The organism is Mycobacterium hackensackense, assembly GCF_025822555.1.
Classification (GTDB): domain Bacteria; phylum Actinomycetota; class Actinomycetes; order Mycobacteriales; family Mycobacteriaceae; genus Mycobacterium; species Mycobacterium fluoranthenivorans.
In genome coordinates, this window is the sequence record NZ_JACKUC010000031.1 from 458450 (window position 1) to 514985 (window position 56536).

The 56536-nt window shown below is 66.5% G+C and carries 51 protein-coding genes, 2 tRNA genes and 1 pseudogene (2 of these 54 cut by a window edge); 25 read left to right on the forward strand and 29 right to left on the reverse strand.

The genetic code is table 11. The annotated features are described in order from the left end of the window. The 10 genes and pseudogenes from H7J86_RS22285 to H7J86_RS22330 all read right to left on the reverse strand — a co-directional run. A protein-coding gene (locus tag H7J86_RS22285; protein WP_267293524.1) for a saccharopine dehydrogenase family protein crosses the window boundary here: on the reverse strand, positions 1-222 show its 5' end (the start). 1032 nt of this gene lie to the left of the window's left edge; only the first 222 of its 1254 coding nucleotides appear in the window; it begins with the start codon at positions 220-222; the stop codon falls past the left edge of the window. Positions 223-233: 11 nt separating this feature from the next. After that, positions 234-2213 (reverse strand): S9 family peptidase, encoded by a 1980-nt coding sequence (locus tag H7J86_RS22290; protein ID WP_267293526.1) that lies wholly within the window; start codon positions 2211-2213, stop codon positions 234-236. 19 nt (positions 2214-2232) lie between these two features. Then, positions 2233-2835: a hypothetical protein gene (locus tag H7J86_RS22295; RefSeq protein ID WP_267293529.1), complete on the reverse strand. Its 603-nt coding sequence runs from the start codon at positions 2833-2835 to the stop codon at positions 2233-2235. A 156-nt stretch (positions 2836-2991) separates the two neighbouring features. Beyond that, positions 2992-3486, reverse strand: coding sequence for a transglycosylase family protein (locus H7J86_RS22300; protein WP_187096279.1), 495 nt, complete (start codon positions 3484-3486; stop codon positions 2992-2994). 242 nt (positions 3487-3728) lie between these two features. Further along, positions 3729-3956 (reverse strand): annotated as a pseudogene (locus H7J86_RS22305) (transglycosylase family protein); the annotation flags it as partial. Positions 3957-5109: 1153 nt separating this feature from the next. Continuing rightward, positions 5110-5679 carry a molybdenum cofactor guanylyltransferase gene (gene mobA / locus H7J86_RS22310; RefSeq protein WP_267293530.1) on the reverse strand — a complete coding sequence of 190 codons (570 nt, stop codon included), beginning with the start codon at positions 5677-5679 and terminating at the stop codon, positions 5110-5112. 48 nt (positions 5680-5727) lie between these two features. Beyond that, positions 5728-6807: a 2-oxoacid:ferredoxin oxidoreductase subunit beta gene (locus tag H7J86_RS22315; RefSeq protein ID WP_187096282.1), complete on the reverse strand. Its 1080-nt coding sequence runs from the start codon at positions 6805-6807 to the stop codon at positions 5728-5730. Next, complete coding sequence (locus tag H7J86_RS22320) at positions 6804-8735, reverse strand: 2-oxoacid:acceptor oxidoreductase subunit alpha (RefSeq protein ID WP_090353350.1); 1932 nt, start codon at positions 8733-8735, stop codon at positions 6804-6806. Before H7J86_RS22320 ends, H7J86_RS22315 begins: the two co-directional genes overlap by 4 nt. A gap of 323 nt (positions 8736-9058) precedes the next feature. Then, positions 9059-9907, reverse strand: a complete 849-nt coding sequence (locus H7J86_RS22325; RefSeq protein WP_235632644.1) for a PfkB family carbohydrate kinase — start codon at positions 9905-9907, stop codon at positions 9059-9061. A 74-nt stretch (positions 9908-9981) separates the two neighbouring features. Next, positions 9982-10983 (reverse strand): LacI family DNA-binding transcriptional regulator, encoded by a 1002-nt coding sequence (locus H7J86_RS22330; RefSeq protein ID WP_090353347.1) that lies wholly within the window; start codon positions 10981-10983, stop codon positions 9982-9984. A gap of 78 nt (positions 10984-11061) precedes the next feature. Here H7J86_RS22330 and H7J86_RS22335 point away from each other — a divergent pair, with 78 nt between their 5' ends. From H7J86_RS22335 to H7J86_RS22350, 4 genes are all read left to right on the forward strand, one after another. Then, the gene (locus H7J86_RS22335; protein WP_267293532.1) at positions 11062-12225 is read left to right on the forward strand and encodes a phytanoyl-CoA dioxygenase family protein; all 1164 of its coding nucleotides are present in this window, start codon (positions 11062-11064) and stop codon (positions 12223-12225) included. After that, positions 12222-13229, forward strand: a complete 1008-nt coding sequence (locus H7J86_RS22340) for a Gfo/Idh/MocA family protein (protein WP_267293534.1) — start codon at positions 12222-12224, stop codon at positions 13227-13229. Before H7J86_RS22335 ends, H7J86_RS22340 begins: the two co-directional genes overlap by 4 nt. Positions 13230-13297: 68 nt before the next feature. Beyond that, the gene (locus tag H7J86_RS22345) at positions 13298-14152 is read left to right on the forward strand and encodes a sugar phosphate isomerase/epimerase family protein (protein ID WP_187099466.1); all 855 of its coding nucleotides are present in this window, start codon (positions 13298-13300) and stop codon (positions 14150-14152) included. Between the two features lie 13 nt (positions 14153-14165). Beyond that, positions 14166-15155, forward strand: coding sequence for a Gfo/Idh/MocA family protein (locus H7J86_RS22350; RefSeq protein ID WP_267293536.1), 990 nt, complete (start codon positions 14166-14168; stop codon positions 15153-15155). On the opposite strand, the gene H7J86_RS22355 is transcribed toward H7J86_RS22350, so the two are convergent. After that, the gene (locus tag H7J86_RS22355) at positions 15152-16234 is read right to left on the reverse strand and encodes an aldo/keto reductase (protein ID WP_267293538.1); all 1083 of its coding nucleotides are present in this window, start codon (positions 16232-16234) and stop codon (positions 15152-15154) included. The genes H7J86_RS22350 and H7J86_RS22355 overlap by 4 nt on opposite strands. A gap of 141 nt (positions 16235-16375) precedes the next feature. Here H7J86_RS22355 and H7J86_RS22360 point away from each other — a divergent pair, with 141 nt between their 5' ends. Continuing rightward, complete coding sequence (locus tag H7J86_RS22360) at positions 16376-17284, forward strand: AraC family transcriptional regulator (RefSeq protein WP_267293540.1); 909 nt, start codon at positions 16376-16378, stop codon at positions 17282-17284. A 66-nt stretch (positions 17285-17350) separates the two neighbouring features. Here H7J86_RS22360 and H7J86_RS22365 read toward each other — a convergent pair whose 3' ends face one another. From H7J86_RS22365 to H7J86_RS22380, 4 genes are all read right to left on the reverse strand, one after another. Next, on the reverse strand, positions 17351-18169 hold the full coding sequence (locus H7J86_RS22365; RefSeq protein WP_090353340.1) for an ATP-binding cassette domain-containing protein: 819 nt from the start codon (positions 18167-18169) through the stop codon (positions 17351-17353). Between the two features lie 4 nt (positions 18170-18173). After that, the gene (locus H7J86_RS22370; protein WP_267293542.1) at positions 18174-19232 is read right to left on the reverse strand and encodes an ABC transporter permease; all 1059 of its coding nucleotides are present in this window, start codon (positions 19230-19232) and stop codon (positions 18174-18176) included. Then, entirely contained in the window at positions 19232-20218 is a 987-nt protein-coding gene (locus H7J86_RS22375) for a sugar ABC transporter substrate-binding protein (protein WP_090353336.1), read from the reverse strand. The genes H7J86_RS22370 and H7J86_RS22375 overlap by 1 nt, the downstream gene beginning before the upstream one ends. A gap of 221 nt (positions 20219-20439) precedes the next feature. After that, a complete protein-coding gene (locus tag H7J86_RS22380; RefSeq protein WP_090353334.1) occupies positions 20440-21180 on the reverse strand; it encodes a GntR family transcriptional regulator in 741 nt (246 codons plus the stop codon). Positions 21181-21378: 198 nt separating this feature from the next. Here H7J86_RS22380 and iolC point away from each other — a divergent pair, with 198 nt between their 5' ends. Genes iolC through iolD form a run of 4 tightly spaced genes read left to right on the forward strand, consistent with a single transcriptional unit; the run spans position 21379 to position 26103 of the window. Then, positions 21379-22389: a 5-dehydro-2-deoxygluconokinase gene (gene iolC, locus H7J86_RS22385; RefSeq protein WP_187096289.1), complete on the forward strand. Its 1011-nt coding sequence runs from the start codon at positions 21379-21381 to the stop codon at positions 22387-22389. After that, positions 22382-23272 carry a Cgl0159 family (beta/alpha)8-fold protein gene (locus H7J86_RS22390; RefSeq protein WP_090353331.1) on the forward strand — a complete coding sequence of 297 codons (891 nt, stop codon included), beginning with the start codon at positions 22382-22384 and terminating at the stop codon, positions 23270-23272. The genes iolC and H7J86_RS22390 overlap by 8 nt, the downstream gene beginning before the upstream one ends. Continuing rightward, the gene (iolB, locus tag H7J86_RS22395) at positions 23272-24150 is read left to right on the forward strand and encodes a 5-deoxy-glucuronate isomerase (RefSeq protein WP_090353329.1); all 879 of its coding nucleotides are present in this window, start codon (positions 23272-23274) and stop codon (positions 24148-24150) included. The genes H7J86_RS22390 and iolB overlap by 1 nt, the downstream gene beginning before the upstream one ends. A gap of 3 nt (positions 24151-24153) precedes the next feature. Beyond that, complete coding sequence (gene iolD / locus H7J86_RS22400; protein ID WP_267293544.1) at positions 24154-26103, forward strand: 3D-(3,5/4)-trihydroxycyclohexane-1,2-dione acylhydrolase (decyclizing); 1950 nt, start codon at positions 24154-24156, stop codon at positions 26101-26103. Positions 26104-26141: 38 nt separating this feature from the next. On the opposite strand, the gene H7J86_RS22405 is transcribed toward iolD, so the two are convergent. The 6 genes from H7J86_RS22405 to H7J86_RS22430 form a co-directional block, all read right to left on the reverse strand. Continuing rightward, entirely contained in the window at positions 26142-26918 is a 777-nt protein-coding gene (locus H7J86_RS22405) for a sulfite exporter TauE/SafE family protein (RefSeq protein WP_267293546.1), read from the reverse strand. Between the two features lie 41 nt (positions 26919-26959). Continuing rightward, positions 26960-27322 (reverse strand): thioredoxin, encoded by a 363-nt coding sequence (gene trxA, locus H7J86_RS22410; protein WP_187096292.1) that lies wholly within the window; start codon positions 27320-27322, stop codon positions 26960-26962. Positions 27323-27356: 34 nt separating this feature from the next. Further along, on the reverse strand, positions 27357-28559 hold the full coding sequence (locus H7J86_RS22415) for an NAD(P)/FAD-dependent oxidoreductase (protein ID WP_267293548.1): 1203 nt from the start codon (positions 28557-28559) through the stop codon (positions 27357-27359). A gap of 24 nt (positions 28560-28583) precedes the next feature. After that, entirely contained in the window at positions 28584-29963 is a 1380-nt protein-coding gene (locus H7J86_RS22420) for an MBL fold metallo-hydrolase (RefSeq protein ID WP_090353322.1), read from the reverse strand. 210 nt (positions 29964-30173) lie between these two features. Further along, positions 30174-30359 carry a DUF8730 family Cys-rich protein gene (locus tag H7J86_RS33740; protein WP_267293550.1) on the reverse strand — a complete coding sequence of 62 codons (186 nt, stop codon included), beginning with the start codon at positions 30357-30359 and terminating at the stop codon, positions 30174-30176. 29 nt (positions 30360-30388) lie between these two features. After that, a complete protein-coding gene (locus H7J86_RS22430) occupies positions 30389-30667 on the reverse strand; it encodes a metal-sensitive transcriptional regulator (RefSeq protein ID WP_235683352.1) in 279 nt (92 codons plus the stop codon). Between the two features lie 218 nt (positions 30668-30885). Between H7J86_RS22430 and H7J86_RS22435 the strand changes: the two genes are divergently transcribed. From H7J86_RS22435 to H7J86_RS22445, 3 genes are all read left to right on the forward strand, one after another. Continuing rightward, positions 30886-31263 carry an MmpS family transport accessory protein gene (locus H7J86_RS22435; protein ID WP_267293552.1) on the forward strand — a complete coding sequence of 126 codons (378 nt, stop codon included), beginning with the start codon at positions 30886-30888 and terminating at the stop codon, positions 31261-31263. Beyond that, on the forward strand, positions 31260-34169 hold the full coding sequence (locus H7J86_RS22440) for an MMPL/RND family transporter (protein WP_267293554.1): 2910 nt from the start codon (positions 31260-31262) through the stop codon (positions 34167-34169). The genes H7J86_RS22435 and H7J86_RS22440 overlap by 4 nt, the downstream gene beginning before the upstream one ends. Positions 34170-34230: 61 nt before the next feature. Next, on the forward strand, positions 34231-34563 hold the full coding sequence (locus tag H7J86_RS22445) for a rhodanese-like domain-containing protein (RefSeq protein WP_187096297.1): 333 nt from the start codon (positions 34231-34233) through the stop codon (positions 34561-34563). Between the two features lie 33 nt (positions 34564-34596). Here H7J86_RS22445 and H7J86_RS22450 read toward each other — a convergent pair whose 3' ends face one another. After that, positions 34597-35217 carry a DsbA family oxidoreductase gene (locus H7J86_RS22450; protein WP_267293556.1) on the reverse strand — a complete coding sequence of 207 codons (621 nt, stop codon included), beginning with the start codon at positions 35215-35217 and terminating at the stop codon, positions 34597-34599. A 154-nt stretch (positions 35218-35371) separates the two neighbouring features. Here H7J86_RS22450 and H7J86_RS22455 point away from each other — a divergent pair, with 154 nt between their 5' ends. Both H7J86_RS22455 and H7J86_RS22460 read left to right on the forward strand, forming a co-directional pair. After that, a complete protein-coding gene (locus tag H7J86_RS22455) occupies positions 35372-35743 on the forward strand; it encodes a YidH family protein (protein ID WP_187096299.1) in 372 nt (123 codons plus the stop codon). Continuing rightward, positions 35740-36078 (forward strand): DUF202 domain-containing protein, encoded by a 339-nt coding sequence (locus H7J86_RS22460; protein ID WP_187096300.1) that lies wholly within the window; start codon positions 35740-35742, stop codon positions 36076-36078. Before H7J86_RS22455 ends, H7J86_RS22460 begins: the two co-directional genes overlap by 4 nt. A gap of 57 nt (positions 36079-36135) precedes the next feature. Here the strand turns inward: H7J86_RS22460 and H7J86_RS22465 are convergent, their stop codons facing one another. Continuing rightward, positions 36136-38310, reverse strand: coding sequence for a glutamine synthetase III family protein (locus tag H7J86_RS22465; protein ID WP_090353308.1), 2175 nt, complete (start codon positions 38308-38310; stop codon positions 36136-36138). A gap of 217 nt (positions 38311-38527) precedes the next feature. Between H7J86_RS22465 and H7J86_RS22470 the strand changes: the two genes are divergently transcribed. After that, the gene (locus tag H7J86_RS22470) at positions 38528-40003 is read left to right on the forward strand and encodes an HNH endonuclease signature motif containing protein (RefSeq protein WP_267293558.1); all 1476 of its coding nucleotides are present in this window, start codon (positions 38528-38530) and stop codon (positions 40001-40003) included. 31 nt (positions 40004-40034) lie between these two features. Here H7J86_RS22470 and H7J86_RS22475 read toward each other — a convergent pair whose 3' ends face one another. Beyond that, complete coding sequence (locus H7J86_RS22475) at positions 40035-40964, reverse strand: LysR family transcriptional regulator (RefSeq protein ID WP_187096302.1); 930 nt, start codon at positions 40962-40964, stop codon at positions 40035-40037. A 101-nt stretch (positions 40965-41065) separates the two neighbouring features. Here H7J86_RS22475 and H7J86_RS22480 point away from each other — a divergent pair, with 101 nt between their 5' ends. The 5 genes from H7J86_RS22480 (at position 41066) to H7J86_RS22500 (ending at position 47352) form a co-directional block, all read left to right on the forward strand. Next, complete coding sequence (locus H7J86_RS22480) at positions 41066-43411, forward strand: FdhF/YdeP family oxidoreductase (protein WP_267293560.1); 2346 nt, start codon at positions 41066-41068, stop codon at positions 43409-43411. Then, entirely contained in the window at positions 43399-44256 is an 858-nt protein-coding gene (gene fdhD / locus H7J86_RS22485; RefSeq protein ID WP_267293562.1) for a formate dehydrogenase accessory sulfurtransferase FdhD, read from the forward strand. Before H7J86_RS22480 ends, fdhD begins: the two co-directional genes overlap by 13 nt. 112 nt (positions 44257-44368) lie before the next feature. Then, positions 44369-45679, forward strand: coding sequence for a glycosyltransferase (locus H7J86_RS22490; protein WP_267293564.1), 1311 nt, complete (start codon positions 44369-44371; stop codon positions 45677-45679). Beyond that, on the forward strand, positions 45672-46004 hold the full coding sequence (locus tag H7J86_RS22495) for a hypothetical protein (RefSeq protein WP_267293566.1): 333 nt from the start codon (positions 45672-45674) through the stop codon (positions 46002-46004). Before H7J86_RS22490 ends, H7J86_RS22495 begins: the two co-directional genes overlap by 8 nt. Next, positions 45997-47352, forward strand: a complete 1356-nt coding sequence (locus H7J86_RS22500) for a nucleotide disphospho-sugar-binding domain-containing protein (RefSeq protein ID WP_267293568.1) — start codon at positions 45997-45999, stop codon at positions 47350-47352. The genes H7J86_RS22495 and H7J86_RS22500 overlap by 8 nt, the downstream gene beginning before the upstream one ends. 5 nt (positions 47353-47357) lie before the next feature. Here the strand turns inward: H7J86_RS22500 and clpX are convergent, their stop codons facing one another. After that, complete coding sequence (gene clpX / locus H7J86_RS22505) at positions 47358-48638, reverse strand: ATP-dependent Clp protease ATP-binding subunit ClpX (protein ID WP_090353296.1); 1281 nt, start codon at positions 48636-48638, stop codon at positions 47358-47360. 438 nt (positions 48639-49076) lie between these two features. Between clpX and H7J86_RS22510 the strand changes: the two genes are divergently transcribed. Next, positions 49077-50630 (forward strand): HD domain-containing phosphohydrolase, encoded by a 1554-nt coding sequence (locus H7J86_RS22510; protein WP_267293570.1) that lies wholly within the window; start codon positions 49077-49079, stop codon positions 50628-50630. Positions 50631-50692: 62 nt separating this feature from the next. Beyond that, positions 50693-51064 (forward strand): DsrE family protein, encoded by a 372-nt coding sequence (locus H7J86_RS22515; protein WP_167161718.1) that lies wholly within the window; start codon positions 50693-50695, stop codon positions 51062-51064. 86 nt (positions 51065-51150) lie between these two features. Here the strand turns inward: H7J86_RS22515 and H7J86_RS22520 are convergent, their stop codons facing one another. From H7J86_RS22520 to tig, 3 genes are all read right to left on the reverse strand, one after another. Further along, positions 51151-51801: an ATP-dependent Clp protease proteolytic subunit gene (locus H7J86_RS22520; RefSeq protein ID WP_090353948.1), complete on the reverse strand. Its 651-nt coding sequence runs from the start codon at positions 51799-51801 to the stop codon at positions 51151-51153. An 11-nt stretch (positions 51802-51812) separates the two neighbouring features. Further along, entirely contained in the window at positions 51813-52412 is a 600-nt protein-coding gene (locus tag H7J86_RS22525) for an ATP-dependent Clp protease proteolytic subunit (RefSeq protein WP_170847085.1), read from the reverse strand. Between the two features lie 110 nt (positions 52413-52522). Next, a complete protein-coding gene (tig, locus tag H7J86_RS22530; RefSeq protein ID WP_187096309.1) occupies positions 52523-54019 on the reverse strand; it encodes a trigger factor in 1497 nt (498 codons plus the stop codon). 281 nt (positions 54020-54300) lie between these two features. Between tig and H7J86_RS22535 the strand changes: the two genes are divergently transcribed. Together H7J86_RS22535 and H7J86_RS22540 are read left to right on the forward strand one after the other, a co-directional pair. After that, positions 54301-55215: a metal-dependent hydrolase gene (locus tag H7J86_RS22535; RefSeq protein ID WP_267293572.1), complete on the forward strand. Its 915-nt coding sequence runs from the start codon at positions 54301-54303 to the stop codon at positions 55213-55215. Beyond that, positions 55215-56348: a PDR/VanB family oxidoreductase gene (locus tag H7J86_RS22540; protein ID WP_267293574.1), complete on the forward strand. Its 1134-nt coding sequence runs from the start codon at positions 55215-55217 to the stop codon at positions 56346-56348. The genes H7J86_RS22535 and H7J86_RS22540 overlap by 1 nt, the downstream gene beginning before the upstream one ends. Positions 56349-56358: 10 nt before the next feature. Here the strand turns inward: H7J86_RS22540 and H7J86_RS22545 are convergent. Beyond that, positions 56359-56432, reverse strand: a tRNA-Pro gene (locus H7J86_RS22545). A 98-nt stretch (positions 56433-56530) separates the two neighbouring features. Here H7J86_RS22545 and H7J86_RS22550 point away from each other — a divergent pair. Further along, positions 56531-56536 (forward strand) — tRNA-Gly (locus H7J86_RS22550) (it continues 68 nt past the right edge of the window).

The following is a 56536-nucleotide window of genomic DNA, read 5'->3' on the forward strand; positions in this document are numbered from 1 at the left end:
CGCCGCCAGCGTCGCCGGTGACCCCGCATCGGCTTCGATGATGGTCCATGAGGCGGCCGACTCCCCCAAGGCGTCGCGCACCGCACGCACTTTGTCGGCGGACCGCCCGGCCAGCGCGATCCGGGCCGGGCCACCCGCCTTGGCCAGGTACTCGGCGGTGAGTCTGCCGGCGAAGCCGGTGGCGCCGTACAGGACGAGGTCGAATTCCCGCTGCGAGGTCATGGACTGTGAAGCTACCCGAGCGTCTCGGGCACGGTGCCGTCCTCACCCAGAACGTGGCGGGCCAGGAACGCGAGGATGACCTGATACCAGATCTTGGTGTGCTGCGGCTGCGCGATCCAGTGCCCCTCGGCGGGGAAGTACAGGAATTGATGGGCGCTGGTGCCGTCATCCGGGTCGGCCGGCAGTGCCGACTCGGTGAGCAGCTCGTACCAGAGCCGCAGCGCCTCACCGACAGGGACGCGATAGTCCTTGTCGCCGTGGATCACCAGCATCGGGGTATTGATGGAGCCGACCTGCCGGTGTGGTGAATTGTGTTGTGTCATCTGCTCGGTCATCTCGCGCGCCCACCAGTACGCGCCGTCGGTGGTGTGGCCGAACTGGTCCAGCGCCCACAGGCTGGCGTGGGTGACGATGGCATCGAAGCGGTCGGTGTGTCCGGCGATCCAGTTGGCCATATAGCCGCCGAACGATCCGCCCATGGCGGCGGTCCGGCCGGCGTCGATCCTCGGATGGGCACAGGCAGCATCGGTGGCCGCCATCAGATCCGTATAGGGCGCCGCACCCCAGGCACCCCAACCGCGCTGGATGAAGTGCTGTCCGTAGCCGGTGGACAACGCGGGGTCGGGCATCAGCACGGCGTAGCCGGCGGCGGCCATCAGCCAGGGGTTCCAGCGCCAATGCCAGGCGTTCCAACTTCCCAGCGGTCCGCCGTGCACCCACAACAGCAGCGGTGCGGGTTCGTTCCCCTCCGGCAGCACCAGCCAGGACCGTACGGCCGAGCCGTCCTCGGCCGTGGCCGTCAGCTCTTCCAATGTTCCTGGCAGCGAAGGAATCTCGACGCACGGCAGCGTGACGACCCGCCCGTCCGCGTCGATCCGCACCGGATGAGGCGGCGCGGCATAAGAATGGCGCAGCGCGTAGAGGACACCGCCGGGCGCGGTGCGCACCTCCGCGTAACTGTGGTCATCGTGGGTCAGCCGCGTCACGGCACCGGTTTCCGGGTGCACCGAGAAGATCGGGCACCGGCCCCCGTCGTCGGCGGTGATCACCAGGGCGGTGCCGTCGGTCGTCCAGCTCACCGACGACGGCCACCGATCCCACTGCGCGCTCACCTCCACCCACGGTTCACCGAACCTCATGACGCACAACGTGATCCGCGGTGCCAGCTCGGGGGTGGACACCGTCTCACGCAGGAAAGCGAGCCGTCCACCATCCGGCGAGATCGCCGGATGGCCGAGATCGGCATCGGGGTCGTCGACGATCACCTGACGAACGCCGGTGGCGGTGTCGATGCGCATCAGCACGACGCGAATCGCGGCACCGGGACCGGCGGCCTGCCACGATGTCACCACGAACGTGCCGTCGGCGCTGACCGCGACACCGGCTTCGCGCAGCGCGGCTCCGGGCGCCGGAGTGAGGTCACGGGAGTCGGCCGCGTCGAGCAGGTGGGGCTGATCGGGCCCGAGGTCGTGATCCCAGTGCCGCACCGGGTAACGGGTGTGCAGGATTGCCGAGACCTTGTTGTCCTTGCGCAGCGCACGCAACCGGGCATCGTCGTCGACGGTGGCCGCCGACGGCAGCAGCGGCGCCGTGACGAGGACGCGGTCTGCTGCGGTCGCGGTGTGCACGGCGCTGACCCCGCCGGGGAGTGCGCGCAGTTCGACGGCCTCACCTCCGGCTGCGGGCAGCTGCCACAGCGCAGCGGGTGATGTGTCGTCACCGGGCGCGGGGCGGGTCGCGATGAACAGCAGATCTCCGGCGGCGGTGAAGGACGGCGCCGATTCACCTTTGACCCCACGGGTCAGACGCCGCGCGGGGAGCTGCCCTGCCGGATCCAATTCCCATATCGCCGTGACGAATTCGGTGCGATCGTGGTTGATCTCGCTGACGGTCGTGACCAGCCGGGCGCCGTCCGGTGAGACCGCCAGTCCGGCGACCCTGGGCAGTTCGAGATAGCGGTCGAGGTCACCGAATGCGTGGCGAGACGTCATACCCGCCACGCTAGCCGGGTCAGACGACGTCGGTGATGTGTCCCCCGGCGTCGGCGCGGACCTGCTTGTTGCTCCGGTCACCCTGGACGTTGATGAGAATGCGCAGGTTGTCATCGAAGGGCAGGTTGCGGTCGATGACGACGGACTGCACCGTGCCGTCGGCGATACCGCTGGCGGCAACGGCTCCGTCGACCGCGGCGATGATGGCCCTCGTGGGCACATCGGTGAGAACGAACAGGTTCTGTCGCAGGGCTTCCGCGTCGTCGTCGTAGTCGACCGGCCTGGAGGCGCCGACGTGTCCGGCGGTGTAGGTCCACTGGTTCAGTTCGGTCGGTGCGTTCGGGTCGATGGCCTGCACCGTCGCGGTGGTCGGGATCAGGGTCACTTCGACCACCTGCATCGGGGTGGCGCCGACCTTCTCCGCGATCGCGGAGAACGCCTTGTCCAGGCCGTCGGCGGTCAGCATGTCCCCGGTGGCACCGGGGACGTCCTGGATCTGCTGGACCGCGGAGGTCGCGGCCTCGGTGATCTTCTGGACGTCGGCGATGGTCGAGCATCCGCTGAGTGCGGAGATGGTCAGGGCCGCGGCGGCGAGGCCGAGGCCCAGTCGGGTGACAGTCATCGTTTGTTTCCCTGTTCTCGGTCGGTGGTGACATCAGCGTCGACGGGCGGGTCGGCTACCGATCCCAACCTCCGCACCGGCACTGCGGACCGAACATGCAGAGACGCCCGCTTCCGGGGGCGCAAAGCGGGCGTCTCTGGCGACCGGGAGTGCTGACTAGCGCGGCTGGCCGAAGGAGGTCAGCACCGTGCACATCTTGCGGACGTCGAAGATCCCGAGGATGGCGCCGGGACGGATGGCCTGGCAGCCGCCGGCGGCAGGTGCCGAGGTGGCCGGCGCGGGGGTGTTCCACACCGCCGGGGTGGCGCCCTTGGCGCCGCAGGTGGGCCAGGCGTCCAGGCCCTGAGTGCGCAGTACGTTCTCGGCGACGCGGATCTGCTCGGCGCGGCTGGCCTGGTGCGGGGCACCCACGCCGCCGTTGGCGGTCCAGGTGGCCTGCTTGAACTGAAGTCCGCCGGAGGCACCGTTACCGGTATTGGTCGACCAGTTGCCACCGGACTCGCACTGGGCGACCGCGTCCCAGTTCACCCCGCTGTCGGCGCTGGCGGTGGCCGACAGGGCCAGCGGCGCGGCGGCGAGGGCGCCCACTGCGGCGGCTACCCAGAGGATCCGGGTGACTGTCTTCTTGATCGCGACGCAGAGGTTCTTCATTGTGCGGTCCTTCCCCGACCGGTGACACGAGTTCCGCATGCGTTGGATGGTGCGTTCTTACACTGCGGTTACCCGTGTTTCGGGTGGGGGAAATCTTCCGTTACGGAGGAGGCACAAGTTTTAGGGGTTTCTTATGGGACGAATGGATATTCCCGGTATTTGTGAGAAAACAATGGCGCCGAGCGGAAAGCCCGGCGCCATTGTCACGTCCTTTGGTATGGACGGCGCGTATATGCAGCGCGTCAGCCGCGACGCCCGCACACCGGCCAGGCACCGATGCCCTGCGAGCGCAGCACGTTGTTCGCGACCCGGATCTGCTCGTCCTTGCTGGCGGTGTGCGGCGAACCGCTGCCGCCGTTGGCACGCCAGGTGCCCATGGTGAACTGCAGGCCACCGTAGTAGCCGTTTCCGGTGTTGATGGCCCAGTTGCCGCCCGACTCGCAGGCAGCGACGGCATCCCAGTTCACACCAGTGTCCGCATTGGCGGTACCCGCCCCCAGGGCCACGGGCGCCACTGCGAGCGCTCCGGCGATGGCGGCCATACCGAACGTCGTGCGGATGTTCTTCAACTTCTGTCCTCTCGCCAAGCGCGCACCAAACAACACCCGCACATAGGCGGGCATGACATGCCTGAACGGAACAGGCGGATTTATTTGGGCGGTGCCTTCTCTGTCGGGCACAGCAGCGAGAGGCACGAGATCGCCTGACCGGGAAATCAGCCCCGGCCGCTTCCGCGGACCTTGCCGCAGAAGCCCCGCATACACGCAGGTTTTGAATGTGAAATTATTTGCTCCGTTGGGGAGTTGAGGAAAACGTACAAAACTGTTCACACGAAGTCACATCGCATCTAGAACGTGTCGCGAGAAGATCACGAGATGATCACGATGGTTCCTATGCATCAACTGTGCAGGTCAGCCATGCGTTTTGCCCGACTAGCCAAATTGCACGTCAGGAATCATTTCGTGACTCATATCACGGTGTTTTTGTGGGCTGGGTCACGCGGTCGCGCACGTGTCACGCCCACCTCGCTGCCGAATTCACGGTTGTTGACCCAAAACCCGTTGACCTGCAGGTTTATTCGTCGCAGTGTTCGCTGGACACAAGCGATTTCCGCGCCTAATCAACAGATCTCCAAAATCTCTGCGCAACAACGTGTTTGACCAATCGCGGTGCGTCATCGATTCGGTACGGACAATCTCGAACGATCCGGGTTGGGCATGGAAACGTGTTGTCCTGCAACATATCAACCAGATTCTCGGCCGATCGGCGCCGCAGTCAACCCGGGCTGCCCATGTCGAAGCCCGGCCGACTTCCCCTCCGCGGGCAGCACTCACACCGGTCGGCTAATTAGAGCGGCTTACAGCCTTGCGTCCCTGCATATTTCGTCGAGTCACTCCTGCCACACGACTCCCCGCCCCCTTGAAAGACACTGCCGCAGAGCGCGTTTCAGGAACACCTCAAGGAATTCGAGCGGAGGGCGTTTTCACGCCGCACCGAGACAGAACAATTTCCCGTTCGTTACCGGCCGGAGATAAAGACCAATAACGTCACTCCTGAGTAAATTCGACCCCGGGGGCGTTCTAATTCGCAATTTGCTACCCGAATGGGCGCAAATTCCGGCGGTCAGGTCAGGTCGGCGGCGGTGTTGACGTTGGTCAGCGCGCGTTGCTCGTCCAGCACGACACGGTGGGTGTCGACGCCGGCGGTGCCATCGACCAGGGCCCGCATGCTCCGCGCTCCCGCCGCCACCAGTTGGGCTGCCGTATCGGCCAGCCCGGTGCGGTACACCCCGGCCAGATAGTGGTCCCGACCGTCCCACGGCAGCACCACATCGGCGACCGTGGGCTGCGCGACCAGCGCATCGATCAGGTCGGTGGACAGGTAGGGCATATCCACCGCGCAGACGAAGGCCCGCTGCGCACCGGCGTCTGCGGCCGCCCGCAGCCCGCGGGCCGTCGCGAGCAGCGGGCCGACCCCGCGCACCTCGTCCCGAAGAATGTCGGCGGACAGCGCCGGCAGCGCCTGACCTGGCGCGGCGATCACGAACACCGGAGAACACCGCTGCAACACCACGGCGACGACACGTTCGACCAGCGTCTGGCCGCCGAACTCGAGCGTTGCCTTATCGCGGCCCATGCGGCGGGACGCCCCGCCTGCCAACACGACTGCTGCCAGTGGCGAAGGTGACGTCACCCAGACGACGTTAGAGGAGAGCGTGCCCGCGAAGGAGCAGAACAGCCTCTAGTCGACGGTCCAGGTGTCCTTGCCACGAAGCAGTGCCTGCAACGCGGCAGTGTCACCCGGCTTGGCCGCCCTGGCGTCAGCCACCTGCTGGCGGGCCGCGTCATCGTAGGTCGGCCTGCTGACCTGGCGGAAGATGCCGGTCACCATGTGCTCAAGGTTCTGCTCGCTCAGTCGTGACAGCGCGAAGGCGTAGGCCGGATCCTCGATCGTGGCGTCGTGCACCACGATCTGATCGGCGGCCACGTCGGCGGTCTTGGCGACCTCCAGGCCGTAGCCGGACTTGACCACGCAGTACTGCGCGTCGGCGCCGAAAGTGATCTGCTCGCCGTGGCTGAGGTTGATCAGCCGGTCCTCGGAGCCCTCCTTGCGCAGGGCATCGAAGGAGCCGTCATTGAAGATCGGGCAGTCCTGCATGATCTCGACCAGCGCGGCGCCGCGGTGGCTGGCCGCCGCCCGCAGTACCTCGGTCAAACCGGCGCGATCGGAGTCCAGCGCCCGGCCCACGAACGTGGCCTCGGCGCCCAGGGCCAGCGACACCGGGTTGAACGGGTAGTCGACCGAGCCCATCGGGGTGGACTTGGTGACCTTGCCGACCTCCGAGGTCGGCGAGTACTGCCCCTTGGTCAGGCCGTAGATCCGGTTGTTGAACAGCAGGATGGTGATGTTGATGTTGCGGCGCAGCGCGTGGATGAGGTGGTTGCCGCCGATAGACAGCGAGTCGCCGTCACCGGTCACCACCCACACCGACAGATCCGGACGGGCCAGCGCCAAGCCGGTGGCAATCGTCGGCGCGCGGCCGTGGATGGAGTGGAACCCGTAGGTCTCCAGGTAGTACGGGAACCGGCTGGAGCAGCCGATACCGCTGATGAAGGCGATGTTCTCGCGACGCAGTCCCAGCTCCGGCAGGAAGTTGCGGATGGTGTTGAGGATGACGTAGTCACCGCACCCGGGGCACCAGCGGACCTCCTGGTCGCTGGTGAAGTCCTTGCCCTTCTGCGGCTGGTCCGTCGTCGGCACCAGCGCCGTCTTGCTGAGGGCTTCGGTCAGGCCCAGGTCCGCGCCAATGAGGTCAGTCATGCGTTTGCTCCCACACCCGAATCCACGGTGGCAGCTGCCAGCCGCGCAAACTTTGCCTTGTCAGTTTCCTTCTCGCGCAACGACCCGTCCAGCGCCGCGCCGATGATGCCCTCGACCTCGTCGGCCAGGAACGCCATGCCCTCGACCTTGGTCACCGACTGCACGTCGACCAGGTACTTGCCACGCAGCAGCAGAGCGAGCTGGCCCAGGTTCATCTCCGGCACGACCACGTTCGGATAGCGCCGCAGCACCTCTTCGAGATTGGCCGGGAACGGGTTCAGGTACCGCAGCTGAGCGTGCGCCACCTTGATGCCGTTGCGCCGGGCACGCCGGCAGGCCTCGCCGATGGGGCCGTAACTGCTGCCCCAGCCGAGCAGCAGCAGCTCGGCGTCGCCGGTCGGGTCGTCGACCTCGAGGTCGGGCACCGTGATGCCGTCGATCTTGGCCTGCCGCAACCGGACCATGAGGTCGTGGTTCTTCGGCTCGTAGGAGATGTTGCCGGAACCGTTGGCCGATTCGAGGCCGCCGATCCGGTGCTCCAGACCGGGCGTCCCGGGAATCGCGAACTGGCGGGCCAGCGTCTCGGGGTCACGCGCATACGGCTGGAACGGCTTGCCCGCCTCGGCGAAGGTGTGCTCGATGGCCGGGTAGGTGCTGATGTCGGGGATCCGCCACGGCTCCGAGCCGTTGGCGATCGCGCCGTCGGACAAGATGATCACCGGCGTGTGATAGCCGATCGCGATGCGCACGGCCTCGACGGCGACGTCGAAGCAGTCCGACGGTGAGCACGGAGCCAGCACCGCGACCGGCGATTCGCCGTTGCGGCCGTAGAGCGCCTGCAGCAGGTCGGCCTGTTCGGTCTTGGTCGGCAGGCCGGTGGACGGGCCGCCGCGCTGCACGTCGATGACGAGCAGCGGCAACTCGGTCATCACGGCCAGGCCGATGGCCTCCGACTTGAGCGAGACGCCGGGTCCGGACGTGCTGGTGACGCCGAGGGCGCCACCGTAGGACGCCCCGATGGCCGCACCGATGCCGGCGATCTCGTCCTCGGCTTGGAAGGTGAGCACGTTGAAGTGCTTGTACTTCGACAGCTCGTGCAGGATGTCGCTGGCCGGGGTGATCGGGTAAGTGCCCAGCACCACCTGGATATCGCCCAGCTGACCGGCCGCCACGACACCGTAGGCCAGGGCGGTGTTACCGGAGATCTGCCGGTACTCACCGGTCTTGAGCTTGGCCGGGGCCACCTCGTAGGTGACGGCGAACGCCTCGGTGGTCTCGCCGTAGTTCCAGCCCGCCTTCAGCGCCAGCACATTGGCTTCGGCGATCTCGGGCTTGCGGGCGAACTTCTCGCGGATGAAGGCCTCGCTGGCTTCCAGCTCGCGGCCGTACATCCACGACAGCAGCCCGAGGGCGAACATGTTCTTGGCGCGCTGGCCGTCCTTCTTGGTGGCACCGATCGCCTCGACCGCACCCAAGGTGAGGGTCGTCATGGCGACGGACTGCACCACATAGTCGGACAGCTCGTCCGACTCCAGCGGGTTGCTGTCGTACCCGACCTTCGCCAGGTTGCGCTTGGTGAACTCGTCGGAGTTGGCGATGATCAGGCCGCCGCGCGGCAGGTCGGCAACGTTGGCCTTCAGCGCCGCGGGGTTCATCGCGACGAGCACGTCGGGACGATCTCCTGCGGTGAGGATGTCGTAATCGGCGATCTGGATCTGGAACGACGACACACCGGGCAGGGTGCCCTGTGGTGCCCGGATCTCGGCGGGGTAGTTCGGCTGTGTCGCAAGGTCATTGCCGAACAGCGCCGCTTCCGACGTGAAGCGGTCACCGGTCAGCTGCATGCCGTCGCCGGAGTCGCCCGCAAAGCGGATGACGACTTTCTCCAGCTTCTGCCGCGGGGCGGCTCCATTGCCGTTCTGGCCCACGACTCCCTGCCTTTCACGCCCCCTCAACTCTGGCTGTTTCGAGGAGAGGCGTTGCATCGAAGATTTTTGGTGTCACTACCGGTAACCATTATTGCACTTCTCTTAGGGTGGCTTTTGCCACACAATCCGGCGACACGCGGGTTACTTGCGGAAAAACTCGCTGTTCAGCGACGTGAACAGCAGCACCAATCTGCACATTTGTGGCGTTGATCACGTTTTGGAGAATGACATTCTCTAAGGAAGCCCTACTCATCGGTAGCTGACCGATAACGCTGTTCTCGACGAACTTGACACCCGTCAACTTTAGCAGGTGCGGTGCGGGGTCACACCCGGTCCGGCGAACCCACCTCGACGCGCTTCTGCAACTCCCTGGCCACCAGCTCGCTGGCCAGCTCGGCGGCCCGGCGCGGGTCGGCGCCGTCGGCCCGGTTGGCGACGTAGCAGGACGTGAACATGTCCCCGGCACCGGTGGTCTGGACGCCGAGCACCCGCCACGCGGCGGGCACCCGGACCACGGTGCCGTCCTTATAGATATCGCAGCCCTCCGAGCCGTAGGTCACCACGATCTCGGGAACCCCCAGCCGCTCGGCGGCCGCGGCGTCGAAATCACCGTCGGCGACGATGACCGCCTCATCTTCAGCCAGCTTGAGTACATCGAGGTGACCCAGCAGATCGGACGAGAAATTGCGGTCCAGCGTCAGCGGGCCGAGCCGGTCGGCGCGCACCAGCCCCTGTCCGTCGTAGGCGATCCGATGCCCGCGCGCGGCCAGATGGGCCAGCGTGCTCGCCGGGAAATCCGTCCGCATCAGCGGTGCCAGGTGGATCCACGTCGTGCGCGGGTCGTCGGTGTCGATATCCGCGGCCGTCCATACCGGTCCGATGGCATCAACCGACATCCGGCGGTGGTCGGTGTCGTCGTAATCGAGGCGGAAAGCGCTGGTCCGGTCCGACGGCAGGAACCGCACCATCGACCCGAAACGCTCGAGCACCGCGTCGAACAGCTCATGGTCGGCCGGGGCACCCATTCCCACGATGTGCGCCAGCACACTGACATCCTCGAGTGCGACCCCGGCGAACGAGGCGCAGCCACCGGGGCTCGGCGGGGCGCCGTCGATGATGTCGATCGCCAGGTTTCCCAGCACGGTCACGCCCGGGACCAACGTCGGCGTCATCGAACGGCTCTCCTTATGTCTTAACTTTCTCGCGAAATCGTAGTCGGGTCGGCCCGGGAAACAGATTCCAGCCGCTAGGCAGGCAGGTTGTAGGGCGTGATGACCTGTATCGGCGTCGGGCGCACGGGTTCGGCCGGCAACGCGCCGTGCTGCGCCAGGATCACCCGCATCGCCAGCCGCGCATCGGCCCGCAGGTCATTGTGCAGCACCACCGACATGCGGCCGTCCCGCAGCAGCCGCCGGTTGTCCGCATCCAGGTCATGGCCGACAAAGACACGGCAGACCCTTCCCAACCGGTCGAAGGCCGCCACCGTCGCGGTGTTACCGCCACCGGGCGAATACACCGCCTCCACGTGCGGGTGCCTCGCCAGCGCGTCGAGTACCAACCGTTCGTTGGTGGCGTCGATACCGTCGCTGTCACTGACCTCGACGATCTCCCGGCCGGTGCCTCGCAAACCGGACCGGAAGCCCACCTCGCGCTCCCCCTCACCGCGAAACACCGTGCGACTCAACGTGATCAACACCCCCGAGGGCACCGGTCCGAGCCACTGGTCCATCAGGTAGGCCGCCGTCATACCGGCGCCGTGATTGTCGATCCCGACATAGGCGCAGCGCGCACTGTTGGGCACATCGGTCGTGTACGTCACCACCGGCACCCCGGCGCCGACCAGACGGTCGATCGCCTCGGCCACCGCGGGCTCATCCTGCGCCTTGAGCACCACCCCGTGACTGCCCTTGATGCGACCGAGCTCCTCGGCCATCTGGTCGGTCGAACCCGATTCCCAGAGATGGAACCGGGCGCGCAGCATGGCCGGGGCAAAGGCCGGCAACTCGGCCTCGATCGCCGCGCGGAACGCGTCGGAGAACCGCTGCGGTGTCTGCATCACCACGTCGATGAGGTAACGACGACCGTTGAGCCGCAACTGGGCTCGCTGCTTGTCCAGATCGGCGATGGCCTGCATGACCTCGGCGCGGGTGTTCTCGCGCACGCCGGGTCGGTCATTGAGCACACGGTCGACGGTGGCCTCGCTGAGGCCGCACTGCTGGGCAATCTCGCGAACTTTGTAGCGATGCACTCGACATCCTCATGCTGAGGGTTTTTTGATGGCTTTTTGCCGTTGATTATGGCACAGAACACCACAAGACTGGCGGTCATGGCTGCACCACTGACCCGCTCCGAGCCGGAGTGGATCGCCGAATCCGACTGCTCGCTGCGGGATTTTCAGGCCCAGGTGGCACGCGCAACCGATCTGGCCGACTACCCGCACGCCGTCGACGTCCGCAGCAACGTGCTCGTCTACGCGGCGGACGCCGGCGCCGCCGCCGACCGCCGCGCACTGCAGTCCGAGCTGATCCGCGCCCTGACGCACGGCCCCGGCGTCGTCGTCTTCGAGGGCGCCTTCGACCATGGCGTGCTGGATCGGGCGAGCGCCGCATTCGACGACATCATCGCCGCGCAACACGCCGCAGGTGCCGCGGTCGGTGACCACTTCGGCAAGGCCGGCGCCAACGACCGAATCTGGAACGCCGCTCAGAAGCTGGCACTGCACGCTCCCGACGTGTTCGCGCAGTACTACAGCGCCGACACCCTCGCCCTGGTGTCACAAGCCTGGCTGGGACCGCGCTATCAAGTGACATCACAGGTCAACGTGGTCAATCCCGGTGGTGCAGCACAGGTTCCGCATCGCGACTATCACCTCGGCTTCGTCGACGCCGATCAGCTGGCCGACTATCCGGCCCATCTGCACCGACTGTCGCCCGCCCTGACCCTGCAAGGCGCCGTCGCACACTGCGATATGCCGCTGGAAAGCGGGCCGACCATGCTGCTGCCCTACTCCCAGGGGTTCGAGGCCGGCTATATCGCCTTCTACCGCCCGGACTTCATCGACTTCTTCGCCGCCCATCAGGTGCAGCTGCCGCTGCAGAAGGGGGACGCGGTGTTCTTCAACCCAGCGCTCTATCACGGTGCGGGCCGCAATGTCTCGGCCGATATCCGCCGGATGGCCAACCTGCTGCAGATCTCGTCCCCGTTCGGGCGGGCGATGGAAGCACTGGATCGGACCGCGATGGTGAAGGCCGTCTACCCGGCACTGCTGGCGATGAAGCGAGCCGGCCACACCGACCGCGAGTTGACCAATGCCGTGAACGCCACCGCCGAGGGCTACGCCTTCCCCACCAATCTCGACAGTGATCAGCCGATCGGCAGCCTCGCCCCGCCCAGCCAGGTCGACACCGTGCTGGCCGCGTTGGCCGCGGACCTGAACCCCGAAGAACTCGACATCATCCTCGATCAGCAGCAAGAACGGAGAATTCCATGACCACCCTCGGAGTGATCGGATTGGGCCGCATCGGCGCATTTCACACCGAAACCCTTTCCGCCCTAGAAGGTTTGGACGGTCTGGTGATCACCGATGAGCGGCCCGACGTGGCCGCCGCGGTTGCCGCCAAGCACGGCGCCAAGGCCGTCGACACCGTGGCAGAACTGCTGTCCTGCGGTGTGGACGGCGTGGTGGTGGCCGCGGCCACCCCGGCACATGCCGAGCTGACCCTGGCCGCCGTCGAGCGTGGCATCCCCACCTTCTGCGAGAAGCCGATCGCCTCCACCGCGGCGGAGAGCGCGCGGGTCGCCGAGGTCATCGCCGCGTCCGGTGTGCCCGTCCAGGTGGGTTACCAGCGCCGCTTCGATGCCGCCTTCGCCGCCGCCAAGCGGGCCGTCGACGACGGATCGCTCGGCCACATCCACACGGTGCGCAGCACCACGATGGATCCGGCTCCCCCGCCGCTGGACTACATCAAGGGCTCGGGCGGTATCTTCCGCGACTGCGCCGTACACGATTTCGACGTCATCCGGTGGATCACCGGCCAGAACGCGGTCGAGGTCTACGCCACCGGATCGGTCCAGGGTGACCCGTTGTTCGCCGAGTACGGCGATGTGGACACCGCCGCGGTGGTCGTACGGTTCGACGGCGGCGCGCTCGGCGTGGTCTCCAACGCCCGCTACAACGCTCGCGGGTACGACTGCCGCCTGGAGGTGCACGGGTTCGACGACAGCGTGGCCGCCGGCTGGGATCAGGGTGCGCCGCTGCGAAATATGGATCCGGCCAACACCTTCCCGACCGGTCCCGCCCACAACTTCTTCATGGACCGATTCACCGAGGCTTTCCGGACCGAGCTGGCGGGCTTCGTGGAGGTCGCCAAGGGTGGACCGGTCGCCGGCGCCACCGTGGCCGACGCCGTGGAGGTGGCCTGGCTGGCGGAGGCCGCCACCGAGTCCCTGCGCCGGGGTGTCCCGGTGCGCATCGAGGAGGTCCGTAACTCATGAAGATCGGAGGGCAGGAGCGAAGCGACCGGGGAATGAAGATCGGAGGGCAGGAGCGAAGCGACCGGGGAATGAAAATCGCAGGTGCACCCATTTCCTGGGGCGTGTGCGAGGTCCCCGGGTGGGGCTTCCAGCTCGAACCAGACCGTGTTCTGACCGAGATGCGCGGTGTCGGGCTGACCGCCACCGAACTCGGACCGGAGGGATTTCTGCCCGCCGATACCGACGAGCTGAAAACAGTTCTGGCGCAGCATGAGCTGGCCTGCGTCGGCGGTTTCGTCCCCGCCGTACTGCACAACGCCGACCACGATCCGGCCGATGACCTTGCCGGCCCCCTGGAGTCGCTGGTCGCAGCCGGCGCCGGGGTCGTGGTGTTGGCCGCCGCCACCGGATCCGACGGCTACGACTCGCGCCCCGTGCTCGACGAGAACCAGTGGGCGACACTGCTGTCCAACCTGGATCGGCTGGCCGGCATCGTCGCCGCACGGGGCCTGCTCGCGGTGCTGCATCCGCATGTGGGAACGATGGTCGAGACCCGCGACGATGTGGACCGCGTGCTGGCCGGTTCGGCGATCCCGCTGTGCCTGGATACCGGGCATCTGCTCATCGGTGGCACCGATCCGCTGGAACTGGCCAAGGCGGTGCCGAATCGCATCGCGCACACCCACCTCAAGGATGTCGATACGGCGCTGGCCGCCAAGGTGCAGTCCGGCGAGCTGAGCTACACCGATGCCGTCAAGGCCGGGATGTACACGCCGTTGGGGACGGGCGACGTCGATATTGCAGGCATTGTCTCGGTGTTGCAGGACAACGGTTTCGACGGCTGGTTCGTGATGGAGCAGGACACCATCCTCGACGGCGCTCCGGCCGGTGACGGCCCGGTCGCCGACGTGCGAGCCAGTGTCGCGTACCTGAACAGCCTGTGAGCCGGCAGCGCGGATGACCCTGCGCATCGGAGTGCTCGGCGCGTCCCGGATCGCCGAGGTGGCGATCGTCGGCCCCGCGGCCGAACTCGGTCACCGTCTGGTGGCCGTGGCGGCCCGGGACCGCGGCCGCGCCGACAACTTCGCCGACAAGTACGGGGTAGAACGGGTGGTCGAGTCCTATCAGGACGTCATCGACGACCCCGAGGTCGACGTGATCTACAACCCGTTGGCCAACGCCCTGCATGCCCCATGGAACCTGGCGGCGATCGCCGCGGGCAAGTCGGTGCTCAGCGAGAAGCCCTTCGCCCGCGATCGAACTGAGGCGCAGCGCGTCGCCGATGCCGCACAGGCCGCCGACGTCACCGTGCTGGAGGGCTTCCATTACGCCTTCCACCCGGTGACCCGACGTGCCTTCGGGTTGGCCGCCGACGGCACCCTGGGCGCGATCACCACCGTCGAGGTGCGGATGGCGATGCCCGCACCCGGTGCGGACGACCCGCGCTGGTCGCTGGAGCTGGCCGGCGGCGCCGTGATGGACCTGGGGTGCTACGGCCTGCACATCATGCGCACGCTGGGCAGGCTCGCCGTCCCCGGTCTGCAGGGCCACCCCGTGGTGGTGCGGGCCCATGCCGAGGAACGCTCCCCCGGCGTGGACGCCCGATGTGACATCGACCTCGCGTTCCCGGGCGGGGCCGGCGGGCTGTCCGCCAATTCGATGGTGGCCGAGGACTATTCGTTCACCCTCCGGATCGCCGGCACCGACGGTGAGGTGCTGGTGCACGATTTCATCCATCCCGCCGATGACGACCGGCTGACACTGACCACCGCGGCCGGCACCACCGTCGAACGTCTGGGCACCCGGCCCAGCTACAGCTACCAACTGGAGGCGTTCGCCGCGCATGTCAAGCACGGCGCACCACTGCCGTTCGGCCCGGACGATGCGGTGGCCAATATGGCACTGATCGATGCCGCGTACCACGCCGCGGGCCTGCCCACCCGCTAGTACCGGACGGCGCTGGCCAGCAGTGGCGGATAGACCGCCGAGGCCTGCCCATCGACCGTGGTGCCGGCGAACTGCAGAGTCGCCCGCATCTGCCCGTTGAGGTCGGCCGGGTAGTTCAGAGCTGGGGCCGACACCTGGTCCAGTCGGTGCAGGTGATCGGCGGTCAACGCGATATCGAGCCCGGCGAGGTTGGATTCCAGGTGCGCCAGGCGGCGCGCCCCGATGATCGGCACCACGGTCCCGGCGCGTGCCCGCAGCCATGCCAATGACACTGCTGCGGAGCTTGTTTCGAGCTCACCCGCGATATCGTCGACCGTCTCGATGACGGTGAATTCGTCCTCGCTCGGTCCGCCCACGTAGGCGGCGCGCGCGGAGTCCGAGACGTCGCTGCCCCGGCGGTACTTACCCGACAGGAAGCCGTTCTTGAGCGGGCTCCACGGCACCAGCGCCATCCCCTGATCGGCGGCCAACGGGGCCAACTCCCCTTCCACCGTGCGCGCCAGCAGTGAGTACTCGACCTGCAGGGCGATCAGCGGCGTCCAGCCCCGCAGCAATGCCATGGTCTGCGCCGAAGCGGTGACCCACGCGGGTGTGTTCGAGAACCCGATGTAACGCACGGTGCCGGCGCGGACCAGATCGTCGAGGGTGCGCATGGTCTCCTCGATCGGGGTGTGGCGATCCCAGTTGTGCAGCCAGTACACATCGAGATAGTCGGTCTGCATGCGGCGCAGCGTCTCGTGCAGCTGTGCGAGGATCGCCGAGCGGCCCGCACCACCGCCGTTGGGGTCACCCGGATGCAGGTTGGCGAAGAATTTCGAGGCGAGCACCACGCGCTGCCTGCGACCGGGACTGCGTGCGAAGAAGTCTCCGAGGATCTTCTCCGAGTGGCCGTTGGTGTAGAAGTTGGCGGTATCGACAAAGTTGCCGCCCCGGTCCAGATACGCCGCCAGAATCTGTTCGGACTCGGCAACGCTGGTTCCCGCGGCACCGGGATCCTCGCCGAACGTCATCGCGCCGAGGGCGAACGGGCTGACCCGCAGGCCGGAGCGGCCGAGGGTGACATAGCTGTCGAGTGACATGGAATTGCTCCTCAAGGACGGGAATTGGTCCTCTCCATTCCACCCGCCACCGCGTCGTACGGGTAGACAGATGCACGCGAGTTCTTGCACAATCCTGCTCAGTTGGCTCCGATCATGTGATTGACATGGTTGGCTTGAGGCATGCGCACCGCATCCGAGTCCCTCGCCGAGATACGGCGGCTGATCGACACGCACGCCCGCGCCGACCTGCGTACCCCGATCGACGGCTTGTTGTTGTCGAAAGTGGCCGGTGGCGGCAGTCCGGACTACTCGCTCACCGATCCGCTGCTGGTCGTGATGGCGCAGGGCGGCAAGCGATTGCTGATCGGTGACGAGGTGTTCGAATACCGGGCCGGACAGTGCCTGGTCGTCGCGGCGAGCCTGCCGGTGACCGGTCACTACCTCGACACCACCCCCGAACATCCCTCGCTGGCAATGGGACTGGTGCTGCGCCCGGAGGCGTTGTCGGCGTTGCTGTTGCGGGCCCCCGCGCTGCCCCGGACGCGTGCGGCGGCCGGTACGGCCGCGATCGCCACCGGTGACGCGAGTCCCGAACTACTCGACGCCGTCGCCAGATTGCTGCACCTACTGGCCAGTCCCGCCGATGCCGCCGTCCTCGGTCCGCTCGTCGAACAGGAGATCCTGTGGCGGCTGCTCACCGGTCCGCAGGGCGATATCGCCCGCCAGATCGGCCTCGCCGACAGCGCACTGGCACACGTCAACAGAGCGATCACCTGGATGCGGGACAACTACGCCGTCCCGGTCCGGATGGAGGATCTGGCGCAGATGTCGGGGATGAGCGTCTCGGCGTTCCACCGCCAGTTCCGGACCGTCACGGCGATGAGCCCGCTACAGTTCCAGAAGCGGATCCGGCTGCAGCAGGCCAGATCCCTGCTCGTCGCGCGGTCCGGTGACATCGCGGGCGTGGGACACCGGGTGGGCTACGACAGCCCGTCACAGTTCAACCGCGAATACCGCCGGCTGTTCGGAGCCCCGCCCGGTCAGGATGCGGCACGGCTGCGCGAGAGGGGTGAGCCGAGCTTCCCGTGAACGCGCGAAGCAGGCAGGACCCCGCCGACCTCACCGGCCGACGGGGTCCTGGGTTCGTGGGTGCGACTAGCGGCGGCCCAGCTCGTGGCTGAGCGCCTCGAGCTCGTTGCCGCCGGCCATCTCCTGCGTGAGGTGTTCCAGCGTGATCTCGTCATAGGTGCAGTCGAGCTTCTGCCGACCGCGGTTGAGGAGCACGAAGTGATCACCGACCATGTGCGCGTGGTGCGGGTTGTGGGTGATGAAGATGACCCCGAAACCCTGTTCCTTGGCTGCGGTGATGTAGCGCAGCACCATGCCGGACTGTTTGACACCCAGTGCGGCAGTGGGTTCGTCGAGGATCAGCACCCGGGCGCCGAAGAAGATGGCGCGGGCGATGGCCACGCACTGGCGCTGGCCACCCGAGAGCGAACCGATCGGCGCGTCCACGTCGGGCAGGTCGATGCCCATCTTGTGCAGTTCGGCGATCGTCGTCGCCCGCATCGCGGAGATGTCGAGTGACTTGAGGATGCCCTTCTTGCGCAACTCGTTGCCCAGGAAGAAGTTGCGCCACACCGGCATCAACGCGACCACGGCCAGATCCTGGTACACCGTCGCGATCCCGGCCTTCAGCGAATCCTTCGGCGAGTCGAACGTCGTCGGCTTGCCGTCGATCAGCAGTTCACCTTCGGTGGGCTTGTGCAGCCCGGCGATGATCTTGATCAGCGTGGACTTGCCCGCGCCGTTGTCACCGAGCACACCGGTCACCTCGCCGGCGCCCACCCGCAGGTTGATGTCCTTGAGCGCGATGATGTTTCCGTAGCTCTTGCCGACGTGCTTGAGCTCGACCAGTGGCGTCTCGCCGCCCGACGGAACCTCGGCAATCGGGGTTTGCGCTGCTGTGGTCATGTGTCTACCTCTTCGCTGCGTAGTTGCGGACGACGTTGTTGGCGATCACCGCGAACAGCAGCATGGCGCCCAGGAAGAACTTGAACCAGTCCGGGTTCCAGCCCGCGTAGACGATGCCCTGGTTGGTCATGCCGAAGATGAACGCACCGATCAGCGTGCCGATCGCGGTGCCGTAACCACCGGTGAGCAGGCAGCCACCGACCACCGCGGCGATGATGTAGAAGAACTCGTTGCCGATACCCTGGCCGGACTGCACGGTGTTGAACGCGAACAACAGGTGCATGCCGACGAACCAGGCGCAGAAGCTGACGACCATGAACAGGCCGATCTTGACCTTGGTCACCGGCACGCCGACCGCGCGGGCGCTGTCCTGGTTACCGCCGACGGCGAAGATCCAGTTACCCACCCGGGTCTTGAACAGCACGTAAGTGGCGATGGCCGCGAACAGAATCCACCACAGCACGGTGACGCGCACCGACACCCCGAGGACGTTGAACGACGACGCGAAGACCGCCTTGCCGGAATCGAAACCCTGCATATCCGACACACTGGCGGTGGCGACCTGGCCGGAGAGCAGTTTCGTCACGGCGAGGTTGATACCGGTGAGCATGAAGAAGGAGCTCAAGGTGATGAGGAACGACGGGATCTTCGTCTTCATCACCATGTAGCCGTTGAAGAAACCGACCGCCAGCGCGATGGCCAGCGCCAGAACCGCTCCCACCCAGAGGTTCAGGTGCAGGTTGTAGGACAGCATCGAGGCGGCCAGCGACGAGGTGGTGACCGCCACGCCCGAGGACAGGTCGAATTCGCCACCGATCATCAGCACGCCGACGCCGACGGCCATGATGCCGATCGTCGAGCTGGCGTACAGGATGGTGGCCATCGCCTCCGGGGTGCGGAACGGCGGAGCCACCACGAAGAACAGGACGAAGATGCCGACCGCCCCGACGAACGCGCCCACTTCGGGACGGATCAGCAAGCGCTGCAACCGGTTCTGCTCTTTGACCCGTTCATCGCGGACGACGGTATGGGTCTCCAGATCGAGATCTGCCTGAGTGCTCACTAGCGAGTCCCCGCTTTCGCATACTCGGCCACCGCGTCGATGTTCGTCTTGTCGATGAACGACGGTCCGGTCAGCGTCGGCTGGCCACCACCGAGCACGTTGCCGTTGTTGATGTAGAGCCACAGCGAGTCGACGGCGAGATAACCCTGCAGGAAGGGCTGCTGGTCGACCGCCCACTGGACGTCGCCGGCCTTGATCGCGTCCACGAGTGCGGCATTGGTGTCGAAGGTGCCGACCTTCGCCTTGCTCGCGGCATTCTTCACCGACTGCACGGCGGTCATCGCGAACGGCGCACCGAGCGTGACGACGTAGTCGACGCCGGGGTCCTGCTGAAGCTTGGCGGTGATGGTCGATTCGACGGAGGGCATGTCCTTGCCGTTGACGTTCAGCACCTCAGTGGCGGGGAAGGCGTTCTTCACACCGGCACAACGCGATTCGAGCCCTACATGGCCCTGCTCCTGGATGACGCAGATGGCCTTCTTGGCACCGTCGGCCGCCAGGCGCTTACCCGCGCCCTGGCCGGCGATGTACTCGTCCTGGCCGAAGAACTCCTTGACCCCCATCGACTGCCAGGCATCGGCACCGGCGTTGAACGCCACCACCGGGATGCCTTTGGCGGTGGCGGCCTCGATGGCAGCCTTCATGGCGTCGGGCTTGGCCAGCGTCACCGCGATGCCCTTGACGCCGCTGTCGACGGCGGTCTGCACCAGGTTTGCCTGGTTCGGGGCCTCCGGGTCATTGGAGTACCGCAGCTCGATGTTGTCCTTCTTGGCGGCGGTCTCGGCGCCCTTGCGCACCAGATCCCAGAACGAGTCGCCGGGAACTTCGTGAGTGATCATGGCAATGGTCGCACGCGCGGTATCGGCCGTTCCCGCACCCATGCCACCGCCGCTGCTGTCAGATTTCCCACCGGTGCTGGAACACGCGCTGGCACCCAGAACGAGTAGCCCCGTCCCGGCCACCGCCATCAGCCGACTGAACCTCATTGTTTCTCCTTGCTATCGACATCACCGCGGCGCTCGCACGCCCTGGACCACAGTGGCGACCGACACGGCCTCGTAGTTGATGTAATACCGCTCACACCCGAAAGTCAATACTTTGTTCTGACATTAGGACTGCATATCAAAGGTCGGACAAACGGCAGCAAACCCGCGGCGGGGGCGGACTGCCTGCGCGCGGGTTTGCGAAATACGTTGGGAAATAACGGCTAACGGTCGACCAGGGTGGTGTCGAAGTAATACCGGGACGCACGGTAGGCATGGCTGCCGTATTCGACGATCCGACCGGAATCGTCGAAGGCGGTGCGCTCCATGACCAACAGCGGAGCTTTGGGCCTCTCGTCGAGCAGGCGCGCCTCATCCCGGTCGGCGGCCTTCGCGCCGATGCGCTGCCTGGCCAGCCGGATGTGCACACCACGTGAGCGCAGGGCCTGGTAGAGCCCGAACCGTTCCAGCTCCTCCCGATCCGGGGCAATCGGCGAGGGCAGGTGATTGGTCATCAGCGCCAGCGGTTGCCCACCCGAGGTCCGCAGCCGGCGCATCATCACCACCTCCGCACCCGGCTCAAGGTTGAGGTGAGCGGCGATATCCGAGGACGCCGGACCGGTCACGTAGTCAAGCACTTTGGTGGCCGGCTCCTGGCCTGCCCGGGCGAGATCGTCGAACAGACTGGTGAGTTCCACCGGACGATGCACAGGAGTCTGCACCACCTGGGTTCCGACGCCGCGCTTGCGCACCAACAGACCCTTGTCGACGAGTTCCTGGATGGCGCGCCGCGTCGTGGGCCGGGACAGGCTGAGGCGACTGGCCAGCGCCAACTCGTTCTCGAAGCGGTCCCCCGGCTTGAGCTCGCCGTCGATGATGGCCTTCTCGAAAACCTGCGCCACCTGGAAATACAGGGGTATCGGACTCGAACGATCGAGTTCGACCGTCAACGTCGGGGTTGTCACTCGCGCTCCGATCTCGTCGGTTCCACACCGGTGCGGCAGGAAGCTGGTTTGCTGAATCTTACCTGCAAATGACCTCAAGTAAGAATGTCCGGACAAAGTCTTGACATGACGTAGTCCCACAGCGCACAGTCGATACCAGCACCGGGGCGCACTCGCGCCACCGGAAGTACGTACGCACATCGCATTCGGGAGTCAGCCGTGACCGCTACCGTCAACCAGGCCTTCGACGCCATCGCCATCGGGCGCAGCGGCGTCGACATCTACCCACTGCAGGTCGGACTGGGACTCGAGGATGTCACCTCGTTCGGCAAGTTCCTGGGCGGCAGCGCCGCCAATGTCGCCGTCGCCGCGGCCCGGCTGGGGAATCGCACCGCGCTGATCTCGGGCGTCGGCGACGATCCGTTCGGCCGCTACGTCCGCAGGGAACTGGACCGCCTCGGCGTCGACAACCGCTTCGTGGCCACCCACGGCGAATACCCCACCCCTGTCACGTTCTGTGAGATCTACCCGCCCGACGACTTCCCGCTGTACTTCTACCGCAAGCCCTCGGCACCGGATCTGCAGGTCGACCCCGCCGAGCTCGACCTGGACGCCATCCGCTCGGCCCGGCTGTACTGGTCGACCGTCACCGGACTGTCCGAAGAGCCCAGCCGCAGTGCCCATTTCGCGGCCTGGGAAGCGCGTTCAGGGGCGAGCGAAGCGACGGGGAACAAGCACGGCCGTCAACCTCTGACTGTGCTCGATCTCGACTACCGGCCGATGTTCTGGGCCGGCCCCGCCGCCGCCACCGAGCAGGTTCAACGCGCCCTGCAGCACGTCACCGTCGCGGTCGGCAACCGGGAGGAGTGCGAGATCGCCGTCGGCGAGACCAACCCGCACAAAGCCGCCGACGCGTTGCTGGACCTCGGGGTGGAACTGGCCATCGTGAAGCAGGGGCCGCGTGGGGTACTGGGCAAGACCCGGCACAGTTCGGTCACCGTCCCGCCCAACGACGTTGACGTGGTCAACGGTCTCGGCGCTGGAGATGCCTTCGGCGGCAGCCTGATTCATGGTCTGCTGCACGGCTGGCAGCTGGAGAAGACGCTGCGCTACGCCAACGCCGCCGGTGCCATCGTCGCCTCGCGACTGGAATGCTCGACCGCGATGCCCACCGCCGCCGAGGTGTCCGACCTCGCCGAGAAGACCGCCGTGGAGGCCGTCAATGTCTAGCCTTGGCACCGGACTGTGCCGCGACTACGCGGCGGTCACCGAACTGCGCGCAGCCGACCCGGGCGCCGTCGCCACAGCGTGGCAGCAGCGCACCACCCGCCCCACCGTCCGCGGCGACGGCCGGCTGATGATCGTCGCCGCCGACCACCCGGCCCGAGGTGCACTGTCCGTCGGAACACGCCCGACCGCGATGAACAACCGCATCGACCTGCTGGACCGGTTGCGCACCGCGCTCGCCGATCCCGGGGTGGACGGCGTGCTGGCCACCTCCGACATCCTCGACGACCTGCTGTTGCTGGGCGCCCTGGAGGACAAGGTGGTGTTCTCCTCGTTCAACCGCGGCGGGCTGGCCGGGTCGTCGTTCGAGCTCGATGACCGGATGACCGGCGCCACCGCCGCCTCCACCGCGGCGGCAAAGATGAACGGCGGAAAGATGCTGTGCCGCATCGATCTCGACGATCCCGGCACCGTCGCCACGCTGGCGTCGTGTGCCCAGGCTGTCGATGAGCTGGCCGCCCACGGCTTGATCGCCATGCTGGAGCCGTTCATGTCGTCGCGGGTCGACGGCAAGGTCCGCAACGATCTGTCCCCGGACGCCGTGATCAAGTCCGTACACATCAGCCAGGGCCTGGGCTCCACCTCGGCCTACACCTGGATGAAGTTGCCCGTCGTCGACGAGATGGACCGGGTCATGGAATCGACGACCATGCCGACGCTGCTGCTCGGCGGCGACCCCACCGACCCCGACGAAGCGTTCGCCTCCTGGGAGAAGGCACTCACGCTCCCTGCGGTGCGCGGCCTGATCGTCGGACGCACCCTGCTCTATCCCGCCGATGAGGATGTCGCGGCGGCGGTCGGCACGGCCGTGAAGTTGGTGCGCTGATGAATTCCGAGTTGTACATTCCGGCCAACAGCGCGCCCGCACCCTTCACCGTCGCAATCACCCCGGAGGATGCCGGCTGGGCCGAGTCGTCCTTGCACGTCGTCGACCTCGGTCACGGTGGCTCGGTGGCGCTGAATACCGGCGACACCGAGGTGATGATCCTGCCGCTGTCCGGCGGCGGGTCCGTCGAATCGAGAGGCGAGACATTCGAGTTGTCACCGCGCGGATCGGTGTTCGACGGGCCGGCCGACATGGTGTACGTCGGTATCGACCAGGGTTACACGATCACCGGTACCGGCCGGATCGCCATCTGCGGAGCGCGCGCCACGCGGTCGTTCCCGAACCGGCGCGTCGCCGCAGCCGACGTGTCGGTCGAACTGCGCGGGGCGGGCAACTGCAGCCGCCAGGTGCACAATTTCGGCACCGCCACCGCTTTCGAGGCCGACTCCCTGATCGCGTGCGAGGTCATCACGCCCGGCGGCAACTGGTCGAGCTACCCCGCGCACAAGCATGACGAGAACTCCGCGGTGGAGACCCAGCTGGAAGAGATCTACTACTTCGAGATCGACGACAGCCCGGCAGGCACACCGGGATTCGGCTACCACCGGGTGTACGGCACCCCGCAGCGACCCATCGAGGTCCTCGAGGAAGTGCGCAGTGGTGACGTCGTCCTGGTGCCGCACGGCTACCACGGACCGTCCATTGCCGCGCCCGGCCACCACATGTACTACCTGAACGTGATGGCCGGCTCCGGTCCCGACCGAGCCTGGCTCATCTGTGACGACCCGAACCACACCTGGCTGCGCGGCACTTGGGACGATCAGGCCATAGATCCGCGCCTCCCGTTCCGTACCTCTACCGCCTCTCGAGGAGCCTGACCGATGGTTTCCACCGCACCCAAGTCCACCGCCAAGTACGCCGATACCGAAGGCACGGTACGGCTCACGGTGGCGCAGGCCACGGTTCGCTTTCTGGCCAACCAGTACGTGGAGCGCGACGGCGAGCGGACGAAGTTCTTCGCGGGCTGTTTCGGTATCTTCGGCCACGGCAATGTCGCCGGCTTGGGCCAGGCCCTCTTGCAGGACGAGCTCGAATCGCGAGAGGCCGGCCTGCAGCCGGGCCTGAAGTACGTACTGGGGCGCAACGAGCAGGCCATGGTGCACAGCGCCGTCGCGTATGCCCGGCAGAAGGACCGGCTGCAGGCCTGGGCGGTGACCGCCAGCGTCGGGCCCGGTTCGACGAACATGCTGACCGGTGCCGCCCTGGCCACCGTCAACCGGCTTCCGGTGCTGCTGCTGCCCGCCGACACCTTCGCCACCAGGGTCAGCTCCCCCGTGCTCCAGGAGTTGGAACTGCCGGGCTCCGGCGATGTCACCGTCAACGACGCCTTCAAACCGCTGTCCCGGTACTTCGACCGGGTGTGGCGGCCCGAGCAACTGCCGGCGGCGCTGCTCGGCGCCATGCGGGTACTGACCGACCCGGTCGAGACGGGCGCCGCCACCGTGGCCATCCCGCAGGACGTACAGGCCGAGGCCCATGACTGGCCGGAATCGTTGTTCGCCGAACGCACCTGGCATGTGGCCCGGCCGCTACCGGAGCGTTCGGTGCTGGCCCGGGCGGCCGAGATCATCCGCTCCGCCACCAAGCCGCTGATCATCGCGGGGGGCGGTGTGCACTACTCCGGCGCCGAAGACGCCTTGGCCGCGCTGGCCGCCGGTACCGGTATCCCGGTCGGCGAGAGCCAGGCCGGTAAGGGATCGCTGCTGCACGACCATCCGCAGTCGGTGGGCGCCATCGGCTCGACCGGCACCACCGCCGCCAACGCGCTGGCCGCTGAGGCCGATGTGGTGATCGGTATCGGTACCCGCTACAGCGATTTCACCTCGGCCTCGCGCACCGCGTTCAACAACCCGGATGTGCGGTTCGTCAATATCAACGTGGCATCCCTGGACTCGGTCAAGCAGGGTGGCCTGAGCGTGGTCGCCGATGCGCGTGAGGCCATCGACGCGTTGGTCCAGGCACTGGAGGGCCACTCCGTCAGCGACGAGTACCGAACCCGCACTGCCGAGCTGGTGGCCGAGTGGAACGACACCGTATCCGCGGCATACGCATGCGAAGACGGCGTCGCGTTGAACCAGAACCAGGTGATCGGCCTGGTGAACACGCTGTCCGATCCACACGACGTGGTGGTGTGCGCCGCCGGCTCGATGCCGGGTGACCTGCACAAGCTGTGGCGGATGCGGGACCGCAAGGGCTACCACGTCGAGTACGGGTTCTCCTGTATGGGTTACGAGATCGCCGGCGGTATCGGTGTGCGGATGGCCGACGCCGACCGCGACGTGTTCATCATGGTCGGCGACGGGTCCTACCTGATGATGGCGACCGAGATCGTCACCGCCGTGCAGGAGGGCGTCAAGGTCATCCCGGTTCTGGTCCAGAACCACGGATTCGCCTCCATCGGTGGGCTTTCCGAGTCGGTGGGGTCGCAGCGCTTCGGCACCGACTACCGGTACCGCAGCGAGGACGGCCGCCTCGACGGCGCCGTGCTGCCCGTGGACCTGGCGGCCAACGCGGCCAGCCTGGGCGCCGACGTCATCAAGGCCGGTACGGCGGCGGAGTTCGCCGATGCGGTCAAGGTGGCCAAGGCGGCCGACCGGATCACGATGATCTACGTGGAGACCGATCCGCGGATCTACGCCCCGGACAGCCACTCATGGTGGGACGTCCCCGTCAGCCAGGAATCAAGCTTGGCCTCGACCCAGGAGGCCTACCAGCGCTACGCCGAGTGGAAACGCGTTCAGCGGCCACTGATCATGCCCTCCGACCGCTGACGTCGGCGCATCCTGTCCCGGTTCCCGGCTGGGAACGGTCACCAGCTGACGATGGCCGTGTCGATGAGAACGTAGGCGGCGACCGCGAACACCAGATAGGCGAACCAGTGCTGCAGTCGGCGGGTGTCGAGTCGCGTACCGAAGTGACCGGCGACCAAGGAGCCGATGATCGCGGTGCCGACGAACGCCGCGGTGATCGCCCAGTCGATATGGGTGCCCGTGATGTGGGAGAGGATCCCTGCCAGCGAGTTCGCCACGATGATCACCAGTGAGGTGCCGATGGCGATGGGCATCTCGACGCCCAGCATCAACACCAGTGCCGGGATGATCAGGAAGCCGCCACCGACGCCGAAGAGGCCGGTGAGCAGGCCGACGAGGAAGCCCGCCGGAATGGATCTCGGTGCGCACCGGCGCCAGTTGATACCGGAATCACCGACGGTGCAGGCGGTACCGGTGCTGCCGTTGTCTTGCAGCATGCGAACGCCCGCCAGCACCATCACGATGGCGAAGCCGACGAGAAGTGCCGACTGCGGCAGATGTCTGCCGATGGCGCTGCCGACGAAGGTGGCCGGGATGCCGGCCACCGCGAAGACTGCCGCCAGCCGCCATTGGACGTGCCCGGCACGGATCTTCGGCAGCGCTCCCACCGCCGAGGCCGTGCCGACCACCAACAGCGACATCGGAATCGCCTGTTCGATGCCCAGGCCCAGCACGTAGACCAAGGCCGGTACCGCCAGGATCGATCCGCCTCCCCCGAGCAACCCCAGCAGCACACCGATAACGGCGCCCAGGGCCAGGGCGAGAGCAATGTTCATCGGGTCTCACACCACCGCGACTGGGCGCGCAGACATTTCGGTCACGGCCTCGCCGCCGCGGCCTTGGCGCGGACATCGGCCATGTCCAGTGCCTTGACTCTGGTGATGAGATCTTCCAGGGCGGCAGCCGGCATCGCGCCGGGTTGCCGGTAGACCAGTATCCCGTCGCGAAACGCCATGATCGTCGGGATCGCCTGGATTTCCAGCGCCGCCGCAAGCTGCTGCTGCGCTTCCGTGTCGACCTTGGCGTGCAGCACATCGGGATGCGACTGCGCCGAGCGATCGAAGACGGGAGCGAATGCGCGACACGGACCGCACCACGACGCCCAGAAGTCGACGAGCACGATCGGGTTCTCGGCGATCGTCGCCTGGAAGTCGGCGGCGGTCAGGTTCTTGATGGTCATATCCATGTCCTTTCGTTGTGTCGCAGTCGAACTGCTAGGCCAGGCCCTTGAGCATGAGATTCCAGTACATGAACGGAAGTCCGTACTTCTTCAGGTACCAATACGCCCGGTGCGGTGTCGTCGGGTTGAGCAGCGGGAACGACGGTTCCAGCTTCAGGTCGTAGTCGAACTCGGCCAGCAGCATCGCGTGCGAGGAGGTGACGATCGGGCACGACGCGTAGCCGTCATACGACGCACGCAATGGCTGGTCCTTCAAGAACGCGTCGATGTTCTCGACCACCACGGGAGCCTGCTTGCGAATGGCGGCGCCGGTCTTGGAGTTCGGCGACGAACCGGCGTCACCCAGGCTGAACACGTTGGGGTACCGCACGTGCTGCATGGTGTGCTTGTCGATGTCGACGTAACCCATGGCGTCGCCGGTGGACAGCGGACTCGTTTTGATCCAGTCCGGTGCGGACTGCCTCGGCACGGCATGCAACACGTCGTAGGGCAGCATGGTGTCGGTGCCGCCGGGGGCGACGCTGGTGACGGCGACCTTGTGTGACGCCGCGTCGACGGATGTCACTTCGGAGTTGGTGTGCAAGGTGATCCCGTAGTCCGCGATCACCTTGTCGAGGCTGTCTGCGATGGCCGGGATCCCGAACGGTCGCGCGCCCGGCATGACCAGGTGGACATCGATGTCCTTGAGTACACCTTGGGACCGCCAGTAGTCCGACGCCAGGTAGGCGATCTTCTGCGGAGCTCCGGCGCACTTGATGGCGCCGGACGGAACGGTGAACACCGCAGTGCCCGACCGCAGGTTGCGGATGAAATCCCAGGTCCTCGGCGCCAGGTCGAACCGGTAGTTCGACGAGACCCCGTCCCGGCCCAAAGTGCCCTCAAGACCTTCCGTGCGGTTCCAGTCGAGCTGGATGCCAGGACAGACCACGAGGACGTCGTATTCATAGCTCGTGCCGTCGGTACAGGTGACGGTGTTGTTGTCGGGATCAAATGCGCTGGCGGCGTTCTTGATCCACGTCGCCCCCTTGGGCATCACCGAGGATTCCTCGCGTTCGGTCGTCGCGGCCTTCGCCTGCCCACCACCGACCAGTGTCCACAACGGCTGGTAGTAGTGCTTGCTCGACGGCTCGATGACCGCGACGTCGGTGTAGCCCTTGCGGAGCATCCGGGCCGCGACGGTGATGCCGGCGGTTCCGCCACCGACGATCAGGATCTGGTGCTTGGCGTTGCTGTTCATGATGATTGTTCTCCTGGTGCGTCGTCAGACGTTCTGGTGGGCTTCGTCCCAGGCGCCGTAACCGCCCAGGATGTCGCTGACGTCGGCGAAGCCGTTCTGCCGCAACAGGCTCGCAGCGACCGAGGACCGGTAGCCGCCGGCGCAGTACACGACCGTCGGTTTGGCGGCATCGAGTTCACCGAGCCGGGCGGGCAGCTGACCGACCGGGATCGGGATCGCGTGCGGGATGGCACCGGCTTCGACCTCGCCCGGGTTGCGGACGTCGACGATCTGCAGGTCCGCCATCCGCGCGGCCCGCTCGTCGAACGCCTTCGCCGTCAACCGCGACGCCATCTGGACGTCGTCCCGGTGGTCGAGCATCGCCTGATAGGGGTCTGCCAGATAGCCGATCACCCGGTCGAACCCGATACGGGCCAGCCGGTTCTTACCTTCGAGTTCCTGTCCGGGCTCGGTGAACAGCACGATATCGACGTCGGACTTCAGCACGGAGCCGGCGAACTCGGCGTAGCGGCCTTCCAGGCCGATGTTGATCGCGTCACGCAGGTGGCCCAGGGCGAACTCTTCGGGATTGCGCCCGTCAACCAGGACGGCACCACCGTCGATCGCGGCGCGGACCTGGCCATAGGTCATCGCCGCCGGCATCTTGGTCTCGTCCAGCAATCCGCGGTCCTTGCGGTTGAGGATCGCGTCGTAGACGAAGTAGCCGGGAGCGGGCGGCTGCCCCTCGGTGACAAGCTTCATGAAGGTGGCCTTGTCGGCGGCCCGCAGCGCGTAGTTGGTCGCCTTCTGGTCGCCGATCGTCGACCACAGATCGGTCGAAAGGTTCTTTCCGCACGCCGAGCCCGCGCCGTGAGCGGGATAGACCCGCGTCGCGTCGGGAAGCGTCATCAGCTTGTCGTGCAGCGAGTCATAGAGCTTGTCGGCCAACTCCTCGCGCGTGAAGCCGATGGAGGCCAACAGGTCTGGGCGGCCGACGTCGCCGATGAACAGGGTGTCGCCGGTCATCACTCCGTACGGAATCTCGTCGGCGGCGTGCTCATAGACCACCACGCTCATCGATTCCGGGGTGTGCCCGGGGGTGTGGCGGAACTCGAGCGTCACCTCGCCGAGGGAGTACCGCTGACCGTCGTCGACACCCATGGACTCGAATTCGGTCTGCGCGACCGAGGAGTAGACGATCTTCGCGCCGGTGGCCTTCGCCAGTTCCAGGTGGCCGGACAGGAAGTCGGCGTGGAAGTGTGTCTCGATGACCAGTTCGATGGTCAGGCCCTGTTCCAACGCGTCGGCCACATACTCGGCCACATCGCGCTGGGGGTCCACAACGACTGCGCGGCCGGTGGTTTCGTCGCCGATCAGGTATGACGCGTGGGAAAGGCAGTCCAGGTAGTACTGCTGCAGGATCATCGCCGTCTTCTTTCTCTTCGATTGGGGGATGCCATTCGGGCTAGGCTTCCATGAAGTGGAACATACCCCCTGGGGTATTTATTTCGTTCCCGAGAAATACCGGAGGGGGTATTGCTCATATAAGAACAATACCCCCTCCGGTATATGGCAACTAGAGGCTTTGGTCACCTGAACCACGACGGCCCGCCATGGGATCGCCGCGGAAGCGCCTCACTTACCCTGCCGAGCCTTGCGCCCGCCGAACCAGCTCCGACGGGTCGGCGCGGCAGCCTCGCCGGACGCATGACCAGCGCACCATTGCGCCGCAGGCACACCGCTGCGCACCGAATCGACATGCATCCCACACCCGGCCCAGGTGGTTTTCCCGCATACGCGGCATTTGACTGCGCGACACATCACAGACGCCCTTCTTCGATGGCCCGAACTCAGGCCAGGCTCAAGAAGAGCTTCTCCAGCTCCTCGATGGTGAGTGCATCCGCTTCCGCGCCAGGCTCATTGGCGGAATCGATGCAATTACGCAGACCGGACGCGATGATCGTGAAGCCGGCCCGGTCCAACGCGCGTGACGCGGCCGCAAGTTGAGTGACGACATCCTTGCAGCTTCGCCCCTGCTCGATCATGGAGATAACCCCGCCGAGTTGCCCCTGCACACGGCGCAGACGGTTGAGTACGGCGGTCATATCCGCCTCGTTCTTTGTGCTCATGCCGCCACCATACCATACCCCCTATGGTATTTCTCGGAGTTCTACGGTAGGCTCCCGGACATCACATATACCCCATGGGGTATTGCCCGGATGGGGTCTCCTCCTCGCGGGCACCGCACCTCAACACATCTGAGATAGGGATACGAGGAATGAAGCTGCCGTCGTTATTCGGTTTTTTACAACGGTTTTGGGTGGTCGCGCTGGTCGCGGTGACCCTCATGGCAGCGGGAGCGGTCGTCGGTCGGTTGCGGACGTTCTTCGACTCGGACCTACCCTTCGTGGCCGGATCGGAGCGGGTGGACGCCATCGTGCCCTTCAACACCAAACGCGTGACCTATGAGGTCGTCGGGCCTGCCACGGCGACCGGCCAGGTGAGCTATCTCGACGCCACGGGCACGACCCGGGAGGCGACCTTCAGCACATTGCCGTGGTCGGTGAGCGTCAGCACCACCGATCCCGGGGTCCTGGCCAACGTGGTGGCCCAGGGCGACAGCGGGTCCCTGGGCTGCCGCATCCTGGTCAATGACAAGGTGGTCGCCGAGCAGCACGCGCAGGGCCGTGACGCCCAGGCCTTCTGTCTGGACAAAGCCGCATGAGCGACAGTTCCACGCGTACGTTCCTTCCCCGGATGATCCGGGTGGGCGCCGTGCCCATCATCCTGGTCTGGGTCGCCGTCACCGCGGCCTTGAATCTGCTTCTCCCGCAGGTCGAATCGGTGAGCAAACACAACGCGGTGTCCATGTCACCGCAGGACGCGCCCTCGGTCATCGCGGCCAAGAAGATGGGAGCGAAATTCCAGGAGTCCAGCTCTGACAGCATCGCGATGGTAGTGCTCGCCGGCGACCAACCGCTGGGCGATAGTGCACACCAGTACTACGACTCGTTGATCGGCAAATTCGAACAGGACACCCGCCACGTCGAGCACGTCCAGAACTTCTGGGGTGATCTGATCACCGCGGCCGGGGTGCAGAGCAGCGACGGCAAGGCGGCCTACGTCCAGCTCAACCTCGCCGGCGATCAGGGCAGCACACTGGGCAACCAATCGGTGGAAGCGGTGCGCGACATCGTCGACCACACCCCTGCACCACCCGGCCTGCACGTCTATGTCACCGGCCCGGCACCATTGACCACGGACTCGTTGGAGACCGGCGACAAGAGCATGGTCAAGATGACCGTGGTCACCATGGCAGTCATCACGGTGATGTTGCTGATGGTCTACCGATCGATCAGCACCGTCCTGCTCATCCTGGCCATCGTCGGCATCGAGATGGGTTCCGCGCGTGGCGCGGTCGCTCTGCTCGGCCACTTCCGCATCATCGACTTCTCCACCTTCTCGGTTCCGTTGTTGACGGCGTTGGCGATCGCCGCGGGAACCGATTACGCGATCTTCCTCATCGGTCGGTACCAGGAGGCGCGCCAGAACGACCAAGAACCGGAATCCGCCTATTACAGCGCCTTTCACGGTGTCGCTCACGTCATCCTGGGCTCCGGGCTGACCATCGCGGGCGCCATGCTCTGCCTGCGGTTGACCCGCCTGGCCTATTTCAAGTCACTGGCGTATCCCTCGGCGATCGCCCTGGTCGTCGTGGTCGCGGCGTCACTCACCGTCGCCCCGGCGATTCTGGTGGTGGCCGGCCGGTTCGGCCTGTTCGACCCGAAACGCAAGATGAAGACCAAGGGCTGGCGGCGAATCGGGACCGCGACGGTCCGCTGGCCGAAACCGATCCTCGCCGTCGCGACCTCGATCGCCATTCTGGGCCTGCTCGCGACGATCGGCTACAAGACCAGCTACAACGATCGCTACTACATCCCCGCCGACGTCCCGGCCAATGTCGGCTACACCGCGGCCGAAAAGCACTTCAGCGCAGCACGACTCAACCCCGACATCATGATGATCGACTCCGATCACGATATGCGCAATCCCACCGACATGATCGTGCTCGACAGAATTGCCAAGGCGTTGTTCCGAGTCCGTGGCATCGCCATGGTGCAGAGCATCACCCGGCCGCTGGGCTCGCCGATCGCGCACAGTTCCATCCCCTACCAGGTCAGCATGCAGTCGGTACCCATCACCCAGAACCTGCAGTTCCTCAAGCAGCGCGTGAATGACATCGACACGATGTCCAACGATTTGGGCACGATGGTCACGTCCATGACGCGGATGTACGACGTGGTGCGCCAGTTCTCCGACGCCACCCACCGCACGGTGGACAGCACACACCGCACCGTCGACGAGGCGACCACGCTCAAGACATCGGTCGACACGATGCGCGACCATCTGGCCGATTTCGATGATGCGGTGCGTCCGGTTCGCAACTACTTCTACTGGGAACCGAACTGTGCCAACATCCCGGCGTGCTTCGGGGTTCGGTCGGCATTCGACGCCATCGACGGCGTCTCCACGCTGAGCGACAACATGGGCAAGCTGCTGACCGATATGCACGACGTGACCGGCGGCATGGACGAGATCGATGCTTTGACACCGCAAATGGTGGCTCAGTTCGCCCCGATCATCGCGACGGCGAGCACCATGCAGCAGACCCTGCAGACCATCCACAGCAGCTTCGCCGGACTCATCGACCAGATGCAGCAGATGACCGACACCGCTACTGCCATGGGCCAGGCCTTCGACGCCTCCAAGAGCGACGACTACTTCTACCTGCCGCCGGAAGTGTTCGCCAACCCCGACTTCCAGAAAGGACTGAAGCTCTTCCTGTCCCCCGACGGCAAGGCAGCCCGCCTCATCATCACCCATGACGTCGATCCGGCCACCGAACAAGGCATCTCGACCGTCGACGACGAACTCGTCGCGGCGCACGAAGCCGTCAAGGGCACCGCCCTGGCCACCGCGGACATCACGCTGACCGGCACCGCGGCGACCTACCGAGACATCCAGTCCGGCGCGAAGTACGACACCATGATCGCCGCGTTCGCGGCGCTGACGCTCATCTTCCTGGTCATGATCATCATCACCAGGGCCATCGTGGCGTCGCTGGTGATCGTCGGCACCATCGTGTTGTCGCTCGGCGCCGCATTCGGCTTGTCCGTACTGATCTGGGAACGCGTGGTGGGCATCGAACTGAACTGGATCGTGCTCGCCTTCGCCGTGATCATCCTGATGGCCGTCGGCAGCGACTACAACCTGCTGCTCGTCTCACGGTTCAAGGAGGAGATCGGCGCCGGCATCAAGACCGGCATCATCCGGTCCATGGGCAGCACCGGCAGCGTCGTGACTGCGGCAGGTCTGGTGTTCGCGTTCACGATGGGCTCGATGGTGTCCGGCGACCTGCTCAACGTGGGCCAGGGCGGCACCACCATCGGCATCGGCCTGCTGCTCGACACCCTGATCGTGCGGTCGCTGATGACACCGTCCATCGCGGCCCTGCTCGGCCCCTGGTTCTGGTGGCCGCTGCGGGTGCGCTCCCGTCCCGCCCGCCGGCCGGCAGGGGACGTCGCGCCGACAACGGATGCTCCATCCAGCCAGGACACCCTGGCCACATGAGGAATTCAGAGACGTTCGACATGACAGTGCGGACAACCGCGACCAAGGAAAGGAAAGCACGATGGACGTACCCGAGGTAGATCCGGTGGGAGCAAGGGCACTCGTCGACGAAGCCGGTGCCGTACTGCTCGACGTCCGCGAGGATGACGAGTGGGCGGCGGGACACGCTCCCGGTGCCGTGCACCTGCGGCTGGGCGACCTGGACGCGAGCTCTTTCGACACGGCCGCGCCGGTCGTCGCGGTGTGCCGGTCCGGCGGCAGATCCGGCGTTGCGGCAACCACACTCGCGGCCGCCGGGGTGCTCGTCTACAACCTGGTCGGTGGCATGCAGACCTGGCAAGCGACCGGGCAGCCCGTGATCCGCGAGGACGGCTCTGACGGCACCGTCATCTGAGGACCGCGTCCGAGCGGAGTAAATCGTTCGGGCTCAGCCGAAGACACTTTCGACGAATGCCTCCGAATCCGTCTTCCAGGCGACGACGAAGTTGCCGACGTCATCGCGGCTGATGGCCAGGCTGGGGCAGAACCAGCTCCCGCCGTCCTCGGTGAGGAAATGGGGCGAGCCGATCACGCCGCGGGCGCGTCCCTCGGCCCAGTCGGCCTCCACGGCCGCGGATGTGGCTTTCCCGTCGAGCGCCTTCAGGCCGAAACGGTCGGCAATCTGCGCGACGATCTCGGAACGTCCGATGTCGAGGCCCTCCTCGAACAACGCGTGGCGCACTGCCAGTCCGACCTCCTCCCCCAGTACGGGATCACCGGTGCGGTCGGCGGCGGCAGTCAGCGCATACGCGGCCATCGACGTCGTCGGGAAGGTCTCGACGGAGAAGCCCGTGAACAGGTCGGGGCGCACCGCCGCGCGCAGTGCCACGATCTCGGCGTCGACGTGGTGCGGGTCGAGCGGCTTGCCGTTGATCAGTTCCAGCGGCCAGGCCCGGATGCGCAGCCGTGGTTCGGTGCGCCCGCTGCGATTGCGCCGGTCGACCAATGTGCGCAGTCCGACATGGGTGAACGGACAAAGGACGTCTGCGAAGACCTCGATGGTGCGCATGTCGGTGAAGGTACCCGGCCGGCCGCCGAACCGCCGACGTCTTGGCCTCAGATGCACCCGCCGCTACGCCACCCGCGGCTAGACTGACCGCCGACCCAGACCGTACGACGTCACAGCAGGCTGGTGCGTCACCAAAGCGAAGGCGGAATGGCCGATGTGGAGGCGCAAGCCACCGTTGCAGACGGTCGGTTCGGACCCGGACTACCGCTTCACGCTGGCGAACGAGCGGACGTTCCTGGCGTGGGTGCGCACCGGGTTGGCCCTGCTTGCCGGCGCGGTGGCATTGGCCAGCCTGGTACACGATTTCGGTCCGCGGGCCATGCGGATCTCGATCACCGCATTTCTGTTGGTTCTCTCGCTGACCGTCACCGTCGGCGCCTACCTCAGATGGGATCGCACGGAGCGCGCCTTGCGTGAAAAACGTTCACTGCCAACCGATCAGCTCCCCAGGATCATGGTCGCAGGGGTGGCCATCGTCATCGCGGGGGCAGCGGCACTGATCTTCCTCGCCGAAACCGGGCGATGACGGACCCCGACCTGCTCGACATCGGGGCGCAGGCCGAGCGCACCGCACTCGCCTGGCAGCGCACCGGCATCGGCGCGATCGCCGTCGGCGCCCTGATGATGCGTGAGCATCTGGTTCGGCACGTCCTCCCGCCATGGCCGGGATTGCTGCTCGTCGCGGTCGCCGCGTTCGGCGTCGTGGTTCTCGTCCCGCAACGGTATCGACGGGTCCTGGGCAATGTCCGGGCCGGACACACACCGTTGTCCCGCATGATGGTGCCCGGGACGACGCTGGTGCTCGTGCTGGTCACGATAGCGATCGGCGTCGAGTTGCTGCGCGGTGGATCCGGCGGATAGACGCCACCGCCGGCACCCCGGAGGTCCGGGATGCCGGCGGTGGCAGAACAGCACGCGTCAGAGGATGTAGAGCATCTCCTGGTAGGTCGGCAGCGGCCAGAGGTCGTCGGCCACCACACCTTCCAGCGTGTCCGCGGCGGCGCGCACCGCGTCCATCAACGGGAGCAGGCTCTGCGCGTGGGCGGCGTGTTCGGCCGCCGACTCGCCACCGTGCTCGCCCATCGCCGTCTTGAGCGCTGCCAGTGCAGCGGTCAGCTCTGCGATCGGGGCCGAAACCGACTGCAGCAGCGTGAGATCGGGCTCGAGGCCGGCGGCCTTGAGCGTCGCGACGTTCGAGGCCAACTCCGTCTGGTACCGGATGGCGGCGGGCAGGACCACCGTCGAGCCGACCTCAAGCGTGAGCTTGGCCTCGACGTTGACGGTCAGCACATACATCTCGTACCGGACCTCGACACGGCTGTGCAGCTCGCGGTCGTTGAAGACGCCGTACTTCTCGAAGACCTCGATGGCTTCCGGCTTGATCAGTTCGGGGATGGCGTCGATCGTGGTCTTGAGGTTCGGCAGGCCACGCTCGGCCGCCTCGATCTGCCAGTTGTCCGAGTACCCGTCACCGTTGAACACCACTGCGCCGTGCTCTGTGATGATCTCGGTGAGCAGCGTCTGCACCGCGGTGTCGAACTCCTCGCCGGCGGCGACCGCGGTTTCCAGCTTCGTGGCCATGTAATCCAGCGAGTCGGCCATGATCGTGTTGAGGATGATCATCGGCACGTTGATGGTCTGGCCCGATCCCGGGGCCCGGAACTCGAAACGGTTGCCGGTGAAGGCGAACGGGCTGGTGCGGTTGCGGTCGCCCGGATCGGTCGGCAGCACCGGGAGGGTGTCGACGCCGATGATCATGCTGCCCTTGCCCTTCGACGATGTCGCCGCGCCCTTGGCGATCTGCTCGAACACGTCGGCCAGCTGATCGCCGAGGAAGATCGAGATGATCGCCGGCGGAGCCTCGTTGGCACCGAGCCGGTGGTCGTTGGTGGCCGAGGCCACCGACACCCGCAGCAGGCCGGAGAACTTGTGCACCGCACGGATCACCGCGGCGCAGAAGACCAGGAACTGTGCATTCTCGTGCGGGGTGTCGCCGGGCACCAGCAAGCTGCCGAACTGCGAGTTGCCGAGCGAGAAGTTCACGTGCTTGCCGGACCCGTTGACGCCGGCGAACGGCTTCTCGTGGAACAGGCACTCCATGCCGTGCTTCTTGGCGATGGTCTTGAACGTCGTCATCAACAGCTGCTGATGGTCGGCGGCGATGTTGGCCCGCTCGAACATCGGAGCGATCTCGAACTGGCCCGGCGCCACCTCGTTGTGCCGGGTCTTGGCCGGGATACCGAGCTTGAACAGCTCACGCTCGGTATCCATCATGAAGCCGAGCACCCGGTCGGGGATGGCCCCGAAGTAGTGGTCGTCGAACTCCTGGCCCTTGGGCGGCTTGGCGCCGAACAGCGTGCGGCCCGCGTTGATCAGGTCCGGACGGGCCAGGAAGAAGTGCCGGTCGACCAGGAAGTACTCCTGCTCTGGGCCACAGAACGACACGATATGGTCGAAATCCTTGTGCCCGAACAACTTCAGGATGCGCTCGGCTTGGGCGCCCATCGCCTGCTGGCTGCGCAGCAACGGCGTCTTGTAGTCCAGGGCCTCGCCGGTCATCGAGACGAAGACCGTCGGGATGCACAGCGTGTTGCCGTTCGGGTTCTCCAGGATGTAGGCCGGGCTGGTGACGTCCCAGCCGGTGTAGCCGCGCGCCTCGAAGGTGCTGCGCAGGCCGCCCGAGGGGAAGCTGGACGCGTCGGGCTCACCCTGGATCAGGGTCTTACCGGCGAACTCGGCCAGGGTCTGGCCGTCGGAAACCGGCTCCAGGAAGCTGTCGTGCTTCTCGGCGGTCAGCCCCGTCATCGGGTAGAAGACGTGCGCGTAGTGGGTGGCGCCCTTGGACAGCGCCCAGTCCTTCATCACCGAGGCGACGGCATCGGCCACCGCGGGATCCAGCTTGGCGCCCTTCTCGATGGTCGCCACCACGGACTTGTACACCGACTTGGGCAGCCGCAACCGCATCTCGGCCAGCGTGAAGACGTTGGAACCGAAGATCTCGCCGGGTTCTTCGGTGGGATCGAAGCTGAAGGCCGGGGGCTCGTAGGCCTCGACGCTGGTGATCGCCTTCAGGCGTGCCGCATTACCGCTCAATGGAGTTCCTATCGCCGCTCGTGCATGACCGACCCACGGTAGGAAGATTCGATGGCGGAATTGTTACGTGCGCGTCAAGGACGCGATTTAGATGTAACAGGTGGGCGGGCACTCTGCGCTCAACGTGCTCGCGCGTCACTCTGATCTACTGCTTCACTTCGGTTTCTTTTGCCACAAACTCGCGGGTTTTGTCGGTGTTCGCACATATGTTCTATATATGCAAAAGGGAGCGGTCGAGGCGGTGGCCGCGTTACATGCCGCCTACCAAGCCTTCGCCGCCAGCGACTTCGAGGCACTCACCCACGTCGAGTTGATGGCGGTCTTGGACGAGTACGAGACACTCACATGCCGGCTTCCCTCCCAGATGCATCGCATGCTGGCGCAATTGCAGGCCGACACCACCCCAGGAGAACTGGGCGCGGCGACGTGGAACTCTGTGTTGCGGATCCGCTGGCGCCTTTCCACCGCCGAGGCCGGCCGCCGGTTGGCAGCGGCCGCCGACCTGGGACCGCGCCGTTCGCTGACGGGTGAAACGCTGCAGCCGGCGTTGGCCGCCGTCGCGGCCGCTCAGGCCGCCGGGCTCATCAACGGCGGCCACGTCGACGTCCTACGGGATGTCATCGATCGCCTGCCGGGATTCGTCGACGCGACCACCCGGGAACAGTTCGAGATGGATTTGGTGCGCATAGCCGCCGGCGTGGGCCCCAAAGAACTCAAAGACACCGCCGAACTGCGCTTATTCCTGCTCGATCAGGACGGACCTCTACCAGACGACGCCGAACGCGAACGCAAGCGTGGGGTCGTGTTCGGCAAGCAGGGCCGCGACGCGATGAGGTCGGTGACGGGCGATTTGACTCCCGAGGCGTCGGTCGTATGGGAGGTGCTGTTCGCCAAATTCGCGGCGCCGGGGATGTGCAACCCCGCGGACGGCGAACCGTGCATCTCCGGCACCCCGACGCAGGCCCAGATCGACAACGACCACCGCACCCTGGCCCAGCGTCAGCACGACGCCATGATCGTCATCGGCCGGATCGCGTTGATGAGCGGTGATCTCGGCCAGCTCAACGGATTACCGGTGTCGGTGATCATCCGGACCACCTTGCAGGATCTGGAATCGCGCGCCGGGATCGGCGTCTCTGGTGGCGGCACAAAGATTCCGGTCAAGGACGTCATCCGGATGGCCTCACATGCCAACCATCACCTGGCCGTCTTCGACAAGGCCACCGGATCGGCCCTCGCCCTGTTCCGTGCCCGCCGGACCGCGTCACGGGCACAACGGATCATGCTCATCGCGCGTGACGGCGGCTGCACCAAACCGGGTTGCACCGTGGGCGCCTACGGCAGCGAAGCGCATCACGCGGTGACCGATTGGGCACACGGCGGCAACACCAACGTGGACGACATGGCGCTGGCGTGTGGGCCCGACAATCGCATGGTGCACCGCGACGGGGGCTACACCACCACCATCAACGGTCGCGGCGAGGTCGAATGGCAGGCGCCGCCGTGGCTCGACAACGGCCAACAGCGGATCAACTATGCGCATCGGCCCGAACTGCTCCTGAGACCCGTCGAGGAGGAACAGCAATCTCCGCGCGGACGGACGGCGGCGCCCACAACGGGCGGCAGCAAGCCAGGGCTCTCCGAGCACGACACCGACCACGCCGACGGCGGCACGGGAACGCGCGGACCCTGAGTCGCGGCCCGCCTGGCCCGCGGGCCGCGACTCAGAGCGATCGCGCCGCGGCGTCGATCCGCGCGCCGAGATCGATTCCCTCGGCCACGGCAACGAGGGCAGCCGCCACAATCGATGCCGGGGCGCGGTCGAGCACCACCAACCCGATCGCCGGACTCGGGCCGTGTTTGACCATCGGCCGCGCGGCGAAGTCCGGCGGCACGCCCAGCTGCGGCAGCCACGCGGTGGAGGCAATCGTGGCCCGCCGCGAGTGCGTCAGGTGCGCGTAGAGCGCATCCACGGAGTCCGCTTCGACCGCGGGCCGGTAACGGATGCCCTCGGCGGCCATGTTGGCATCGAGGATGCGGCGATTGCGCATCGTGGTCGTCAGCACGCACAGCTCAAGATCCGCCGCATCGGCCCAGGTCACCTCCGGTTCGGCCATCAGCCGATGATCGGCGGGGGCCACCAGCACGTACTGCTCCCGGTACATCGGCACCGACCGCGTGCCCGGCGGGGCCTCGTCATCGAGATAGGTGAGCCCGGCGTCGATCTCGAAATCGGCCAACCGCCGCGCGATCTCCCGCGACGACAGCGCCTCGATACGGACCGAAGCGGCCGGGTTGCGGCCCAGGAACTCCGCGGTGATGAACGGGCTGGCCGGCACCGCCGTCGGAATCGCGCCCAACCGCGCGGTGGCCGTCAGCCGCCCGTGCATCCGTTCCAGGTCGGCCAACATCTCATCGCGTTCGGCGATGATGCGCTGGGCCCAGGCCACCACACGCTTGCCCTCCTCGGTGAAGCCCTCGAAGCGACGGCCGCGTTGCACGATGACGATGCCCAGATCGCGTTCCAAGCGGCGGATGGCCACCGACAGCGTCGGCTGGCTGACGTGGCAGCGGGCGGCGGCCCTGCCGAAGTGGCGCTCGGCGGCGAGGGCCAGCAGGTAGTCCAGGTGTTGCAGCAACACATCACTCGCCATCGAAAAGACGATAGACGTTCTCTATCACCGCATGTCAAATACCGAATACCAACCCGCCTTCATTCGGCGCAGCGGCCGTTTTCGGGGATTAGATTGGAGATATGACCCTCGCCAAGGACGGCCGTGACGTCGATGCCACCTATGACGAACGGGATGTCAGGGTGACCGGCGCCGAACACGAGGCCGCCGGGGTCAAGGCCGTGCTGGTCAGCATGCAGCGCGGGCTGGAGCAGATGGGTCCACTGCGTACCGCCGCGGCACTGACCCGGCTGAATCAGCGGCACGGTTTCGACTGCCCGGGCTGTGCCTGGCCCGAGGAGCACGGCGGACGCAAGCTGGCCGAGTTCTGCGAGAACGGCGCCAAGGCCGTCGCCGAGGAGGCCACCAAGCGTCGCGTCACCGCGGAGTTCTTCGCCCGGCATTCGGTGGCCGACCTGTCCGAGAGGCCCGAGTACTGGCTGTCCCAGCAGGGCAGGCTCACCGAGCCGATGGTGCTGCGCCCCGGGGCCACCCATTACGAGCCGATCGACTGGGACAGCGCCTACCGGCTGATCGCCGCGGAGCTCAACGCGCTGGACTCCCCCGACGAGGCGCTGTTCTACACCTCGGGCCGCACCAGTAACGAGGCCGCGTTTCTCTACCAGCTGCTGGTCCGCAGCTTCGGCACCAACAACCTGCCGGATTGTTCGAACATGTGTCACGAATCCTCGGGCACCGCGCTGGTCGACTCGATCGGCATCGGCAAGGGCTCGGTGACCGTCGACGACCTCGAACACGCCGACCTGATCGTCATCGCCGGGCAGAACCCCGGCACCAATCATCCACGCATGCTTTCGGTACTGGAGAAGGCAAAGGCTAACGGCGCCAACATCATCGCCATCAATCCGCTGCCCGAGGCCGGGTTGATGCGCTTCAAGGACCCGCAGAAGATACGCGGGGTCGTCGGGCACGGTATCCCCATCGCCGACGAGTTCGTCCAGATCCGCATCGGCGGGGATATGGCGCTGTTCGCCGGTCTGGGCCGGTTACTGCTCGAAGCCGAGGACCGGGCGCCGGGCACCGTCGTCGACCGCGCGTTCGTCTCCGGTCACTGCGCCGGGTTCGACGAGTACGAACGCCAGACCCGCGAGGTCGACCTGCAGACGGTGCTGTCCGCCACCGGAATCGATGCCGACCAGTTGCACCGCATCGCCGACAGTTTCCGCCGCTCCCAGCGCACGGTCATCTGCTGGGCGATGGGTCTGACCCAGCAGCACCACGCGGTGGCCACCATCGGGGAAGCCACCAATCTGTTGCTGATGCGCGGCATGATCGGCAAACCAGGCGCCGGAGTGTGCCCGGTGCGCGGGCATTCCAACGTCCAGGGCGACCGCACCATGGGCATCTGGGAGCAGATGCCCGAGACGTTCCTGGCCGCACTCGATGCCCGGTTCGGTATCAGCAGTCCGCGTAAACACGGCCTCGACACCGTCGACGGTATCCGGGCCATGCGCGACGGGCACGCCAAAACCTTCATCGGAATGGGCGGCAACTTCGTCTCGGCCACCCCCGATACCGCGGTAACCGAGGCCGCATTACGCAATTGTGCGCTGACGGTGCAGATTTCGACCAAACTGAACCGCAGCCACCTGGTGCACGGCCGCACCGCGCTGATCCTGCCGACGCTGGGCCGCACCGACAAGGACTTCCAACGGGGCGGCAAGCAGCTGGTCTCGGTGGAAGACTCGATGTCGATGGTGCACCTGTCGCGCGGCAACCTGCACCCGCCCAGCGATCAGCTGCGCAGTGAGGTCGCCATCGTCTGCCAACTGGCGCGCGCCCTGCTGGGCCCCGGGCACCCCGTCGAGTGGGAGGCCTTCAACACCGACTACGACCTGATCCGGGACGCCATCGCCGAAGTGGTGCCCGGCTGCACCGACTACAACACCCGGGTGCGGCAACCGGACGGGTTCCAGCTGCCTCACCCACCCCGCGATTCACGCGAATTCCCCACCCACACAGGCAAGGCCAACTTCTCGGTATGTCCGCTGGAATGGGTGCCGGTGCCGCCGGGCCGGCTGGTGCTGCAGACCCTGCGCAGCCACGACCAGTACAACACCACCATCTACGGTCTCGATGACCGCTACCGTGGAGTCAAGGGCGGCCGCCGGGTGGTGTTCGTCAACCCCGCCGACATCGCCGCACTGGGCCTGCGCGACGGCGCCCGGGTGAACCTCATCTCCGAGTTCACCGACGGCGAAGGACGCCTTCAGGAGAGAAGGGCCGAGGACTTCCGCGTGGTCGGCTACTCCACCCCGGTCGGCAACGCCGCCGCCTACTATCCCGAGACCAATCCCCTGGTGCCTCTGGACCACACCGCCGCCAGATCCAATACCCCGGTGTCCAAGGCCGTGGTGATCAGGCTGGAACTCAGGTCAGAACCCGAGTCGAGTCCATGGGCCGAGTAACCACGCGGCGCCGGATCAGCCACCGCAACGCCGACGGGGTGGTGGCCAGGCCGGAGACCCTCGTCGTCGAGGAGCCGTTGGAGATCCGCGTCAACGGTGCGCCCCTGACCGTCACCATGCGCACTCCTGGCTCCGATATCGAACTCGCACAAGGGTTTCTGCTCACCGAGGGCCTCATCTCCGGCCGCGACGATATCGCCACCGTGCGGTACTGCCAGGGCGCTCGCACCACCCCCGAGTCGCTTCGCTCCAGCCCGCCGGAAGAGGACGGCGTGAACACCTACAACGTCCTCGATGTGACCCTGGCCGCCGGCGTACCCGCCCCCGACGTGGACCTGACGCGCAACTTCTACGCCACCTCCTCGTGCGGGGTGTGCGGGAAGGCGTCGCTGGAGGCGGTGCGTCTGGTCAGCCGGCACTCCCCCGGCGACGATCCGACCACCATCGCACCGAAGTTGCTCAGCGCGCTGCCCGCCAAACTGCGGAAGGCCCAGAAGGTGTTCGCCAGCACCGGCGGCCTGCACGGTGCCGCACTGTTCGGTGCCGACGGCACCGAACTGGCGGTCCGCGAGGACATCGGCCGGCATAATGCCGTCGACAAGGTCATCGGCTGGGCGCTGGAGAACCGGCGGATCCCGTTGTCGGGCAATGTCCTTCTGGTCAGCGGACGGGCCTCTTTCGAACTCACACAGAAGGCGGTGATGGCCGGTATCCCCATCCTGGCCGCCGTCTCGGCTCCGTCGTCGTTGGCGGTGGATCTGGCTGCGCAGGCGGGGTTGACCCTGGTGGCGTTCCTGCGCGGCGAATCGATGAACGTGTACACCCGGCCGGACCGCATCCACTAACCCCATCTCACTCGGTGATCTTCGCGCAAGCGGCTCATCTACCTGCAATCTCCACCCTTTCTCCACACAACCTCCAAGCACGCCGCCCCGCCCAACGGCGAACATCGACGGCATGCCAGAGATCCTCATTGCGTCCTGCCCACCCGTCGGTCATATCGGTCCGCTGCTCAACGTCGCCCGCGGACTCGTGGGCCGCGGAGACCGGGTGACCGTGCTGACCTCCGCGCGGCATGCCGACGCGATCCGCGCCGCGGGCGCCCGTCCGCTGCCGCTGCCCGTCGGCGCCGACTTCGACGACACCGCCTTGGACGCCGAACTACCGGGGCGCGCCGAGACGTCCGGGATCGCACGGGTGAACTTCGACGTCAAACATGTCTTCGTGCGCCCGCTGCCCTACCAGGCCGCAGCCCTGTCGGATGCCCTGGCCGGCAATACTTTCGACGTCATCCTGGCCGACGCGTTCTTCCTCGGCATCCTGCCGATCCTGCTGAAGCACCGCCCCGACCGGCCCCCGGTACTGGCCTACGTGACGTCCCCCTTGCTGCTCACCAGTCGCGACACCGCGCCGGGCGGTACCGGAATCTTGCCCGGAACCGGACGGTTGGGCCGTCTGCGCAACCGCGCCCTCAACGTGCTGGCCCAACGCATCCTGCTACGTCCCGCCCACCAGTCGCTCATCGCGATGCTGGATGCTCTCGGCCTGCCCGAACCCCCCGCATTCGTGCTCGATTCCGGCATACTCGCCGACCGTGTGATCGTGCCCACGATCCCCGAGTTCGAGTACCCCCGTAGCGACCTACCCGGACATGTGTGTTTCGTCGGCGCCGTCACGCCCGCTCCCGCCTCCGACTTCACCCCGCCCGCCTGGTGGCACCGCCTCGATCAGGGCCGCCCCGTCGTCCACGTCACCCAGGGCACCGTCGACAATGCCGATCTGTCCCGGCTCATCGAACCCACCATCGCCGCACTCGCCGACGAGAACGTCACCCTGGTGGTGAGCACCGGTGGACGACCGGTGGACCAGATCCGTACCCCACTGCCCGCCAATACCGTTGCCACCGAATTCGTTCCGCATGACATGCTGCTCCCCAGGGTCGACGTGATGGTCACCAACGGCGGCTACGGCGCCGTGCAGCGAGCCCTGATGGCCGGTGTTCCGCTGGTTGTGGCCGGCAACACCGAGGACAAGCCGGAAGTCGCGGCGCGGGTCGAATGGTTCGGCGCGGGCGTGAATCTCCGCTCCGGGACGCCCTCACCGACGTCGATCCACCGCGCGGTCCGCGAGGTGCTCTCCCAGCACGCCTACCGTCGGACAGCCGCGGAACTGCAGCAGGCGTATGCCCGCCGCGACGGCGTCGCGGCGATCGCCGATGTCATCGACGCCGTGATCGCCGAGTGGCAGGTGGTCAGCCGTCATGCCTGAACATCTGTTGTTCGCGGTCCTCGCGATCGCCGCCCTGGCCTGGTACCTGACATACGCGGCACGCGAGCAGCACCGCGATCGGGGCACCGAACCCACCTGGTTGTGGCGCCAGGCCTTGCCCGATGGCTGGTCCAACTGGGCTGACCTGCAAAATGTTTCGCCCACTGCGGACTACGAGACCGTGCTGGCCACGGTACGGCGGGCGGCACAGCCGAGCGCCATCGCGGTCCAGTTCGCCACCGTGGCGAGCACACCCGGTGCACCCGAGCACACACGGGTGGTGTTCACCTCTGCCGTACGCGACCTGGCGGGCCGACATGGCTGACATCCTCATCGCCGCCCTGTCCCCCGATGGACATATCGCCCCGATGCTCACGGTGGCCGCCGATCAGGTGAAACGCGGGAACACGGTCACAATGCTGACCGGTGCCACCCATACGGCCGCGGTGCGTGCCGTTGGGGCACGGGCGCACCCACTGCCTGTGCTCGCCGACTTCGACGACAACCCGTTCGACCCCACCCGGCGGCGCTGCACCTCCCCGATCAGGGCACTCAACCAGGCCATCATCCGACTTTTCCTCGAGCCGATGCCCCACCAGGCCGCCGAATTGGCAAAAGTGTTGGGCAACAAGCGCTTCGATGCGATCATTGCCGACTATGGATTCGTCGGGGTGCTGCCGCTGCTACTCGGCGACCCGGCACAACGGCCGCCGGTGCTGTACTACACGCCGACACCGTTGATGTTGTCCAGCCGCGACACCGCCCCCTATGGGCTGGGGCTGCCGCCGCGCCACCCGTGGTGCAACCGGGCACTCACCGTGTTCTCGCAGCGGGTGCTGCTGCGAGAAGCGCACCACACCACCAACACCATGCTGGCATCCCTCGGCAGCCGCGCGCTGCCGACCTTTCTGCTCGACGTCGGGGTGCTCGCCGACCGGCTGATCGTGCCGACCGTGCCCCTCTTCGAATATCCGCGCAGTGACCTACCGGCAAACGTTCGGTTCGTCGGTGCGGTGCATCCCCGTCCGACAGGCGGTTTCACCCCACCACCGTGGTGGTCCGAAATCGATACGCACCGCCCCGTCGTTCACGTCACCCAGGGCGACGATTTCCCCCGCCGCTTCGCTCGCCCCGACGTCGACGACACCGATATGTCCCGTCTCATCGAACCGACCATCGACGCGCTCCGGGATGCCGACGTCACCGTCATCGTCACCACCTGCGGGACTCCGCTGCGATCTCGGGTCCCGACGAACACATTCGTCGCCGACCATATCCCCTACGACGTGCTGCTGCCCAAGATCGACGTGATGGTGACCAACGGCGGCTACGGTGCGGTGCAGCGCGCCGTGGCCGCGGGAGTACCACTGGTGGTCGCGGGCGGTACCGAGGACAAGCCGGAGGTGGCCGCTCGGGTGGCCTGGTCGGGAACGGGGATCAATCTGCGCACCGGTACCCCGTCGGCGACCGCCGTCGCCGCCGCGGTGAACGACGTTCTGCGCGACGACCGCTATCGGCGCCGCGCCCGCGAATTGGAGGTGGCTTTCGCCCAGCGTGACGGAGTGGCCGAAATCGCCGCGCTCATCGACGAAGTCACGGCCCCAAGACGGCGAAATGGCTGCGTTCCGGTGTGGAACGCAGCCATTTCGTCGGATTCGAAGGGTGAAACCTGAGCGGCTCAGGCGCTCTTGTCGCGACGCTCGGCCCGCGGCGGCTTCCGCGGCACGATGGTCGGAAGGACGTTGTCCTGCACGGTCTCCCGGGTAACGACCACCTTGGCGACATCGTCGCGGCTGGGGATGTCGTACATGGCCGGCTGCAGCACCTCTTCCATGATGGCGCGCAACCCACGGGCGCCGGTGCCGCGGTGGATGGCCTGATCGGCGATGGCGTCCAGCGCTTCCGGCGTCATCTCCAGCTCGACACCGTCCATCTCGAACAGCCGGGTGTACTGCTTCACCAGGGCGTTCTTCGGCGTGGACAGGATCTGCACCAGCGATTCCTTGTCCAGGTTAGTCACCGAGGCGACCACCGGCAGACGGCCGATGAACTCCGGGATCAGACCGAACTTGATCAGATCCTCCGGCATGACCTCGGCGAAGTGGTCCTGGGTGTCGATCTCGGCCTTGGAGTGCACCTCGGCGCCGAAGCCCAGGCCGCGCTTGCCGACCCGGTCGGAGACGATCTTCTCCAGTCCGGCGAACGCTCCTGCGACGATGAACAGCACGTTGGTGGTGTCGATCTGGATGAACTCCTGGTGCGGGTGCTTACGGCCGCCCTGCGGGGGCACCGAGGCCTGCGTGCCTTCCAGGATCTTCAGCAGTGCCTGCTGCACGCCCTCGCCGGACACGTCGCGGGTGATCGACGGGTTCTCGCTCTTGCGGGCGATCTTGTCGACCTCGTCGATGTAGATGATGCCCGTCTCGGCGCGCTTCACGTCGTAGTCGGCCGCCTGGATCAGCTTGAGCAGGATGTTCTCGACATCCTCACCGACGTAGCCGGCCTCGGTCAGCGCGGTGGCGTCGGCGATGGCGAACGGGACGTTGAGCATCTTGGCCAGCGTCTGGGCCAGGTAGGTCTTACCGCAGCCGGTGGGCCCGAGCATCAAGATGTTGGACTTGGCGAGCTCAACCGGTTCGGCCCTGGAGTCCCGGGACTTCTCCTGCGCCTGGATGCGCTTGTAGTGGTTGTAGACCGCGACGGCGAGCGTCTTCTTGGCGGTGTCCTGGCCGATGACGTAGCCCTCGAGGAACTCGCGGATCTCCGCGGGCTTGGGCAGCTCGTCGAGTTTGACGTCGTCGGCGTCGGCCAGCTCCTCCTCGATGATCTCGTTGCACAGGTCGATGCACTCATCGCAGATGTACACGCCGGGACCCGCGATGAGCTTCTTCACCTGCTTTTGGCTCTTTCCACAGAACGAGCACTTCAGCAGGTCACCGCCGTCTCCAATGCGCGCCATCTGGGTGCGTCCTACTTCCTGTTGCCGTCGGTTGTCACACCGCTTGTCACACCGTTCGTTGGGTTACTCCGGGTGTTCACCCGACGCTACCCGTTCGCTGCGTCCCGTTGCGACCGATAGGACCGAATCGCGTGGGTGGTATTTGTTCGCGTGGAGGAGAACATATCCCTCCAGGCGGCTCCGCACCTGTCGGCGCGCGGACCGTGTCCCTGGCGTGTCGCCGGTGTAATGGAAACGCAGTCATCGCAGGTGTCATTGCCGCTCTCCACGATACCGTGCGCGTCCACCGGCACATGCGGATATTCACCCCGCCGGCGACGGCCCGAGCCTCATGTGCAGCACCTTTCCCATGCTCCACCGTGGCCCCACGGCCACCGGGCACACCCGGGGAGACGGACGGAGCGCACCGCGGTCGTCGACTGACTGCATAATCGGCGCATGGCTGCGCCGGCCGAGACACCGAGCCGTGCCGAGCTGCTCGCTGCCCTGTCGGTTGCGGTCGACCTGGGGCTGGGGCAGCCGGGCGAGCACATGCTGCGCTCCGCCCTGATCGCCACCAGGCTCTCCGACCGGTTGGGTCTGAGCCGCACCGAGCGTGACTGCATCTACTACACGACGCTGATCATGTGGATCGGTTGTCACGCCGACTCCCACGAGTACGCCCGCTGGTTCGGCGATGACATCGCCGTGCGGCGCGACACCTACCAGGTGGACAACGCCGGGCTCCCGTTCATGCGCTTCTTGATGGCCAACATCGCCCGTGGCGAGCCCTTGGTGCACCGCCTGAACGTGATGGCGACGCTGCTCATCAATGCGCGCGGACATCTGTCCGCGATGATCCACTCGCACTGCACCTCCGCGGCCCTGCTCGCCGACCGGCTGGGCCTGGGGCCCGATGTGCAGGCTGCGCTGACGTTCGCCTTCGAACGCTACGACGGCGGCGGGATGCCCGCGGGTGTGCGCGGCGACGGTATCCCGATCCAGATGCGGATCGCCCAGCTGGCCGACGTGATCGAGGTGCATCACCGCACCGGCGGGGTGGCGGGCGCCGTCGCCGTCGCCACCAAACGTCGCGGCGGCCAGTTCGACCCCGAGATCGTCGACGTGTTCACCCGCGACCCCGACGCGATCCTGGCCCCGCCGGTGGCCGGGGACGCGTGGCAGGCAGCGCTGCACGAGGCGCCCGACCGGCATGAGCGCCTCGACGACCGCGGCGTGGACACGCTGCTGACGGCTCTGGGCGACTTCGTCGACCTCAAGTGCCCGTTCACGCTCGGCCATTCCCGGGCGGTGGCGGCACTGGCCGGCGATGCGGCTGCGGCGGCCGGTCTGGACGCCGCCGCGGTGGCCCTCACCCGGCGCGCGGGACACGTCCACGACCTGGGGCGTATCGGGGTGTCCAACCAGATCTGGTCCAAAGCCGGCCCGCTGACCGCCGGCGAGTTCGAACGCGTGCGCCTGCACCCCTATCTCACGGTGCGGATCCTCAGCCAGGTGCGCGGGCTGGCGCAGGTCGCGCAACTGGCCGGCAATCACCACGAATGCCTGGACGGATCGGGGTATCCGCGTGGCCTGCCCGACTCCGCCCTGGGCCTGCCCGACCGGGTGCTGGCCGCGGCGGTCGCCTACCAGTCCGGCTGCGAACCCCGGCCGTACCGCGAAGCGTTCACCCCCGCGTCGGCGGCACGCCGGCTGCACGCACGGGTGCGCGCCGGCCACCTCGACCCGGTGGCCGTCGAGGCGGTGCTGCATGCGGCCGGCCACCACGCCGAACGACCCCGCGGCCGCCCCGACGGTCTCACCCCGCGCGAGGTCGATGTCCTGCGTCTGGTCGCGCGCGGTGCGTCGAACAAGGAGATCGCGGAAACGCTCGTGATCAGCGAGAAGACCGCGCGCAACCACGTCGAGCGCACCTACGCCAAGATCGGCGTGTCCAACCGCATCGGGGCCAGCATGTACGCGCTGCGCCATGGGCTGGCCAACCCCGGATAGGGAGGCACGAATGGGGCAAAAGCCCCATGTGCCCGGGCGCCGGATCGCGACACGATCTGCTTATGAATCACACGATGAACAAGGCCGCCATCAGCCTGACCACCGGTCTGGAGGATGCCGAACGCGTGACGGTGGCCTTCCTGGTCGCCGTCGGTGCCGCCGAATCAGGCCGGCCGACCATGATGTTCCTGACCAAGGAAGCGGTGCGGTTGGTGGTGCCCGGGGTGGCGGTGGGCACCGCCTGTGACGGGTGCCCGGCGTTGTCGGAGCTCATGGCGCGCTACGAGAAAGCGGGCGGACGCTACCTGGTGTGCCCGATCTGCATTCAGGCCAAGCATCTGGACCCACACACATTCGTCGACGGCGCCGATGCCGGCGGCACCGTGCAGTTGTGGGAGTGGATCGGCGAGGGTGCCACCACGTTCAGCTACTGACGCAACGCGCTGAAACGCGAGATTGCCGCTATGGCGCGTTCTACTCGAACTTCCGCGCCATAACGGCAATCTCGTGATGTCGTGCGTCAGGCGTTCTGTGCGGAGAGCTTCCGGTAGGCCAGAACGGTGTCGATGATGCCGTAATCCTTGGCCTCGGCGGCCGTCAGGATCTTGTCGCGGTCGGTGTCCTTGCGGATGACGGCCGGATCCTTTCCGGTGTGCCGCGCCAACGTGGCGTCCATCAGGGTGCGCATCCGCTCGATCTCGGCGGCCTGGATCTCCAGATCCGAGACCTGACCCTGGATGGCACCGCCGACGGCGGGCTGATGAATCAGCACGCGCGCGTTGGGCAGGGCCAGCCGCTTACCGGGGGTACCGGCGGCCAACAGCACCGCGGCGGCCGAGGCGGCCTGGCCCAGGCAGACGGTCTGGATATCGGCCCGGACGTACTGCATGGTGTCGTAGATCGCCATCAGCGAGGTGAACGAACCACCCGGCGAGTTGATGTACATGGTGATGTCGCGGTCGGGATCCAGCGACTCGAGCACCAGCAGCTGGGCCATGATGTCGTTGGCCGAGGCGTCGTCCACCTGCACCCCGAGGAAGATGATGCGTTCCTCGAACAGCTTGTTGTACGGGTTGGACTCTTTGACGCCGAAGCTCGAATGCTCGATGAACGACGGCAGGATGTACCGGGCGTGAGCCGGATTCACAACGCCACCGTGGGCAGGCTGCATATCGGGGGTCATCATTTGATACCTGCTCCTGGTCCGTCGCCGTTAACGCTGACGCTGGTGATGATGTGGTCGACGAAGCCGTATTCCAGGGCTTCGGACGCCGTGAACCAGCGATCGCGATCCGCGTCCGTCTCGACCCGCTCCAGGGTCTGGCCGGTGAACTCGGCGTTGAGCCGGTTCATCTCCTTCTTCGTCAACGCGAACTGCTCGGCCTGGATCGCGATATCGGCCGCGCTACCACCGATACCGGCGGACGGCTGGTGCATCATGATCCGCGCGTGCGGCAGGGCGTACCGCTTGCCCTTGGTGCCCGCGGCGAGCAGGAACTCACCCATCGAGGCGGCCAGACCCATCGCGTAGGTCGCCACATCACACGGCGCCAGCACCATGGTGTCGTAGATGGCCATACCCGCGGTCACCGAACCACCGGGCGAGTTGATGTACAGGTGGATGTCCTTGACGGGGTCTTCCGCGGCCAGCAGCAGAATCTGCGCGCACAGCCGGTTGGCGATGTCGTCATCGACCTGGGTGCCCAGGAAGATGATGCGCTCGGCGAGCAACCGCTCATACACCGAGTCGATGAGGTTGAGCCCCGACGCGCCAGAACGCATGTCAGTCACGGCTGGATACCTGCTTTCTCGAGTTTGTCGTACTCGTTCACCGACACTAACCAACGCGCAGCGAACCGCACGCCCAAGAAGGCGCGCGTTCGCTCACAGCGTCACTCAGCGGTGTCTTGATCCTTCTTGTCCTGCTTCTTATCGGCCTTCTTGGCAGCCTTCTTGGCCGCCTTCTTCTCGGCCTTCTCCGCCTTTTCGGCGTCGTCGTCCTCATCGGCCGTATCGGCTTCCGGGGCGTCTGCGGTCTCGTCCTCGGCCTCGCCCGCCTCGGCGCCACCTGCCGGACCGAAGAACTCGGCGGTGTCGACCACCGCGCCGTCGGTATCGGTGACGGTCGCCCCATGCACCACCGCGGCGATGGTCAGGCCGCGCCGCACATCGGCGAACATCGCCGGCAGCTGGTTGTTCTGCTGCAGGAAGCCCAGCAGCTGCTGCGGCTCGAGCCCGTACTGACGCGACATCAGGACGAGCCGCTCGGTGAGGTCGGCCTGGCCGACCTGGATGTCCAGCTTGTCGGCGATGGCATCCATCAGCAGCTGGGTCTTGACGGCCTTCTCGGCGTTGCTGCGATTGTCCGCGTCGAACTCTTCGCGGCTGCTGCCCTGTTCGGTCAGCGACTCCTCGAACTTCGCCTCATCGTGCTCAAGGCCGTGAATGGCGTTGTGCAGCGCGTCGTCGACCTGGGCCTGCACGATCGCCTCGGGCAGCGGCACCTCGATATCGGCGAGCAGGGTCTCCAGCGCCTTGTCACGGATCTGCTCGGCCTGCTGGATGCGCTTGGTCCGGCGCACCTGCTCGATCAGGCTCTCCTTGAGCTCGTCGATGGTGTCGAACTCGCTTGCCAGCTGGGCGAACTCATCATCGGCCTCGGGCAGCTCGCGCTCCTTGACCGAGTTCACCTTGACCGTCACCTCGGCTTCCCGACCGGCATGCGGACCGGCGACCAGGGTGGTGGTGAACGTCGTGCTCTCGCCGGTCTTGAGCCCGGTGATCGCCTCGTCCAGGCCCTCGATGAGCTGGCCGGAGCCGACCTCGTGGGACAGTCCCTCGGTCTTGGCCTCGGGCACGTCCTCGCCGTCGACGGTGGCCGACAGGTCGATGGAGACGAAGTCACCCTCGGCCGCCGCACGCTCCACGCCCGTCAGGGTGCCGAACCGGGCGCGCAGGTTCTGCAGCTCGGTGTCGACCTCTTCGTCGCTGACCTCGATCGGGTCGACGCTGAACTTCAGCGCGGACAGGTCGGGCAGATCGATCTCCGGGCGGATGTCCACCTCGGCGGTGAACACCAGCTCCTCGTTGTCCTCGAGCTTGGTGACCTCGATATCGGGCTGTCCGAGGGGCTGCACGTCGGCGGTGGTGACCGCCTCGCTGTAGCGGCTGGGGAGCGCGTCGTTGACGACCTGCTCCAGCACCGCGCCGCGACCGATACGGGCCTCCAGAAGCTTGCGCGGCGCCTTGCCGGGTCGGAACCCGGGCAGCCGGACCTGCTGAGCCAGCTGCTTGAAGGCCCGGTCGAAATCGGGCTCCAGCTCGGCGAAGGGAACCTCCACGTTGATCCGAACCCGAGTGGGGCTCAGCTTCTCGACCGTGCTTTTCACTGCGTTACTCCTGTATGCGTCTTCTGGTGGCATCGCGGCGTGCGAGGGGCTAAAGGTGTCGTCATCTGTCGCCTTCAGCAGCGCCGCGCGCTTCGCGAACAGGGTAGTTGACGAGCTTGGCCACCTGACACTTGGCGTCCCCGAGCAGCGCTCCCGAGGGTCGGCGATCCCGATTCCGACCAATCTGAACCGCTGGGTGTACCGAATACGTGAACGGGATGGCCAAACACCCTTACGGGTATGCAGCCATATGCCAAAGTCACCCCAAAAGGAGGTCCGTCGTGACTCAGCCGCGGCTCGGGTACCCGAGCCCTGTGGACGAATTCGCACCCGAGGAAGTGGCCCTGCGACCACGCGATGCGAAGTTCGGGTGGGACGAGACCCCGCTGCACTGGATGCCCGGCGACCCCTATGGCTCACACGCCACCACTGCGTTGAACCTGTTCCTGCCGGTCGCGGAGCGTTGGTTCGCCAACCTGCTCACCGAGGCGCTCGAGTACGTCCGCGACGAGCGGTTGCGCGAGCAGATCATCGGATTCATCGGCCAGGAAGCCATCCACGCCAGGACCCACGATGACGTGCTCGTCGAGTTCGTGCGTCGGCACGGCATCGACCCCACCCCGTTTCTGGACCAGCTGGAATGGGTCGCCGGTCAGTACGACCTTCGGATGGCACGGATTACCAGTCCCACCCGGCGCCGCAAGGCGCTGACCTCCGGGACCCATGCGCTCAGTGCGGCCGAGCATTTCACCGGAGTGCTGGGGCACTGGGCCTTGAACAACGAATGGGACAGCCTGGGCGTCGATCCGATGATGGCGGATCTGATGCGCTGGCACGGTGCCGAGGAAGTGGAGCACCGGCACGTGTCCTACAACGTGGCCAAGTACTTCGGCATGGACTACTTCGCGCAAGCGGCGGCCGGCCTCATGGTCAGCGTCGTGTTCTTCGCCCTCGTGCTGCGCGGCCTGAAGTTCCTGGTCCACGCCGATCCCCAACTACCCAACCTGGGATACGTCCGGCTGCTGTGGAAAATGCGCGCGTCAGGCAAGCGGGGCTCGCTGCCCACCATCGCCTACCTGTGCCGGACCGGCTCGCGGCTGCTGCGCCGCGACTACAACCCGGTCGACGAAGGCAGCACCGCCCAGGCCGTCGCGTACCTGGCCGCCTCCCCCGCCGCACGCGTCATGCACGGATGATGCGCCGCTCGCTACGTGCGCTCGTCAAGCCCTACGTCGGTGAACCGCCGCGCGGCCTGTACCGCGCCAAGACGCCCGATCTGCTGATTCGGATCGCGGGTGCCGCGGTGCCCCACTTCCTCTCGGTGGTGACGCGCCTGGGCGGTGACAGCGAACCGCCGGAGCTACCGGCCGCGGTGAACCGCACGACGATGCGCATCGCGGACCGGCGCAGGGTCACCGCCGACGGCCAGGTGCTGGCACTCACCCTGACCCCGCTCGACGACACGCCCCTGCCGCGATGGAACCCGGGCGCGCACCTCGATGTGCACCTGCCGTCCGGCCTGATCCGGCAGTATTCGCTGTGCGGCGATCCGGGGCGACGAGATGAGTACCGAATTGCGGTGCGGCACAGCCCAGAAGGCGCGGGCGGTTCGGTCGAGGTGCATGGCCTGAGCACCGGCCGCCTGGTCGAGGTGAGCGATCCGCGCAACGCGTTCATGATGCCGCTGCCGGGCTCGGCGTCGCGCGCGTCGAAATTGCATTTCATCGCCGGTGGCATCGGCATCACGCCGATTCTGTCGATGGTCCGGCTCGCCGAACAACAGGGCACGCCGTGGACGCTGCACTACACCGGCCGCCACCGGGACGCCCTGGCGTTCGTGGACGAGCTGGCGCCCTACGGCGAGAAGGTGCACGTGCGGACCGACGACGAACACGGGATGCCGAGCGCCGCGGCCCTGCTCGACGGGGTGGATCCGACAACAGCGGTGTATGTGTGCGGGCCGCCGCCGATGGTCGACGCGGTGCTGCGGGCGATTCCGCGGGATTCCGGTATCGAAGTGCACAGCGAGCGTTTCAGCGCCGCGCCGGTGGTCGATGGCCGACCGTTCGAACTGGAGTTGGCCCGCTGCGGCACCGTGGTGGGGGTCGGCGCTGATCGGAGTGCGCTCACCGCGCTGCGCAATGCCGTTCCCTCCGTGGCGTATTCGTGCCAGCAGGGCTATTGCGGTACATGTGTGCAGCGGGTGGTGTCCGGCGAGGTGGACCATCGTGACGACCTGCTCACCGAGGAGCAGCGCCGATGCGGACAGATGCTGGTGTGCGTGTCCAGGGCGAAATCGACCTGCGAGCGACTGGTACTGGACCTGTAGGACCGTTGGGTCGGGGTGACAGGATTTGAACCTGCGGCCTTCCGCTCCCAAAGCGGATGCGCTACCAAGCTGCGCTACACCCCGTGTTTCACTGCGGTCGGAATACTACGGGTTCGACACGCAGGACCGTCAATTGGCTTTGTCCACGTCCTCGCCGGTACAGTCTTCCGTTGCACGAACAAGCGGGC

What these genes read in the sequence shown, in the direction of transcription:
- H7J86_RS22405 (WP_267293546.1), bottom strand. Translation starts at nt 26,918, where the DNA reads ATGAACATTGCTCTCGCCCTGGCCCTGGGCGCCGTTATCGGTGTGCTG.
- H7J86_RS22490 (WP_267293564.1), top strand. Translation starts at nt 44,369, where the DNA reads ATGCCAGAGATCCTCATTGCGTCCTGCCCACCCGTCGGTCATATCGGT.
- H7J86_RS22390 (WP_090353331.1), top strand. Translation starts at nt 22,382, where the DNA reads ATGTCTAGCCTTGGCACCGGACTGTGCCGCGACTACGCGGCGGTCACC.
- H7J86_RS33740 (WP_267293550.1), bottom strand. Translation starts at nt 30,359, where the DNA reads ATGTGTCGCGCAGTCAAATGCCGCGTATGCGGGAAAACCACCTGGGCC.
- H7J86_RS22520 (WP_090353948.1), bottom strand. Translation starts at nt 51,801, where the DNA reads ATGCAGCCTGCCCACGGTGGCGTTGTGAATCCGGCTCACGCCCGGTAC.
- H7J86_RS22500 (WP_267293568.1), top strand. Translation starts at nt 45,997, where the DNA reads ATGGCTGACATCCTCATCGCCGCCCTGTCCCCCGATGGACATATCGCC.
- H7J86_RS22450 (WP_267293556.1), bottom strand. Translation starts at nt 35,217, where the DNA reads ATGCGCACCATCGAGGTCTTCGCAGACGTCCTTTGTCCGTTCACCCAT.
- iolB (WP_090353329.1), top strand. Translation starts at nt 23,272, where the DNA reads ATGAATTCCGAGTTGTACATTCCGGCCAACAGCGCGCCCGCACCCTTC.
- H7J86_RS22510 (WP_267293570.1), top strand. Translation starts at nt 49,077, where the DNA reads ATGGCTGCGCCGGCCGAGACACCGAGCCGTGCCGAGCTGCTCGCTGCC.
- H7J86_RS22495 (WP_267293566.1), top strand. Translation starts at nt 45,672, where the DNA reads ATGCCTGAACATCTGTTGTTCGCGGTCCTCGCGATCGCCGCCCTGGCC.
- H7J86_RS22435 (WP_267293552.1), top strand. Translation starts at nt 30,886, where the DNA reads ATGGCAGCGGGAGCGGTCGTCGGTCGGTTGCGGACGTTCTTCGACTCG.
- trxA (WP_187096292.1), bottom strand. Translation starts at nt 27,322, where the DNA reads ATGACCATCAAGAACCTGACCGCCGCCGACTTCCAGGCGACGATCGCC.
- fdhD (WP_267293562.1), top strand. Translation starts at nt 43,399, where the DNA reads ATGGGCCGAGTAACCACGCGGCGCCGGATCAGCCACCGCAACGCCGAC.
- H7J86_RS22315 (WP_187096282.1), bottom strand. Translation starts at nt 6,807, where the DNA reads ATGACTGACCTCATTGGCGCGGACCTGGGCCTGACCGAAGCCCTCAGC.
- H7J86_RS22355 (WP_267293538.1), bottom strand. Translation starts at nt 16,234, where the DNA reads ATGTCACTCGACAGCTATGTCACCCTCGGCCGCTCCGGCCTGCGGGTC.
- H7J86_RS22350 (WP_267293536.1), top strand. Translation starts at nt 14,166, where the DNA reads ATGACCCTGCGCATCGGAGTGCTCGGCGCGTCCCGGATCGCCGAGGTG.
- H7J86_RS22340 (WP_267293534.1), top strand. Translation starts at nt 12,222, where the DNA reads ATGACCACCCTCGGAGTGATCGGATTGGGCCGCATCGGCGCATTTCAC.
- H7J86_RS22430 (WP_235683352.1), bottom strand. Translation starts at nt 30,667, where the DNA reads ATGAGCACAAAGAACGAGGCGGATATGACCGCCGTACTCAACCGTCTG.
- H7J86_RS22325 (WP_235632644.1), bottom strand. Translation starts at nt 9,907, where the DNA reads ATGACGCCGACGTTGGTCCCGGGCGTGACCGTGCTGGGAAACCTGGCG.
- H7J86_RS22455 (WP_187096299.1), top strand. Translation starts at nt 35,372, where the DNA reads ATGTGGAGGCGCAAGCCACCGTTGCAGACGGTCGGTTCGGACCCGGAC.
- H7J86_RS22420 (WP_090353322.1), bottom strand. Translation starts at nt 29,963, where the DNA reads ATGATCCTGCAGCAGTACTACCTGGACTGCCTTTCCCACGCGTCATAC.
- H7J86_RS22415 (WP_267293548.1), bottom strand. Translation starts at nt 28,559, where the DNA reads ATGAACAGCAACGCCAAGCACCAGATCCTGATCGTCGGTGGCGGAACC.
- H7J86_RS22460 (WP_187096300.1), top strand. Translation starts at nt 35,740, where the DNA reads ATGACGGACCCCGACCTGCTCGACATCGGGGCGCAGGCCGAGCGCACC.
- H7J86_RS22440 (WP_267293554.1), top strand. Translation starts at nt 31,260, where the DNA reads ATGAGCGACAGTTCCACGCGTACGTTCCTTCCCCGGATGATCCGGGTG.
- H7J86_RS22525 (WP_170847085.1), bottom strand. Translation starts at nt 52,412, where the DNA reads ATGCGTTCTGGCGCGTCGGGGCTCAACCTCATCGACTCGGTGTATGAG.
- H7J86_RS22295 (WP_267293529.1), bottom strand. Translation starts at nt 2,835, where the DNA reads ATGACTGTCACCCGACTGGGCCTCGGCCTCGCCGCCGCGGCCCTGACC.
- H7J86_RS22480 (WP_267293560.1), top strand. Translation starts at nt 41,066, where the DNA reads ATGACCCTCGCCAAGGACGGCCGTGACGTCGATGCCACCTATGACGAA.
- H7J86_RS22375 (WP_090353336.1), bottom strand. Translation starts at nt 20,218, where the DNA reads ATGAGGTTCAGTCGGCTGATGGCGGTGGCCGGGACGGGGCTACTCGTT.
- H7J86_RS22345 (WP_187099466.1), top strand. Translation starts at nt 13,298, where the DNA reads ATGAAAATCGCAGGTGCACCCATTTCCTGGGGCGTGTGCGAGGTCCCC.
- H7J86_RS22515 (WP_167161718.1), top strand. Translation starts at nt 50,693, where the DNA reads ATGAATCACACGATGAACAAGGCCGCCATCAGCCTGACCACCGGTCTG.
- H7J86_RS22365 (WP_090353340.1), bottom strand. Translation starts at nt 18,169, where the DNA reads ATGACCACAGCAGCGCAAACCCCGATTGCCGAGGTTCCGTCGGGCGGC.
- H7J86_RS22360 (WP_267293540.1), top strand. Translation starts at nt 16,376, where the DNA reads ATGCGCACCGCATCCGAGTCCCTCGCCGAGATACGGCGGCTGATCGAC.
- H7J86_RS22475 (WP_187096302.1), bottom strand. Translation starts at nt 40,964, where the DNA reads ATGGCGAGTGATGTGTTGCTGCAACACCTGGACTACCTGCTGGCCCTC.
- H7J86_RS22540 (WP_267293574.1), top strand. Translation starts at nt 55,215, where the DNA reads ATGCGCCGCTCGCTACGTGCGCTCGTCAAGCCCTACGTCGGTGAACCG.
- H7J86_RS22300 (WP_187096279.1), bottom strand. Translation starts at nt 3,486, where the DNA reads ATGAAGAACCTCTGCGTCGCGATCAAGAAGACAGTCACCCGGATCCTC.
- H7J86_RS22445 (WP_187096297.1), top strand. Translation starts at nt 34,231, where the DNA reads ATGGACGTACCCGAGGTAGATCCGGTGGGAGCAAGGGCACTCGTCGAC.
- clpX (WP_090353296.1), bottom strand. Translation starts at nt 48,638, where the DNA reads ATGGCGCGCATTGGAGACGGCGGTGACCTGCTGAAGTGCTCGTTCTGT.
- H7J86_RS22335 (WP_267293532.1), top strand. Translation starts at nt 11,062, where the DNA reads ATGGCTGCACCACTGACCCGCTCCGAGCCGGAGTGGATCGCCGAATCC.
- H7J86_RS22290 (WP_267293526.1), bottom strand. Translation starts at nt 2,213, where the DNA reads ATGACGTCTCGCCACGCATTCGGTGACCTCGACCGCTATCTCGAACTG.
- H7J86_RS22470 (WP_267293558.1), top strand. Translation starts at nt 38,528, where the DNA reads ATGCAAAAGGGAGCGGTCGAGGCGGTGGCCGCGTTACATGCCGCCTAC.
- iolD (WP_267293544.1), top strand. Translation starts at nt 24,154, where the DNA reads ATGGTTTCCACCGCACCCAAGTCCACCGCCAAGTACGCCGATACCGAA.